Annotated in this window: 59 protein-coding genes and 8 pseudogenes (2 of these 67 running past the window's edge); 13 read left to right on the top strand and 54 right to left on the bottom strand. The window is 65.0% G+C overall.

From position 1 onward, the window contains the following. Positions 1 to 437, bottom strand: a pseudogene (locus CKW46_RS08160) (zinc-dependent alcohol dehydrogenase) (it extends 797 nt beyond the left edge of the window). After that, the gene (locus CKW46_RS08155; RefSeq protein ID WP_117435262.1) at positions 434 to 1207 is read right to left on the bottom strand and encodes an SDR family NAD(P)-dependent oxidoreductase; all 774 of its coding nucleotides are present in this window, start codon (positions 1205 to 1207) and stop codon (positions 434 to 436) included. Before CKW46_RS08155 ends, CKW46_RS08160 begins: the two are co-directional and overlap by 4 nt. A gap of 228 nt (positions 1208 to 1435) precedes the next feature. Here CKW46_RS08155 and CKW46_RS08150 point away from each other — a divergent pair, with 228 nt between their 5' ends. From CKW46_RS08150 to CKW46_RS08140, 3 genes are read left to right on the top strand one after another with little or no spacing between them, the layout of a single operon-like run. Beyond that, on the top strand, positions 1436 to 2410 hold the full coding sequence (locus tag CKW46_RS08150; RefSeq protein ID WP_117435240.1) for a class I SAM-dependent methyltransferase: 975 nt from the start codon (positions 1436 to 1438) through the stop codon (positions 2408 to 2410). Beyond that, positions 2407 to 3309: a class I SAM-dependent methyltransferase gene (locus tag CKW46_RS08145; protein WP_117435239.1), complete on the top strand. Its 903-nt coding sequence runs from the start codon at positions 2407 to 2409 to the stop codon at positions 3307 to 3309. Before CKW46_RS08150 ends, CKW46_RS08145 begins: the two co-directional genes overlap by 4 nt. A gap of 19 nt (positions 3310 to 3328) precedes the next feature. Continuing rightward, entirely contained in the window at positions 3329 to 4357 is a 1029-nt protein-coding gene (locus tag CKW46_RS08140) for a class I SAM-dependent methyltransferase (protein ID WP_482053043.1), read from the top strand. Here CKW46_RS08140 and sppA read toward each other — a convergent pair. Continuing rightward, a pseudogene (gene sppA / locus CKW46_RS08135) lies at positions 4241 to 6042 on the bottom strand (signal peptide peptidase SppA). The gene CKW46_RS08140 and the pseudogene sppA overlap by 117 nt on opposite strands. Positions 6043 to 6128: 86 nt before the next feature. Between sppA and CKW46_RS08130 the strand changes: the two are divergent. Beyond that, positions 6129 to 7055 (top strand): LLM class flavin-dependent oxidoreductase, encoded by a 927-nt coding sequence (locus tag CKW46_RS08130; protein ID WP_117435238.1) that lies wholly within the window; start codon positions 6129 to 6131, stop codon positions 7053 to 7055. Positions 7056 to 7122: 67 nt separating this feature from the next. Here CKW46_RS08130 and rplO read toward each other — a convergent pair whose 3' ends face one another. From rplO to CKW46_RS07990, 28 genes and pseudogenes are all read right to left on the bottom strand, one after another. After that, entirely contained in the window at positions 7123 to 7563 is a 441-nt protein-coding gene (gene rplO, locus CKW46_RS08125; RefSeq protein ID WP_011739078.1) for a 50S ribosomal protein L15, read from the bottom strand. Next, on the bottom strand, positions 7560 to 7778 hold the full coding sequence (gene rpmD, locus CKW46_RS08120; RefSeq protein WP_011739077.1) for a 50S ribosomal protein L30: 219 nt from the start codon (positions 7776 to 7778) through the stop codon (positions 7560 to 7562). Before rpmD ends, rplO begins: the two co-directional genes overlap by 4 nt. Then, entirely contained in the window at positions 7775 to 8449 is a 675-nt protein-coding gene (rpsE, locus tag CKW46_RS08115; protein WP_012392951.1) for a 30S ribosomal protein S5, read from the bottom strand. The genes rpmD and rpsE overlap by 4 nt, the downstream gene beginning before the upstream one ends. A 37-nt stretch (positions 8450 to 8486) precedes the next feature. After that, positions 8487 to 8855, bottom strand: coding sequence for a 50S ribosomal protein L18 (gene rplR / locus CKW46_RS08110; protein ID WP_020788552.1), 369 nt, complete (start codon positions 8853 to 8855; stop codon positions 8487 to 8489). Positions 8856 to 8896: 41 nt separating this feature from the next. After that, positions 8897 to 9436, bottom strand: a complete 540-nt coding sequence (gene rplF, locus CKW46_RS08105) for a 50S ribosomal protein L6 (RefSeq protein WP_117435237.1) — start codon at positions 9434 to 9436, stop codon at positions 8897 to 8899. 10 nt (positions 9437 to 9446) lie between these two features. Continuing rightward, positions 9447 to 9845: a 30S ribosomal protein S8 gene (gene rpsH / locus CKW46_RS08100; protein ID WP_011739073.1), complete on the bottom strand. Its 399-nt coding sequence runs from the start codon at positions 9843 to 9845 to the stop codon at positions 9447 to 9449. Positions 9846 to 9921: 76 nt separating this feature from the next. After that, a complete protein-coding gene (locus CKW46_RS08095; protein ID WP_011739072.1) occupies positions 9922 to 10107 on the bottom strand; it encodes a type Z 30S ribosomal protein S14 in 186 nt (61 codons plus the stop codon). 4 nt (positions 10108 to 10111) lie between these two features. Next, positions 10112 to 10684 carry a 50S ribosomal protein L5 gene (rplE, locus tag CKW46_RS08090; RefSeq protein ID WP_012392949.1) on the bottom strand — a complete coding sequence of 191 codons (573 nt, stop codon included), beginning with the start codon at positions 10682 to 10684 and terminating at the stop codon, positions 10112 to 10114. Beyond that, positions 10681 to 11004 carry a 50S ribosomal protein L24 gene (gene rplX / locus CKW46_RS08085; protein WP_011739070.1) on the bottom strand — a complete coding sequence of 108 codons (324 nt, stop codon included), beginning with the start codon at positions 11002 to 11004 and terminating at the stop codon, positions 10681 to 10683. Before rplX ends, rplE begins: the two co-directional genes overlap by 4 nt. Next, positions 11005 to 11373, bottom strand: coding sequence for a 50S ribosomal protein L14 (rplN, locus tag CKW46_RS08080; RefSeq protein ID WP_015354694.1), 369 nt, complete (start codon positions 11371 to 11373; stop codon positions 11005 to 11007). Positions 11374 to 11623: 250 nt separating this feature from the next. Further along, entirely contained in the window at positions 11624 to 12562 is a 939-nt protein-coding gene (locus tag CKW46_RS08075) for a DUF4436 domain-containing protein (protein WP_117435236.1), read from the bottom strand. A 129-nt stretch (positions 12563 to 12691) separates the two neighbouring features. Next, the gene (locus CKW46_RS08070) at positions 12692 to 13570 is read right to left on the bottom strand and encodes a formylglycine-generating enzyme family protein (protein ID WP_117435235.1); all 879 of its coding nucleotides are present in this window, start codon (positions 13568 to 13570) and stop codon (positions 12692 to 12694) included. A gap of 4 nt (positions 13571 to 13574) precedes the next feature. Continuing rightward, positions 13575 to 14252, bottom strand: a complete 678-nt coding sequence (locus tag CKW46_RS08065) for a hypothetical protein (protein ID WP_252872243.1) — start codon at positions 14250 to 14252, stop codon at positions 13575 to 13577. Next, complete coding sequence (locus CKW46_RS08060) at positions 14233 to 16602, bottom strand: arylsulfatase (protein ID WP_117435233.1); 2370 nt, start codon at positions 16600 to 16602, stop codon at positions 14233 to 14235. The genes CKW46_RS08065 and CKW46_RS08060 overlap by 20 nt, the downstream gene beginning before the upstream one ends. A 143-nt stretch (positions 16603 to 16745) precedes the next feature. After that, positions 16746 to 17108: a 30S ribosomal protein S17 gene (rpsQ, locus tag CKW46_RS08055; protein WP_369797336.1), complete on the bottom strand. Its 363-nt coding sequence runs from the start codon at positions 17106 to 17108 to the stop codon at positions 16746 to 16748. After that, positions 17105 to 17347 carry a 50S ribosomal protein L29 gene (rpmC, locus tag CKW46_RS08050; RefSeq protein WP_011739065.1) on the bottom strand — a complete coding sequence of 81 codons (243 nt, stop codon included), beginning with the start codon at positions 17345 to 17347 and terminating at the stop codon, positions 17105 to 17107. The genes rpsQ and rpmC overlap by 4 nt, the downstream gene beginning before the upstream one ends. Then, a complete protein-coding gene (gene rplP, locus CKW46_RS08045) occupies positions 17347 to 17763 on the bottom strand; it encodes a 50S ribosomal protein L16 (protein ID WP_011739064.1) in 417 nt (138 codons plus the stop codon). Before rplP ends, rpmC begins: the two co-directional genes overlap by 1 nt. A gap of 3 nt (positions 17764 to 17766) precedes the next feature. Next, a complete protein-coding gene (gene rpsC, locus CKW46_RS08040) occupies positions 17767 to 18594 on the bottom strand; it encodes a 30S ribosomal protein S3 (RefSeq protein ID WP_117435232.1) in 828 nt (275 codons plus the stop codon). Beyond that, positions 18594 to 19124, bottom strand: a complete 531-nt coding sequence (gene rplV, locus CKW46_RS08035; protein WP_012392942.1) for a 50S ribosomal protein L22 — start codon at positions 19122 to 19124, stop codon at positions 18594 to 18596. Before rplV ends, rpsC begins: the two co-directional genes overlap by 1 nt. Before the next feature lie 28 nt (positions 19125 to 19152). Next, positions 19153 to 19434 carry a 30S ribosomal protein S19 gene (gene rpsS, locus CKW46_RS08030; protein ID WP_011739061.1) on the bottom strand — a complete coding sequence of 94 codons (282 nt, stop codon included), beginning with the start codon at positions 19432 to 19434 and terminating at the stop codon, positions 19153 to 19155. 21 nt (positions 19435 to 19455) lie between these two features. Next, on the bottom strand, positions 19456 to 20298 hold the full coding sequence (rplB, locus tag CKW46_RS08025) for a 50S ribosomal protein L2 (protein WP_117435231.1): 843 nt from the start codon (positions 20296 to 20298) through the stop codon (positions 19456 to 19458). Between the two features lie 29 nt (positions 20299 to 20327). Further along, the gene (gene rplW / locus CKW46_RS08020; RefSeq protein ID WP_015354686.1) at positions 20328 to 20630 is read right to left on the bottom strand and encodes a 50S ribosomal protein L23; all 303 of its coding nucleotides are present in this window, start codon (positions 20628 to 20630) and stop codon (positions 20328 to 20330) included. Next, positions 20630 to 21304, bottom strand: coding sequence for a 50S ribosomal protein L4 (gene rplD, locus CKW46_RS08015; protein ID WP_117435230.1), 675 nt, complete (start codon positions 21302 to 21304; stop codon positions 20630 to 20632). Before rplD ends, rplW begins: the two co-directional genes overlap by 1 nt. Further along, entirely contained in the window at positions 21304 to 21957 is a 654-nt protein-coding gene (gene rplC, locus CKW46_RS08010; RefSeq protein ID WP_015354684.1) for a 50S ribosomal protein L3, read from the bottom strand. The genes rplD and rplC overlap by 1 nt, the downstream gene beginning before the upstream one ends. A gap of 14 nt (positions 21958 to 21971) precedes the next feature. Continuing rightward, positions 21972 to 22277: a 30S ribosomal protein S10 gene (gene rpsJ, locus CKW46_RS08005; RefSeq protein ID WP_003403578.1), complete on the bottom strand. Its 306-nt coding sequence runs from the start codon at positions 22275 to 22277 to the stop codon at positions 21972 to 21974. 290 nt (positions 22278 to 22567) lie between these two features. Further along, positions 22568 to 22834, bottom strand: coding sequence for a hypothetical protein (locus CKW46_RS08000; protein ID WP_020788564.1), 267 nt, complete (start codon positions 22832 to 22834; stop codon positions 22568 to 22570). After that, entirely contained in the window at positions 22821 to 24152 is a 1332-nt protein-coding gene (locus CKW46_RS07995; RefSeq protein ID WP_012392936.1) for a lipase family protein, read from the bottom strand. Before CKW46_RS07995 ends, CKW46_RS08000 begins: the two co-directional genes overlap by 14 nt. Before the next feature lie 24 nt (positions 24153 to 24176). Continuing rightward, positions 24177 to 24440, bottom strand: a pseudogene (locus CKW46_RS07990) (transposase); the annotation flags it as partial. Here CKW46_RS07990 and CKW46_RS07985 point away from each other — a divergent pair. Continuing rightward, the gene (locus CKW46_RS07985; RefSeq protein ID WP_482053042.1) at positions 24387 to 24560 is read left to right on the top strand and encodes a hypothetical protein; all 174 of its coding nucleotides are present in this window, start codon (positions 24387 to 24389) and stop codon (positions 24558 to 24560) included. The pseudogene CKW46_RS07990 and the gene CKW46_RS07985 overlap by 54 nt on opposite strands. Before the next feature lie 54 nt (positions 24561 to 24614). On the opposite strand, the pseudogene CKW46_RS07980 reads toward CKW46_RS07985, so the two are convergent. The 3 genes and pseudogenes from CKW46_RS07980 to CKW46_RS07970 all read right to left on the bottom strand — a co-directional run. After that, positions 24615 to 24852: pseudogene (locus CKW46_RS07980) on the bottom strand (hypothetical protein); the annotation flags it as partial. A gap of 163 nt (positions 24853 to 25015) precedes the next feature. Continuing rightward, positions 25016 to 25555, bottom strand: a pseudogene (locus CKW46_RS07975) (PPE family protein); the annotation flags it as partial. A 61-nt stretch (positions 25556 to 25616) separates the two neighbouring features. Continuing rightward, complete coding sequence (locus CKW46_RS07970) at positions 25617 to 26819, bottom strand: ISAs1-like element IS2404/ISMul1 family transposase (RefSeq protein WP_482053380.1); 1203 nt, start codon at positions 26817 to 26819, stop codon at positions 25617 to 25619. An 854-nt stretch (positions 26820 to 27673) separates the two neighbouring features. On the opposite strand from CKW46_RS07970, the gene CKW46_RS07965 reads away from it, so the two are divergent. Beyond that, positions 27674 to 29656: a PPE family protein gene (locus CKW46_RS07965; RefSeq protein WP_499019010.1), complete on the top strand. Its 1983-nt coding sequence runs from the start codon at positions 27674 to 27676 to the stop codon at positions 29654 to 29656. A 134-nt stretch (positions 29657 to 29790) separates the two neighbouring features. Beyond that, positions 29791 to 30426, top strand: coding sequence for a TetR/AcrR family transcriptional regulator (locus CKW46_RS07960; protein WP_083866529.1), 636 nt, complete (start codon positions 29791 to 29793; stop codon positions 30424 to 30426). Here CKW46_RS07960 and mftG read toward each other — a convergent pair. The 7 genes from mftG to mftA all read right to left on the bottom strand — a co-directional run bounded on the left by mftG (position 30416) and on the right by mftA (position 36930). Then, the gene (gene mftG / locus CKW46_RS07955) at positions 30416 to 31852 is read right to left on the bottom strand and encodes a mycofactocin dehydrogenase MftG (RefSeq protein WP_015354676.1); all 1437 of its coding nucleotides are present in this window, start codon (positions 31850 to 31852) and stop codon (positions 30416 to 30418) included. The genes CKW46_RS07960 and mftG overlap by 11 nt on opposite strands. A gap of 8 nt (positions 31853 to 31860) precedes the next feature. Then, positions 31861 to 33273 (bottom strand): mycofactocin biosynthesis glycosyltransferase MftF, encoded by a 1413-nt coding sequence (mftF, locus tag CKW46_RS07950; protein ID WP_482053041.1) that lies wholly within the window; start codon positions 33271 to 33273, stop codon positions 31861 to 31863. After that, positions 33270 to 34022, bottom strand: coding sequence for a mycofactocin biosynthesis peptidyl-dipeptidase MftE (gene mftE / locus CKW46_RS07945; protein ID WP_482053040.1), 753 nt, complete (start codon positions 34020 to 34022; stop codon positions 33270 to 33272). Before mftE ends, mftF begins: the two co-directional genes overlap by 4 nt. 154 nt (positions 34023 to 34176) lie before the next feature. Further along, positions 34177 to 35349: a pre-mycofactocin synthase MftD gene (gene mftD / locus CKW46_RS07940; protein ID WP_012392929.1), complete on the bottom strand. Its 1173-nt coding sequence runs from the start codon at positions 35347 to 35349 to the stop codon at positions 34177 to 34179. Between the two features lie 2 nt (positions 35350 to 35351). Beyond that, a complete protein-coding gene (gene mftC / locus CKW46_RS07935) occupies positions 35352 to 36527 on the bottom strand; it encodes a mycofactocin radical SAM maturase (protein ID WP_015354672.1) in 1176 nt (391 codons plus the stop codon). Next, entirely contained in the window at positions 36524 to 36853 is a 330-nt protein-coding gene (mftB, locus tag CKW46_RS07930; protein ID WP_011739042.1) for a mycofactocin biosynthesis chaperone MftB, read from the bottom strand. The genes mftC and mftB overlap by 4 nt, the downstream gene beginning before the upstream one ends. Beyond that, entirely contained in the window at positions 36838 to 36930 is a 93-nt protein-coding gene (gene mftA / locus CKW46_RS07925; RefSeq protein ID WP_015354671.1) for a mycofactocin precursor MftA, read from the bottom strand. Before mftA ends, mftB begins: the two co-directional genes overlap by 16 nt. A gap of 157 nt (positions 36931 to 37087) precedes the next feature. On the opposite strand from mftA, the gene mftR reads away from it, so the two are divergent. After that, positions 37088 to 37681, top strand: a complete 594-nt coding sequence (gene mftR / locus CKW46_RS07920; protein WP_117435722.1) for a mycofactocin system transcriptional regulator MftR — start codon at positions 37088 to 37090, stop codon at positions 37679 to 37681. Further along, a pseudogene (locus tag CKW46_RS07915) lies at positions 37681 to 38743 on the top strand (DUF2332 domain-containing protein). Before mftR ends, CKW46_RS07915 begins: the two are co-directional and overlap by 1 nt. Before the next feature lie 97 nt (positions 38744 to 38840). On the opposite strand, the gene CKW46_RS07910 reads toward CKW46_RS07915, so the two are convergent. The 8 genes and pseudogenes from CKW46_RS07910 to CKW46_RS07875 form a co-directional block, all read right to left on the bottom strand. After that, positions 38841 to 40079 carry an NAD(P)/FAD-dependent oxidoreductase gene (locus CKW46_RS07910; RefSeq protein ID WP_482053039.1) on the bottom strand — a complete coding sequence of 413 codons (1239 nt, stop codon included), beginning with the start codon at positions 40077 to 40079 and terminating at the stop codon, positions 38841 to 38843. Positions 40080 to 40088: 9 nt separating this feature from the next. Continuing rightward, positions 40089 to 40913 (bottom strand): annotated as a pseudogene (locus CKW46_RS07905) (mycofactocin-coupled SDR family oxidoreductase). Between the two features lie 133 nt (positions 40914 to 41046). After that, positions 41047 to 41855 (bottom strand): annotated as a pseudogene (locus CKW46_RS07900) (SHOCT domain-containing protein). Between the two features lie 249 nt (positions 41856 to 42104). Continuing rightward, positions 42105 to 43295: an elongation factor Tu gene (gene tuf / locus CKW46_RS07895; RefSeq protein ID WP_011739036.1), complete on the bottom strand. Its 1191-nt coding sequence runs from the start codon at positions 43293 to 43295 to the stop codon at positions 42105 to 42107. Between the two features lie 186 nt (positions 43296 to 43481). Next, on the bottom strand, positions 43482 to 45587 hold the full coding sequence (gene fusA, locus CKW46_RS07890) for an elongation factor G (protein WP_012392922.1): 2106 nt from the start codon (positions 45585 to 45587) through the stop codon (positions 43482 to 43484). Positions 45588 to 45667: 80 nt separating this feature from the next. Further along, entirely contained in the window at positions 45668 to 46138 is a 471-nt protein-coding gene (rpsG, locus tag CKW46_RS07885; protein WP_117435723.1) for a 30S ribosomal protein S7, read from the bottom strand. Further along, the gene (gene rpsL / locus CKW46_RS07880; protein ID WP_003879423.1) at positions 46138 to 46512 is read right to left on the bottom strand and encodes a 30S ribosomal protein S12; all 375 of its coding nucleotides are present in this window, start codon (positions 46510 to 46512) and stop codon (positions 46138 to 46140) included. The genes rpsG and rpsL overlap by 1 nt, the downstream gene beginning before the upstream one ends. Before the next feature lie 375 nt (positions 46513 to 46887). Then, positions 46888 to 47535 carry a TetR/AcrR family transcriptional regulator gene (locus CKW46_RS07875; protein WP_011739032.1) on the bottom strand — a complete coding sequence of 216 codons (648 nt, stop codon included), beginning with the start codon at positions 47533 to 47535 and terminating at the stop codon, positions 46888 to 46890. 263 nt (positions 47536 to 47798) lie between these two features. Between CKW46_RS07875 and CKW46_RS07870 the strand changes: the two genes are divergently transcribed. Continuing rightward, on the top strand, positions 47799 to 48176 hold the full coding sequence (locus tag CKW46_RS07870) for a DUF3060 domain-containing protein (RefSeq protein WP_012392920.1): 378 nt from the start codon (positions 47799 to 47801) through the stop codon (positions 48174 to 48176). Positions 48177 to 48225: 49 nt separating this feature from the next. Next, positions 48226 to 48702: a DUF3060 domain-containing protein gene (locus tag CKW46_RS07865; RefSeq protein WP_012392919.1), complete on the top strand. Its 477-nt coding sequence runs from the start codon at positions 48226 to 48228 to the stop codon at positions 48700 to 48702. A 49-nt stretch (positions 48703 to 48751) separates the two neighbouring features. Here CKW46_RS07865 and CKW46_RS07860 read toward each other — a convergent pair whose 3' ends face one another. Beyond that, entirely contained in the window at positions 48752 to 49252 is a 501-nt protein-coding gene (locus CKW46_RS07860; protein WP_012392918.1) for a GbsR/MarR family transcriptional regulator, read from the bottom strand. 183 nt (positions 49253 to 49435) lie between these two features. Here CKW46_RS07860 and CKW46_RS07855 point away from each other — a divergent pair, with 183 nt between their 5' ends. Continuing rightward, entirely contained in the window at positions 49436 to 49864 is a 429-nt protein-coding gene (locus CKW46_RS07855) for an MmpS family transport accessory protein (RefSeq protein ID WP_011739028.1), read from the top strand. Continuing rightward, positions 49861 to 52761, top strand: a complete 2901-nt coding sequence (locus CKW46_RS07850) for an MMPL/RND family transporter (protein WP_482053038.1) — start codon at positions 49861 to 49863, stop codon at positions 52759 to 52761. Before CKW46_RS07855 ends, CKW46_RS07850 begins: the two co-directional genes overlap by 4 nt. Before the next feature lie 56 nt (positions 52762 to 52817). On the opposite strand, the gene CKW46_RS07845 is transcribed toward CKW46_RS07850, so the two are convergent. The 4 genes in view from CKW46_RS07845 to CKW46_RS07830 are tightly spaced (at most 13 nt apart) and all read right to left on the bottom strand, a layout consistent with a single transcriptional unit that may run on beyond the window. Next, positions 52818 to 53591, bottom strand: coding sequence for a crotonase/enoyl-CoA hydratase family protein (locus CKW46_RS07845; RefSeq protein WP_482053037.1), 774 nt, complete (start codon positions 53589 to 53591; stop codon positions 52818 to 52820). After that, on the bottom strand, positions 53588 to 54319 hold the full coding sequence (locus CKW46_RS07840) for a PaaX family transcriptional regulator C-terminal domain-containing protein (RefSeq protein ID WP_117435728.1): 732 nt from the start codon (positions 54317 to 54319) through the stop codon (positions 53588 to 53590). The genes CKW46_RS07845 and CKW46_RS07840 overlap by 4 nt, the downstream gene beginning before the upstream one ends. A 13-nt stretch (positions 54320 to 54332) precedes the next feature. Continuing rightward, positions 54333 to 55271: a crotonase/enoyl-CoA hydratase family protein gene (locus CKW46_RS07835; protein ID WP_012392914.1), complete on the bottom strand. Its 939-nt coding sequence runs from the start codon at positions 55269 to 55271 to the stop codon at positions 54333 to 54335. An 8-nt stretch (positions 55272 to 55279) separates the two neighbouring features. Beyond that, on the bottom strand, positions 55280 to 56599 hold the 3' portion of the coding sequence (locus tag CKW46_RS07830; RefSeq protein WP_482053036.1) for an acyl-CoA dehydrogenase family protein. It continues 309 nt past the right edge of the window; only the last 1320 of its 1629 coding nucleotides appear in the window; the start codon falls outside the window, past its right edge — the gene reads right to left on this strand; the stop codon is at positions 55280 to 55282.

The following is a 56599-nucleotide window of genomic DNA, read 5'->3' as shown; positions in this document are numbered from 1 at the left end:
CCACCGTCGGTGAAGCTCCAGCACAGGCTGTAGTCACCGCTTTGGCAGGCCGGGCACGGTGGTTCGATCCCCCGTGGCCGGCACGACAGCCACGGGTTGAGCACCACCCGCTGACCGACTTCGAGCCCACCCGCCTCGGGCCCCAGCTCCACCACGTCGGCGACCACCTCGTGGCCCATGACTTGCGGGAACGAGCAGAAGGCGGCCAAGGCGTTGTCGGCGTCCTGCTCGCCGAAGTCGAGCAGGATCTGCTTGGAGTCAGACCCGCAGATGCCCGTCAGCCGCGGCCGGGTGATCACCCAATCCGGTCGCAGCGGCCGTGGATCTGCCAGCTCGCGCAGCGCCGTCGGGGTGCGGGCCAGGTTGCACGCCAACGGGTTCGCCGGCTCATCGATCTCGAATGGCTCGGGGGCTACGCTGTAAACCAGGGCTTTCATTGCCAGGTCATGGCCGCCGCGGCGGTGAGAAACGTATCGAGGTCGGCATTCTTGGCATCCACGATGTCCTTCAAAGCCATCATCTCGGGCAGGTAGTGCTCGAAGCAGTCGCTGCCGATGGCCGCGATGATGCCCTCGGCCACCAAGTCGGCCGGAACCTTGGGCCCGCGGTAGAGCGGATCCTCATTGTCGGGCCGGTCCCAGATTTCGGTGTCGACGGGACCAGGCTGGATCAGTCTTACCGAGACACCGCTTCCCGCCAGGTCGACCGCGATCGACTCACTCCAGCCGCACAGCGCGAACTTACTTGCGCAATAGGCTGATTCATGAATGATGCCGAGGCAACCGCCGACGCTGGACACGTTGACGATGGTGCCCGATCCGCGCGCCAACATCCGCGGCAACAAAGCCAGGGTCATCCGCATCGGGGCAAAGAAGTTGACCCCCATGACCTGCTCCACCTCGGTCGGCCGCAACGCGCTCACTTCCCGACGTTTCGGGATCGCGGCGTTGTTGATCAGCACGTCGATGCCGCCCATCGCCTGCCAGGCTTGCAGAGCCAGCCGGGCGGCCCCGGCGGTGTCGCAGAGATCAGCCACCCACATCACCGATTGCGGCGAGGTCTTGCGGCAATCGGCCAGGACCTCCTCGAGCCGGTCGCGCCGACGGGCGATCAACCCGACCGTCGTGCCGCGGGCGGCCAGCATTCTGGCCAGGGCCGCGCCGACCCCGGACGATGCACCCGTGATCAATACCCGCCGGCCGGCCATCGTGTACGACATGCCTCCAAGTTGCCGCGTGCGAACTCAGCCCGGGGACGGTTTAGGCAGGAAAGTGGATCCGATCGCGGCACCTGGTTGACCGGTGTGATGGCAGGACCGCGCGGTGCCAGCCACCGGATCTTTGCCCGGTCCAGCGCCAACGCCGACCGCCCGAAAGCTTGTTAAACTATCTAAATATTGACGGGGCTGAACCACTAGCTGCGAACGGGGCACCATATGACCTCCACCGGTTCCACCAGGTATGACGGCGACAGCTGGGATTTGGCATCAAGTGTCGGGGTGACCGCGACCATGGTGGCCGCCGCCCGCGCGATGGCTACCCGTACCGAGAACCCGCTGATCAACGATCCCTACGCCGAACCATTGGTGCGAGCCGTCGGAGTGGACCTCTTGACCCGGCTGGCGACCGGCGAATTCAACGTTGCCGACCTCGATGACGATCCCCAACGCCCGCTTGGCCCCATCGGCGACGTTGCCGACAACATGGCGGTACGCACCAGATTTTTCGACGACTTCGTCCTGGATGCGACGCGGGCCGGCCTCGAGCAGGTCGTCATCCTCGCCTCGGGACTGGACGCCCGCGCATACCGGTTGCCATGGCCGCCCCAGACCGTGGTCTACGAGATTGATCTGCCGCAGGTGATCGATTTCAAATCCCGCACCCTGGCCGATCTGGGGGCCGCCCCCACCGCAGACCGCCGAGTGGTGGCCGTCGATTTGCGGGAAGACTGGCCCGCGGCGTTGCGCGCCGCCGGTTTCGACCCGAACCAGCCGACCGCATGGAGCGCCGAAGGTCTACTGGGATACCTCCCGCCGGAGGCCCAGGACCGGCTGCTCGACACCGTCACCGAACTCAGCGCCCCCGGCAGCCGGCTGGCCGCCGAATGCCTGAGCAGTGTGGATCCGGGCGAAGAGGAACAGATCAAAGAGCGCATGCAAGAGGTCTCCGCGCGCTGGCGCGCTCATGGTTTCGACGTCGACATGGTCGGACTCGTCTATTTCGGCGACCGCAACGAGGCGGTGCCCTACCTCTCGGACCGCGGTTGGCTCTTGACCAGCACCCCGTTGCCTGAACTGCGCGCGGCAAACGGACTTGCACCGGCTGCGGTCGACGACGACGGCCCCTCGGTAGACATGCTCTACGTCAGTGGCACCCTCTACACGACGCCCCGGCCGGACCCGGCGCCATGAACCGGCGGACGGACGCGGACAGCTGGGATCCGGCGTCCAGCGTGGGAGCGACGGCGACGATGGTCGCGGCTTCGCGGGCACGGGCCTCCCGGGGACCCGATGCGCTGCTCGACGACCGGCTCGCCGAGCCGCTCGTCCGTGCGGTGGGGCTGCAGCCGTTGGTTCGCATGATCGATGGTGACACCGCGGTCGACGATCCGCCGTCAAGCCCCCGGTCGCTAAACGAACAGATCGCGGTGCGCACCAGGTATTTCGATGACTTCTTCACTGCTGCCGGTGCGGGCGGTATCCGCCAGGCGGTGATCCTGGCGTCAGGTCTGGACACCAGGGCTTACCGATTGAACTGGCCATCGGGCATGACGGTCTACGAAATTGACCAACCGCAAGTGATCGAGTTCAAGACGCGCACGCTGGCCGAGTTCGGCGCACTCCCCTGCCCCGACCATCGGCCAATCGGTATCGACCTGCGCGAGGATTGGCCGAGCGCGCTGCGGCAGCGCGGTTTCGACGCCGGGCAACCGACCGCATGGATCGCCGAGGGCCTGCTGGTCTATCTGCCGCCCGAGGCCCAGGATCGGCTGTTCGACAACATCGCCGAGCTCAGCACGCCGGGAAGCCAGGTCGCCACCGAGCACTTCCCCGACCCCAACGGCTTCTCCGGGCCGCGCGCACAGCGGCTTTCCGAACGCTGGCGCCGGATGGGGCTGGATCTGGACATGGCCGAGCTGATCTACCATGGCGACCACAACACCGTCATCGACTACCTTGCCGACCACGGATGGCGGGTGCGGGCCCGAACGTTTGAAGAGATGCACGCACACAATGGGTTTGAGCCGCCCGACGATGAGATGATGGCGCTGTTCGGCGGGATGAGCTACGTCACCGGGATCCGCAAGTAGAACCTGAGATAGGACCGACATGGCACGCACGCACGATGACAAATGGGATCTGGCCTCCAGCATCGGCGCCACCGCCACCATGGTCGCCGCGGGCCGGGCGATGGCATCGAGGGATCCCCGTGGTTTGATCGACGATCCGTTCGCCGAACCGCTGGTGCGCGCCGTCGGTGTCGACTTTTTCATCAAGATGATGGACGGCGAGTTCGATCTGAGTGTCCTGCAGAATGTTTCGTCGGCAAAGGCCCAGGCGATGGTGGACGGAATGGCGGTACGCACCAAGCACTTCGACGACTACTTCGGCGACGCCATCAAGAGCGGGATCCGGCAGGCGGTGATCCTCGCGTCGGGGCTGGATGCCCGCGCATACCGGTTGCCGTGGCCGGCCGACACCGTGGTCTACGAACTCGATCAACCTCAGGTGATCGAATTCAAGACCAATGTTCTGGCCGACCTCGGCGCCGAACCCAGGGCAACCCGGCGCGCAATCCCCATCGATCTGCGTGGGGACTGGCCGGTGGCGCTGCGGGCAGCCGGCCTGGACACCACGGCACCCACGGCGTGGCTGGCCGAAGGCCTGCTGATCTACTTGCCGCCCGAGGCCCAAGACCGGTTGTTCGACAACATCACCGCGCTCAGCGCGCCGGGCAGCACCGTGGCTACCGAATTCGTGCCCGGCATTGTGGATTTCGATGTCGACCGGGCGCGGCAGATGTCAGGTCCGTTTCGCGACCATGGTTTGGACATCGACATGTCGTCGCTGGTCTACACCGGCGCGCGCAATCACGTCGTCGACTATCTGCGCGCCAAGGGCTGGGACGCCGAGGGCGTGACCCGAAGCGAGCTTTTCGAGCGCAACGGCATGGCCGTTCCCGCCCCCCTCCGACGACGACCCGCTCGGCGAAATCATCTTCATCAGCGCCGCCCTGACCGGCTAGAACCGCGACCGCCCCAGCCACAACACGTTGGCCCCGGTCAACGTCTGCTCCACCTGTCCGACGGCGCCGGCCACCGAGCGGACAACCAGCGCGCCCACGGCTTCGGGCACTGAGGCCGCCACCGGCCGAGACGACCCGCGCGGCCACAGCAGATCCAGCAGCGACGAGCCCGGATAGCCGACCAGGCGGACCTCGGTGTCCTCATCCAGGCCGGCCAGCACCTTGGCGCGTCGGACCGCGGTGCGAAAGCCGCCGAGCTCGTCGACCAAGCCCCGCTCCAGTGCATCGGCACCGGTCCAAACTCGCCCTCGGGCAACCGCATCCACGTCTTCGGTGCGAAGGTTGCGGCCCCGGGCTACGCGTTCCACAAAATCGGTGTAGAACATGTCTGCCTCGGCCTCACGTCGGGCGCGCTGCTCGTCGGTAAATGGTGCGTCTATCGACCAGGCGTCAGCATTGGCGTTGGTGCGCAACGTCTCTGACCCAACGCCCAGCCGATCCTTCAGATCAGGGCCACCAGCTTGCCGGTGATCACTCCGATTGAACCGGTGATCGTGCCCGGATTCGCGACGATTGCATCCGCACCCATCGATACGTAGTAGCCGCCGGAGGCCGCGATCGAGCCCATCGAGGCCACCACCGGCTTGCCCCGGTCGCGGGCCCGCTGCACCTCACGCCAGATGGTCTCCGACGCGGTGACCGAGCCGCCGGGACTGTCCACCCGCAACACAATCGCCGACACCTCGTCGTCGGCCGCCGCCTCACCCAATGCCGATGCGATGGTGTCGCCACCGGCGCTGGACGGACCCAACGGCAACCCCTGTGGGCCACCCCGGCCGTTGACGATCGGCCCCTCGACGCTGACAACGGCGATCGTGGGCTTGCCCCGGCGCCCCGGGATCGACGGCACGGGCGGCGCCAGACGCGGCCTGGCGGTGCCGGCATAGCGCGCCAGATGCATTCGCGGCAGTTTGTCTGCGGTGTCGATCGATTCCGGCGAAACACCCTCCACGCCAGCCAATTCCGCGATCCTGGCATAGGCCTCGTCGCGGAATCCGATCCGATCGATCAGACCGGAGGACAGCGCCTCATCCCGCAGCAGCGGAGCCTTGTCAGCCAGTCCATCAAGTACACCCGCGTCGATCTGGCGCGATTGGGCGACCGCCTGCCACACCTGGTCTTGCAGGCTTTCCAGCATCCTGGTGACGGCTTCACGGTTGGCGTCGGTGTAACCGTCCTCAGTGAAAAGGTCTGCCGCCGACTTGTATTCGCCTCGCGCCACGAACTGGGCTTCGATGCCCACCTTGTCGAGCGCATCGCGCAGGAACATCGCGTTGCTGGCAAAGCCGATCAGCCCGGCCTCCCCGGAGGGCTGCATCCAGATCTCCCGAAACGCCGTCGCCAGGTAGTAGGACAACGTACCCGGATACGTTTCGGCCCAGGCCACCGACGGTTTCACGGCGCTAAACGCCGCGATCGCCTCGCGAAGTGCCTGAACCGCCCCGATCGGCGCCGGTGGAAGCTGCACCCGGGCAATCAGGCCACCGACCCGAGGGTCCTCGGCACCGCGGTGCAGCGCCGCAACAGCATCGCGCAGCGCCATCGGCCGGCCGCCCCCGGAGATGATCAAAAACGGGTCGAAACCGTTGCTCTCCGCCGGCATGGTGCGCAGGTTGAATTCCAGGATGCAGCCGTTGGGTACCCCGTGGTGACGGGCGGTGTCGACGCGTTCGGCCAGTGCGCGCACGTCGTCCCCCACACTCGACAAGCTGGGCAGGAAGGGCAGAAAGGCGAACATATTTTTAGCGTACCGATGGCCAGGCCCCGGCATCGTGGCCCATCGGCCTGGGTACCGGGCCCCTGGGCACGTCGTACGGTGGCGAGGTGAGGTTTTCGATAGCGATCCCCCAACTCGACACCGACGGCTTTGACGCCGCAGGACTACGCGCCTATCTCGCCCGCGCCGAGGAACTCGGGTTCGAGGGCGGGTGGGTACTCGAGCAGATCATCGGCAGCTCGCCGCTGCTGGCACCGCTAGAGCTACTGGCATACTGCGCTGCCTGCACCAATCGGCTTCGGCTGGGGGTCGCCGTGTTGGTGACGTCCCTGCACGATCCGCTGCAATTGGCCTCGTCTGTGACCGCCGTGGACCGTCTCAGCAACGGCCGCCTCGACCTCGGCGTCGCGGCCGGCGGCGGTTCACGCAAGTTCGCGGCTTTCGGGGTGGACCGCGCCACCCATGTCAGCTATTTCACCGAGGGCCTGCAGTTGATGAAGGCGGCCTGGTCCGATGAGCCACGGGTGAGGTTCCATGGCCGCTTCCGCGATGTCGATGACCTGCCCATCCAGCCCAAGCCGGTGCAACGCCCGCACCCTCCGATCTGGTTCGGCGGGCGCGCGCCCAAGGCCCTGGCCAGGGCGGTCCGGCACGGTGACGCATTCCTGGGCGCGGGCTCCTCGACGACGGCCGACTTCGCCACGGCGGTGACCACACTGCGTCACGAACTGGCCGAACAAGGCCGCGATCCCGCCGGCTTCACTATCGGCAAACGGGTCTATCTGATGGTGGACGACGACCCCGAGCGGGCCCGCGAGCGCGTGCTGGCGGGTTTGCGCAGTATCTACGGAAAGATGGGCGGCCTGGATGCGGTGGCGGTGGCGGGCACTCCCGACGACGTCACCCGCGGGCTGGCTGAGGTGATCGCCACGGGGGCGCAAACGCTGTTGCTCAATCCCGTGGGCCCCGATGTCGGGCAGAACCACGAGCAGATGGAGCGCCTCGCCGCGGAGGTCATTCCGCGGCTGCGCTAGCTCGCGAGCAGACGCGAAATCGCACAAATCGCCGTGGCGTTGTGCGATTGAGCGTCTGCTCGCGGTACTACAGTTCGGTGACGGATCCGCCGGCGGCGGTGATCTGTTCCCGGGCGCTACCGCTGAACTTGTGCGCGGTGATATCGACCTTGACGGTCAGCTTGCCGTCGCCGAGCACCTTCACCAGCGAGTTCTTGCGAACCGCTCCCTTGGCGACCAGCTCGTCGACACCGACGGTGCCGCCCTCGGGGAACAGCCTAGCGATGTCGCCGACATTGACGATCTCGTACTCGGTGCGGAACCGGTTACGGAAACCCTTGAGTTTGGGCAGCCGCATGTGGATGGGCATCTGCCCACCCTCGAACGTCGTCGGAACCTGTTTGCGCGCCTTGGTGCCCTTGGTACCGCGGCCCGCGGTCTTACCCTTGGAGCCCTCACCGCGACCCACGCGAGTCCGCGGGGTTTTCGATCCGGGCGCCGGGCGCAGATCGTGCAGCTTGATGGTCACTGTGCCTTACCTCCGGTGCCATTCTGGGCGGGCTCCACCTCGACGAGGTGGCGCACCACCGCGATCAGCCCGCGGGTCTGCGCGTTGTCGTCGCGGACCACCGTGTGGCGGATCCGGCGCAAGCCCAGGGTGCGCAGGCTCTCGCGCTGCTTCCAGCGCGCCCCGATGGTGCTGCGCACCTGGGTGATCTTGAGCTGATTGGTTGCTTCACTCATGGTTGTGCCCCCGAAGTTTGGGCCTCGCGTACAGCAGCGGCGGCCAGCGCTTCGCTTTCGCGGCGCGCCTTGAGCATTCCGGCCGGGGCAACGTCCTCGATGGGCAGTCCGCGTCGGGCCGCCACTTCCTCGGGACGCTGCAGCATCTTCAGCGCGGCAACGGTGGCGTGCACCACGTTGATCGCGTTGTCGCTACCCAGCGACTTGGCCAGGATGTCGTGCACGCCGGCGCATTCCAGCACGGCGCGCGCAGCGCCACCGGCGATCACACCGGTACCCGGGCTGGCCGGACGCAGCAGCACCACACCGGCGGCCGCCTCGCCCTGCACCGGATGGGTGATGGTGCCGCCGATCAACGGCACCCGGAAGAAGCCCTTGCGAGCCTCCTCGACGCCCTTGGCGATCGCGGCCGGGACCTCTTTGGCCTTGCCGTAGCCGACACCGACCATCCCGTTGCCGTCACCGACGATGACCAGGGCGGTGAAGCTGAATCGCCGACCACCCTTGACCACCTTGGAGACGCGGTTGATCGCAACCACACGCTCCAAGTAGTTGCTCTTGTCGCTGTCGCGGCCACCGCGGCCACCGTCGCGCCGGCCGCGGCCTTCGCGTGAGTCGCGGCTGTCGCGGCCTTCAGGGGCTCCTTGCCCACCGGCCGACTGCTCCGCCATTATGCGGTCCTTCCAGTGTTGTTCAGGTTCCCAGTCATCAGAACTTCAATCCATTCTCGCGCGCGGCATCGGCCAGCGCCGCGATCCGTCCGCCGTAGGTGTACCCGCCGCGGTCGAATACCACGGTGTCGATACCGGCGGCCTTGGCGCGCTCGGCGATCAACTGGCCCACCCGAACACTGCGGGCTTTCTTGTCTCCATCCAGGCCACGCACATCGGTTTCGATCGATGAGGCGGCGGCCACGGTGGTGCCGTTGGCGTCGTTCACCAACTGCACGTGGATGTGCCGAGCGGACCGGTGCACCACCAGGCGCGGACGTTGTTGGGTGCCGGCGATCCTCTTGCGCAGCCGTGCGTGCCTGCGCAGCCGGGAAACCCGGCGGGTAGCGGATACGCTCTGCCCCACCGGCTTCCGCGCGGCGGTGTCAGCCTGTGTTTGCGCCATGACTACTTACCTGTCTTTCCGACCTTGCGGCGGATCTGCTCGCCTGCGTAACGCACGCCCTTGCCCTTGTACGGGTCGGGACGGCGCAACCGGCGGATGTTCGCCAAGATCTGGCCGACCTTCTGCTTGTCGATCCCAGAGACCGTGAATTTCGTCGGCGCCTGGACGGCGAAGGTGATGCCTTCGGGCGCCTCGATCACAACGGGGTGGCTGTATCCGAGTGCGAACTCCAGGTTGGCGCCCTTGAGCTGCACGCGGTAACCCACGCCGTGGATCTCCATTTTGGTGGTGTATCCCTCAGTCACGCCGGTCACCAGGTTGGAGACCAGGGTGCGTGACAACCCGTGCAACGAACGGTTGCGCCGCTCGTCGTTGGGGCGGGAGATCACGATCGCGCCATCATCGTTGCGCGACACCGTGATCGGCTCGGCGACCGTCAGGTCCAGGGCGCCCTTGGGCCCCTTCACCGAGACCTTCTGTCCCTCGATCATTACGTCGACTCCGGTGGGAACCGGAACCGGCTGCTTACCAATACGCGACATGGTTACTCCCTCACCACACGTACGCGAGGACTTCGCCGCCCACGCCCTGTCTGGCTGCCTGGCGGTCGGTCAGCAAGCCTGAGGAGGTCGAAATGATCGCCACACCCAGGCCGCCGAGTACCCGCGGCAGGTTGGTGGACTTGGCGTAGACCCGCAGCCCGGGCTTGGACACCCGCCGCAAACCGGCGATGCTGCGTTCCCGGCTCGGCCCGTACTTGAGTTGAACGATCAACGATTTGCCAACTCGCGCGTCTTCGGTATGGAAGTCGCTGATGTAGCCCTCGTTCTTGAGGATCTGGGCGATGTTGGCCTTGATCTTGGAGTGCGGCAAACTCACCTCGTCGTGGTACGCCGAATTGGCGTTACGCAGACGAGTCAAGAAGTCTGCGATTGGGTCCGTCATGGTCATGACAGCGTCTGTACCCTTCCTCGCGGCGGTTCCCGGTCAGGGCCTACCGCGCACCTGTATCTGGGGGTTGGTCTTTTTACCAGCTGCTCTTCTGCACGCCGGGCAGCTCACCTGCGTGAGCCATCTCGCGCAGGCAGATCCTGCATAGTCCGAACTTGCGAAACACCGCACGGGGGCGGCCGCACTTGCTGCATCGCGTGTAGCCGCGCACCGCGAACTTGGGCTTGCGTGCGGCCTTGTTGACCAGTGCCTTCTTCGCCATCTGCTCAGTTCTCCTTGAACGGAAAGCCGAGGGCCCGCAACAGCGCTCGTCCTTCCTCGTCGGTCGTCGCCGAGGTGACAACGTTGATGTCCATACCGCGGACACGGTCGATCTTGTCCACATCGATCTCGTGGAACACCGACTGCTCAGCCAGCCCGAAGGTGTAGTTGCCGACACCGTCGAATTGCTTGGGCGACAAACCGCGGAAGTCACGAATACGCGGCAACGCGATCGAGGTGAGCCGGTCGAGGAACTCCCACATCCGGTCGCCACGCAGCGTCGCCCGCACGCCCACGGGCATGCCCTCACGCAGTTTGAACTGCGCAATGGACTTGCGGGCCTTGCGGATCTCCGGGCGCTGACCGGTGATCAGTGCCAGGTCGCTCACCGCGCCGTTGATCAGCTTGGCGTCCCGCGCGGCCTCGCCGACTCCCATGTTCACCACGACCTTGGTGACGGTCGGGATCTGCATGACGTTGCCGTAGCCGAACTGCTTGTGCAGCACATCGCGGATCTCGCTGCGGTAGCGCTCCTTGAGCCGCGGCGGAATCTTCACTGCGCTATCAGTAGTGCTCATGCCTGAATGTCCTTGCCATTGCGCTTGGAGATACGGACCCGCTTGCCGGTCTCCTCGTCGACCCGGTAGCCGATCCGGGTGGGCTTGCCATCGGAGTCGACGACCATCACGTTGGAGACGTGGATCGGCGCTTCCTGGGTAACGATCCCGCCCGACTTTGCACCACGCTGGTTGGTCGAAATCGCGGTGTGCTTCTTGATTCGGTTGACACCCTCGACCAACACCCGGTTGCGTTCCGGGTAGGCCTGCAGGACTTTGCCCTTGGCGCCTTTGTCTTTGCCGGAAACAACCAGCACGGTGTCGCCCTTGTGGACCTTCATCTACAACACCTCCGGGGCGAGCGAAATGATCTTCATGAACCGCTTCTCGCGCAGCTCGCGACCCACCGGGCCGAAGATGCGGGTACCGCGCGGGTCGTTGTCCGGCTTGATGATGACGGCGGCATTCTCGTCGAACTTGATGTAGCTGCCGTCGGGACGCCGGCCCTCCTTGACGGTGCGCACCACAACGGCTTTGACGACATCGCCGCGCTTGACGTTGCCGCCCGGGATGGCGTCTTTGACGGTGGCGACGATGATGTCACCAATCCCGGCGTAGCGTCGCGACGATCCGCCGAGCACGCGGATGCACAAGATCTCCTTGGCGCCGGTGTTGTCGGCGACCTTCAGCCGCGATTCCTGCTGAATCACTAGATCTCCTGACTCGGGTGGACGTGTGCACAGCAGGAATGCAGCCCAAATGGGCCTAAGCGAGCCTCAACGGACAAGGCCCACCACAAACCTGACATGCGCGGTCTTTCGTTACCGAAGGGCACGCGGGGCCAGCCGACAAGCTTTGGGGCTTGTACGCACCGGCCGAGGTCTGCCCAAGGCAACCCCTAGAGTTTAGGGGACGAGCTGCTCAGAGCCAAATTTGCACTGTGGCCGGCTTTGCAGCGGCTCATTCAGACACGCGATACCAGGCGACAACGTACACCACCATGGCCGTGGCCAGCGCAATTAGCACCCAGATGACGATGGCTTGGTCGATCCACGCACCCGCGGGCGGAGAACCCGGAAGGATGTTGCGCAACGGCACCACGGCGAACAGCATCGCCGCATACCAGGTGCCGAACGGTGGCTGAAACTTTCTCCGGCGGGTGATCATCTGGATCGCGACGAACAAGGCCAACGTCGGCAGGGTGATCAGGACCAGGCAGATGCCCAGGTCGAAGACCAGCGGCCCCTTGGCCCGCTGGAAGGTCACGATGACGTTGTCGGGGCGGTCGGAGGTCTGACTGACGTCCCCTACCCGCTCGACGCTGATGTCCCAGCCCTCCAGCGATCCGGTCACTTCCACCCGGGTGGCCTTGTACTGACGGTTCTCACCGGTTCCCACCAGGACATCGGCTTGGATGGTGTCGGTGGTGTACCGGTCGAATGGCCAGTTACCGGGGTCGCCGTGCGCTTCGATGGTGGTGGCTACCTGTGCGGGTGACTTGCCCACCGGGTACTGCAGGTCGCCCAGTTCATTTTCCGGGTAGAAGCGCACCGAGGTGTCCACGGTGAGCACGTTGAGCCGATGGTCGATCATCGAATCGTCGGGCATCACCAGAACTTTCACATCGAGGCGATTTGCAACGGTATGCAGCGCCTCGAAGCGGACCAGGACCACCGTGTCGTCGGTGGTGCCGACGTCGGGTTTGGGCAGCGGCCCCGGCGTGCTGGCCAGCCAGTGGTAACCGACCAGCGAAAAGATGTAGACGACGATGACGCCCACAATGATTGTGGTGTCGAGCACGAGGTGCTTGCGCCGCGACATGTGCTTGGGTTTGGGCCGGGCATTCGCCGGTGGATCCGGGGCGGCGGCCGCACCCGGCGCAGCGTTGTTATCTGCCATCCGCGGTTACCGCCGGAGATGGCACTGATGCGGCCGAGCCCCCGTCACGAGACACGGTGACAGATCGTAGCAACCGGGGTGCCTTGCGGCGGCGTTTCCAAATCAGTTCGCGACCGGTCCGGTTGCCGGCTAGCGATCTGCCACGCAGCGGAATCCGATATGGGTGGTCGCGGTGTCCCGGGACTGCGGCGAACGGGCCGCCGGCCGGTAGCGGTGGCAATACTCGGGCGCGCACAGGTGCGAACCACCCTTGAGGGTCTGGCTGATGGTCGGATCGGCGGGCCCGGCCGGTGCGCAGCACGCCTTGGGCGGCTGATCGATGCGGTGATGCGCTGAAAACGGGGTTGTGGTCCACTCCCAGACATTGCCGATCATGTCGAACAGGCCGAACCCATTGGCCGGAAAGGTTCCCACCGGCGAGGTCCCGAACCAGCCGAGTGCTCCGTCGTTGCGGTAGGGGAACTTGCCCTGCCAGGTGTTGGCCATCAGTTGTCCGGCGGGCTTCTCTTCGTCGCCCCATGCGTAGGTGGTGGTGGCACCGCGGGCCGCGTACTCCCACTCGGCCTCGGTCGGTAGCCGACGACCCGCCCACCGCGCGTAGGCCACGGCGTCCGGATAGGCCACCTGCACCACCGGGTGATCGGCCCGGTCGTCGACGTCGCTGTCCGGCCCCCACGGATGACGCCAGCTCGCGCCGGGCGCCCAATCCCACCACTGACGCCAGTCACGTAGGTCGACCGGTCCCGCGGTGGGACGAAACACCATCGCACCCGGACGTAGGTCATCCGGATTGACCCCCGGATACAACGCGGGGTCAAGGGGCTGCTCTGCAACCGTCACATAGCCCGTCGCCGCCACGAACTCCGCGAACTGGGCGTTGGTCACCGGGTAGCGCTCGATCGCGAATGCGTGCACGGACACGCTATGGATCGACGCTTCCTCCGGGTAAAAGCTCGTCGACCCCATGCGAAACGATCCGCCCGGCAGGTCAACCAATTCGGTCAGCACAACTTCAGGGTATGAGGACGGCAAAGTTTTGCATCAATGCGGATTTCGCCGCAGTGAAGCCAGCCACCCCGGCCGGGCCCTCCAGATGCACGGTCACCAGGTACATCTTGGTGTTGGTCCAGATGTGGGTGATGCGGTCAGCGAACTGGATTGCGCCCGACGGACCCTGCAGAGTGCCGGTCAGCAACTCGCTGCTGTACCCACAGAAGGGTGCCCCCGCGACGGCGAAGTTGAGCCGGCGCATCGAACCTCCCAGATGTGCGGTGTACTCCTGGAAGGCACGCTCTGGCAGCGCGTCGGTTGCGGTGATGGTCACCGTCGCCGCCATCCCATCGGGGCCGGTCAGGTTCAGCGCCGTGTCACCGCTTCCACCACGCGCGGTCCAGCCGTTGGGCACGCTGAGTGTGACTCTGGGGGCGTCCTGGTCCGCCGCCGCGGCCGTGGTGGCCCGGCCCTCCCCCGTCAGCGACGGAGCGCAGCCGACTGTGTGGGGCGGTATTTGTTCCGGCTGGGTCGCTACGACTCCCGGTACTGGTCTAGCGGGGTCGGGATGCACGCCGGGTGAACCCGACCCGCCGCGCTCCGCGCAGGCGGACAAGACGCCGGACAGGCACACCAGGCTCACCACACCCAGAGCCGCGGACAACGATCGGGCCAGCCGGTCAGTCCCTTGAAAAGGCAAGTGCAAGTTCTTTTTCCACGTCTTCATATGGTCGTCCGGATAGGTCAATGGTCACTCGGGCGATGCTTCCGCCAGTGAAGGCAAAGGGCGCCTTGTAGCGACTCGACACTGCAGAACCGCCATTGCGGCCGACGGTGATGCCCGCACCGGCAAGTCCAAACGTTCCGGGGTGGGTCGTCACATCTGCAAGCGAGCCCACCTCGTTGTGGTCGAAGTACATCGTAAGGTCGCCCAGCGGCGTATGGCTGTTGGCCACCGTGCCCGTCCGCGCATAGCGCACCCCGAACAAGTGATGGCCCAACGGAATCGGCCCCACCGAGGACAGCAACTGCTGGCGTTCACCGAGGAAGTTGTAGACGTAGTGCAGGCGACCGTCGGCGATGAACAACACGTGACCGCCGTGCGCACCACCCTGCTTGAACAACACGCCCTCGGCGCCGGTGGTATCGACGGTGACCTCGGCCACCAAGGCGAACGAGCGGCCGCGAATCTCGGCCCCGGCACCGATGCCGACCTCAGCACAGTCGGGGTAGTAGATGTAGCTCGTGCGTTCGCCGACCAGATACGGGCGCGACCGCATCATCGTCTCCATGATGTTCAGATCACCCAGCGGCAGCCCGTTGTACTTGGCGGCCTCGAAGAACCACAGTGCCTTGAGTTCCTCCAGCTTGTCGGGGTGCTCGGCGGCCAGATCATGGCACTGGCTGCGGTCTTGGGCGATGTGGAACAGTTCCCAGCGGTCGGCGTCGAAATGCGACCATCCCGCCGGGGCCGCGGCGTGCACGGTGTTGGCGAACCAGCCCTCATGCCAGATGCCGCGGGTCCCCAGCATGGCGTAGAACTGGGTCTTCTTGCCGGTATCGGCGGCGGGATCGGTAAGGGCCGCGTTGAAACTCACACCGTCCAGCGGCTTTTGCGCGATGCCCTTGACGACCTCCGGCGGCGTCATGTCCAACAGGTCGTAGACGGTCGGCGTGACATCGCAGACGTTGATGTAGTGGTCCCGGACTTCACCGTGCGCCGCGATCCCGTCGGGCCAGGAGATGATCGCCGTGTCGGCGATACCGCCCTCATGCGAGGCGTAGCGCTTGAACAGCTTGTAGGGCGTGTTGAAAGCCATCGCCCACCCGATCGGATAGTGGTTGTAGGTCTGGGGCCCGCCGAGGTGGTCGAACAGTTTCATGCTCTCTTCGACGGTGTCGATGTAGCCGTTGAAGAACTTGCCTTCGTTCACCGATCCGTTGGGACCGCCCTCGCCGCTGGCGCCATTGTCGGAGATCACCACGATGATCGTGTTGTCCAGCTCGCCGGATTCCTCGAGATAGTCCAGGATCCGCCCGATCTGCGCGTCGGTATAGCTCAGGAAACCGGCGAACACCTCGACCATCCGGCTGAACAGCTTTTTCTCTTCCTCGTTCAGCGAGCCCCAGGGCCGCACCGTGTCCTGCATCGGCCACGACTCGCCCGAGGGGCCTTTGACGTCGAGATAGGGGTTGATCGGCGACAGCTCGGTGTCGGGCGGCACAATGCCCATCGCCTTCTGGTTTTCCAGCACGATCTCGCGGTAACGCTCATAGCCCATGTCGAACTTGCCGGCGTACTTGTCGGCCCATTCCTTGAAGATGTGATGGGGCGCGTGCCCGGCACCCGGGCACACGTAGCTGAACCAGGGCTTGTCAGGCGCGACCACCTTGGCGTCACGAATGAACTGAATCGTCTTGTCGGCAAGGTCCTTCGACAGGTGGTAGCCATCCTCGGGGGTGGCGGGCGGGTTGACCGGATGGTTGTCGTACACCAGGTCGGGGTACCACTGGTCGGTCTCCCCACCCATGAACCCGTAAAACCGCTCGAAGCCGCGCGAGACCGGCCAATGCCGTCGCGTCGCCGCCATGCTGGACTCTTCCATCGGCGTCAGATGCCACTTCCCGATGCAGTAGGTGTTGTAACCACGTTCGGCCAGTACCTCGGACAGCAGCGCCGTATCGGCGGGGATGCGGCCACTGCAGTTGGGGAACCCGTCGGTGAACTCCTCGACGGTCGCCATCCCCACGGTGGTCGCGTTGCGCCCGGTCAGCAGCGACGCGCGCGTCGGCGAGCACAGCGCGGTGGTGTGGAACTGGGTCAGTCGCACGCCGCGTTCGGCGATTCGTGACATGGTCGGCATCTGCACCAGCCCGCCAAAGCAGTCCCAGGTGGCAATTCCGGTGTCATCCCAGACCAGGTACAAGATGTTGGGCGCATTCTCGGGCGCGGTGGGCGCCGCGTACGGACCCCAATCCGCTTCCGAGTCGCGGATATCCAACTCGATCTTGCCCTTGAATTCGGTCGACCCCGTTGTCCCAGTCACCACTGGCCAGCCTCACTCCCGTTGTGGACCTGCTTGCCCTATCTCGTGTGCAGAGTGCACCCGCTGCCAGGGTAGCCAGCCAAATGCAAGATCGCCCGAGACTGCAAGTCTCGGGCGATGTCGCCGGCGCAACGGTTATGAGACCGTCACTTGGCCTTCTCGAGGATTTCGACGAGCCGCCAGCGCTTGGTGGCCGACAGCGGACGCGTCTCCATCAGGGAAACCCGGTCGCCGATGCCGGCGGCGCTGTGCTCGTCGTGCACCTTGACCTTCTTGGTGGTGCGAATGATCTTGCCGTAGAGCGGGTGACGCACGCGGTCTTCGAGCTCGACCACGATGGTCTTCTGCATCTTGTCGCTCACGACGTAGCCGATGCGCGTCTTGCGACGACCGCGCGGCTTAGGAGTGCTCGGCGTGTGCTTGGGACCCTTTTCCTTGGAAGCACCATCGGCCGCGCCCGCCGCTGCGGACTTGGTGGCCTTCGCGCCAGTCTTCGCCTCTGCCATCACGATTCCTTACCATCGGGTTCGCCGGGTCCAGCCGCCAGACCCAATTCTCGTTCGCGCAACACGGTGTAGACGCGTGCGATTTCCTGACGCACCGTGCGCAGCCGGCGGTTGTTGTTGAGCTGTCCGGTCGCCATCTGGAAACGCAGGTTGAACAGCTCTTCCTTGGATTCGCGCAGACGCTCGGTCAGCTCTTCTTCGGTGAGCTCGCGCAGTTCGCCAGGGGAAATTCCCACTGCCATCAGAACTGCTCCTCTCGGGTGATGATGCGTGCCTTGATCGGCAGCTTGTGGATCGCGCGGGTCAGCGCCGCTCGTGCGATCGCTTCGTTGGGGTAGCTGAGTTCGAACAGCACCCGGCCCGGCTTGACGTTGGCCACCCACCACTCCGGGGAGCCCTTACCCGAACCCATCCGGGTTTCGGCCGGCTTCTTGGTCAGGGGACGGTCCGGGAAGATGTTGATCCACACCTTGCCGCCACGCTTGATGTGCCGGTTGATGGCGATACGAGCGGACTCGATCTGCCGGTTGGTGACGTAGGCGTGCTCGAGGGCCTGGATCCCATAGTCGCCGAAGTTCACCGACGTCCCGCCGCTGGCGATGCCACGCTGGCGGGGGTGGTGTTGCTTGCGGTGCTTAACCTTACGGGGAATCAACATGATTTAGCTCTCCGTGCTCTGCGCTTCGGGGGTGGTAGCGCTTTCTGCGGCGGCGGGCTCTTCGCTACCCACGGCACGTCTGGCTTCGGTGCCGGTGGCCGTGGTGCCGGAAGCACCGCTGCGGCGCGGACGGCTGCCCGCCGGCCGCTCGCGGCGCGGACGGTCGGCGCCCGCGGGAACGGCGGCGGCCAATTCGCGCTTGCCGCCGACGATGTCGCCCTTGTAGATCCACACCTTCACACCGATCCGGCCGAAGGTGGTCTTGGCCTCATACAGGCCGTAGTCGATGTCCGCGCGCAGCGTGTGCAGCGGAACCCGGCCCTCGCGGTAGAACTCCGACCGGCTCATCTCCGCGCCACCAAGACGACCCGAGCACTGCACCCGGATGCCCTTGACGTTGGGTTGGCGCATCGCGGACTGGATGGCTTTACGCATCGCCCGGCGGAACGCCACCCGGTTGCTCAGCTGCTCAGCGACCCCTTGGGCCACCAGTTGCGCTTGCGACTCAGGGTTTTTGACTTCGAGGATGTTGAGCTGAACCTGCTTGCCGGTCAGCTTCTCCAGATCCGCACGGATGCGGTCGGCCTCGGTGCCACGGCGGCCAATGACGATGCCCGGACGCGCGGTGTGGATGTCGACCCGGACCCGGTCACGGGTGCGCTCGATCTCCACGTCGGCGATTCCGGCGCGCTCCAGGCCGCTGGACAGCAGCCGACGGATGGCGACGTCTTCCTTGACGTAGTCGGCGTACTGCTTGTCGGCATACCAACGCGACTTCCAGTCGGTGGTGATGCCCAAGCGGAAGCCGTGCGGGTTGATCTTCTGGCCCACTAGTCTGAGCCTCCCTTCGCTTCAGAAGTCTCAGAAGTCTTGGACTCGGCTTTGGTGGCGGCCTTCTTCGCCGGCGCCTTGCTGGCCGAGGACTTCTTCGCGGGCGCCGTTGCGGCGGCCTTGCTGCCCTCGGCGCGGCGAGCCCGCGACGACTTCGAAGACCGCTGGTCCTTGCTCGGCCGGCTCTCCACCACCACGGTGATGTGGCTGGTCCGCTTGCGGATCCGGAACGCGCGTCCCTGCGCCCGCGGGCGGATGCGCTTGGCGGTCGGGCCCTCGTCGGCGTAGACCGTGGCCACGATCAAGGTCGCCGGGTCCAAGCCGTTGTTGTTCTGCGCGTTGGCGGCCGCACTGGCGATCACCTTGGCGACCGGCTCGCTGGCGGCCTGCGGCGCCCAACGCAGGATGTCGAGCGCGTCTGAAACCGACCTGCCACGCACCAGGTCAATTACCCGACGCGCCTTTCTCGGCGAGACCCGCACGAACCGCGCCTTGGCGGTCGCCGACGGGAATTCAGTGGTGGTTGTCATCGATACCCTCTGCTCTTAGCGCGAACGCTCATCGCCGCTTGCTCTTTCGGTCGTCCTTGATGTGCCCCTTGAACGTGCGCGTGGGGGCGAATTCACCGAGCTTGTGACCGACCATCGACTCGGTGACGAACACCGGGACATGCTTGCGGCCGTCGTGCACCGCGAAGGTGTGGCCGATGAAGTCCGGGATGATGGTCGAACGCCGCGACCAGGTCTTGATGACCTGCTTGGTGTTCTTCTCGTTCTGCACGTCGACCTTCTTCAGCAGGTGGTCGTCGACGAACGGGCCCTTCTTCAGGCTGCGTGGCATAGTTCGCTACTCCTCGACTTCCTAGCGCCCGTGCTTCTTGCCGGTGCGCCGGCGTCGGACGATGAGCTTGTTGCTCGCTTTGTTCGGGTTGCGGGTACGGCCTTCTGGCTTGCCCCACGGGCTCACCGGGTGACGGCCACCGGAGGTCTTACCCTCACCACCGCCGTGCGGGTGGTCGACCGGGTTCATCACCACACCACGGACGGACGGGCGCTTGCCCTTCCACCGCATACGACCGGCCTTACCCCAGTTGATGTTTGCCTGCTCGGCGTTGCCCACCTCACCGACCGTGGCGCGGCAGCGAACGTCGACCCGACGGATCTCACCGCTGGGCATACGCAGCGAGGCGTAGCTGGCTTCCTTACCGAGCAACTGGATGCTCGATCCCGCCGAGCGGGCAAGCTTGGCGCCACCGCCGGGCCGCAACTCCACGGCGTGCACCAAGGTGCCGGCCGGGATGTTGCGCAGCGGCAGGTTGTTGCCGGGCTTGATGTCGGCGTTGGCACCCGACTCGACGACGTCGCCCTGGGAAAGACCGTTGGGCGCAATGATGTAGCGCTTCTCGCCGTCGAGGTAATGAAGCAGTGCGATGCGGGCGGTGCGGTTGGGGTCGTACTCGATGTGCGCGACCTTGGCGTTGACCCCGTCCTTGTCGTTACGACGGAAGTCGATCACCCGGTAGGCACGCTTGTGGCCACCACCCTTGTGGCGAGTGGTGATGCGGCCGTGTGCGTTACGCCCGCCATGACCGTGCAGCGGGCGAACCAGCGACTTCTCCGGAGTCGAGCGAGTGATTTCGGCGAAGTCCGACACGCTCGAGCCGCGCCGACCCGGGGTCGTGGGCTTGTACTTGCGAATTGCCATGTCTAATCAGGTCCTTGTCTCGCGCCCGGCTAGGCCGGCGCTCCGAACAGATCGATCGGCTTGCTGCCCGGCGCCAGGGTGACGATGGCGCGCTTGGTGCTCTTGCGCTTGCCGTACCCAGTCCGGGTGCGCTTGCTCTTACCCTGCCGGTTGGCGGTGTTCACCGATGCGACCTTGACCGCAAAGATCTTCTCGATAGCGATCTTGATCTGGGTCTTGTTCGAATCGGGGTGCACCACGAATGTGTACACGTTGTCATCGAGCAGCGCGTAGGACTTCTCCGAAATCACCGGCGCCAGAATGATGTCGCGCGGGTCAACGATGGTCGCCATTAGGCCGAAACCTCCTCGGACGTGTTGGCGGCGATATAGGCGTTGAGCGCCTCAACACTGAAGACCACGTCGTCGGCGCGCAGCACATCGTAGGTGTTGAGCTGGTCCGGGGACAGAATGTGCACACCGGGCAGGTTGCGCACGCTCTTGACGCCGGTCTGGTCATCGCGTCCGATGACCACCAGCACCTGCTTGCGGTCGGTGATGGTGGCCAGGAATGTCTTGGCGCTCTTGGTGGACGGAGTCTGGCCGGCGACCAACTCGGTGACGGCGTGGATACGCCCGTTGCGCGCCCGGTCCGACAACGCCCCGCGCAACGCGGCCGCGATCATCTTCTTGGGGGTGCGCTGGCTGTAGTCGCGCGGTTTCGGACCGTGCACCACACCACCGCCGGTGAACTGCGGGGCCCGCGTCGAACCTTGACGGGCGCGGCCGGTGCCCTTCTGCCGGTATGGCTTACGGCCACCGCCACTGACGTCGCCGCGTGTCTTGGTCGAGTGCGTACCCTGACGGGCCGCTGCACGCTGAGCGGTCACCACCTGGTGCATCAGGGCGATGTTCGCCGGAACATCGAACAGCTTGGCCGGCAGCACGACGGAACCGTCGACCTTGCCGTCCGGCGCCTTGACCTGAATTTCCAAGTCTTTCTGGGCGCTTTGGTTTTGCGCAGCCATTACTTCTCACCTCGTTTGATCGCGCTGCGGACTATTACGAGCCCACCGGTGCGGCCGGGAACCGCGCCCTTGATCAACAACACACCTTGCTCGGCATCGACCTTGTGCACCAACAGGTTCTGCACGGTCACCCGGTCGTTACCCATCCGGCCGGCCATCCGCGTGCCCTTGAAGACGCGCGCGGGAGTGGCACAGCCACCGATGGAACCCGGCCGGCGGTGCACCGCCTGGGCACCGTGGCTGGCGCCCTGGCCGCTGAAGCCGTGACGCTTCATGGTGCCGGCGAAGCCCTTGCCCTTGGAGGTACCGGTGACATCGACGTAGCTGCCGTCGGCGAAGATCTCCGCCGTCAGCTCCTGGCCGACTTCGTACTCGGTGACCGCCTCGGCATCGTCGAGCCGCAGCTCAGCCAGGTGACGCCGGGGGTTGACGCCCGCGGCGGTGTACTGGCCGGTGACCGGCTTGTTGACCTTGCGCGGACTGATTTCGCCGTAGGCCAGCTGCACTGCGCTGTACCCGTCGCGCTCCGGTGTGCGGATACGCGTTACAACGTTCGGCCCCGCCTTGACCACCGTCACAGGTACGACTTTGTTGTTCTCGTCGAAGACCTGCGTCATGCCCAGCTTGGTACCGAGAATGCCCTTTCGTGCCATGCTCTCAGAACCTCCTACTGGATGTTGACGTCGACACTGGCCGGAAGGTCGATGCGCATGAGTGCGTCAACCGTCTTCGGCGTCGGATCGATGATGTCGATCAACCGCTTGTGCGTACGCATCTCGAAGTGCTCCCGCGAGTCCTTGTACTTGTGCGGTGAGCGAATGACGCAGTACACGTTCTTCTCGGTCGGCAACGGCACCGGACCAACCACGCTGGCGCCGGTACGGACCACCGTCTCGACGATCTTGCGCGCCGAAGCGTCAATAGCCTCGTGGTCGTAGGCCTTGAGCCTGATGCGGATCTTCTGTCCCGCCACGCTTCTCCTACCTCACTCTAAAAACTTGAGGCCCGTGTTCGGACCTGGTGCCCCCAGCCCGCCGATCGGCCCGGTCTCTGCCGGGTCGAACTGCGCGCGCTGGATACTGCGCCGCTGTTTACCTGTCGTGGTACACCGGCCCCCGCGGTCGGGCGTGTCACCCGCACGCAGCCTTGTAGGCGCCAAAATCTGGTCGCACTCCAAGGATGGGACCGGACGCGCCCGTGTGGACGCCGGTCAGATGCCCGACCAGGCGTGAACCCGGCTCAAGACAACCTAAACAGTATGCCTCAGATCAGCGGTTCGGCCAAATCCCAGGTGACGTCACCGACGAACTGGATCATCGGCGCAGCGCGACCCTCCTCGGGCGGCCGTTTGGCCAGCGCCCGGACCGGACCGGATGACCATCGATCATGCCAAGACGACCGACCGGGTGCGCTCACCAACGGCAGCGCGGTGCAACGCCCCGCACCGGTCGGGCCCCGCCTGCCCAACGCCACCCGCCCGTTGTCCAGGGCCGGCGCGGCCGCCGTGGCCGTCTGCTCAGAACTGGCCACAGTTGGGCGCGGCGGGAAGGCCGTTGAATCGGTCGGCGACCCACTGTAGAGCACGCTCGCCGTCCACCCAGAAAGTCAGCGCATGGTTGACCGAGGCCTTGTTGAGAAACGGCGGCTCCTCGTTGGTCCAGAACTCGACCTGTGCACCCTGCGCACACCAATCGCGCCCGAGTTGGCTGGCTTGGGTCCAGGGCACCAACGGGTCGTAGCGGTTGTTGACGATCAGGACCGGCGCCGACGGCTGGTGCCGTCCGAGTCGCTGGGCTTCGAACAGCGTCTTGAACGGCTCCTCACGGACCAGTTGGTCCAAGTCCTTGGTGAAGTAGCCCCGAAGATGGCGGAACATGAACTTGAACGACGTCTCCTGGACGCACTGGTGACGCGTCTTGGCGAGCAGGTCCTCCCCGCGCGGGGTCATCCGTTCGTGAATCGCATCCGCCAGTTCCGGATAGGCGTAGATGAATCCGTTGATCAGGTAGCCGGCGGCGCCTACCAGTACGTTGCCATCCATATAGGGCAGCATCTCGACGAGATCGGCGGGCGGCGCACCCGCATACGTGCCCACCACATCGAGTTCGGGCGCGTAGCTCGACACGAGTTCGGCCGCCGAGGCCGCGGCCCCACCGCCTTGCGAATACCCCCAGAAGGCAACGGGGCCGTGTGGGTCCAAGGATGTTCCCGGCAGTCGCTGGGCGGCGCGCGCGGCGTCGAGCACCGCGTGCCCCTCGGCCAGCCGATTGACATAGGTATGCGTTCCGGGAGTCCCCAGCCCCTCGTAGTCGGTCATCACGATGGCAAACCCGCGGGCCACCATGGTCGCGACGAACGTCTCTTCGTAGTTGACCATCAGGTCCAGCCACGGCGACCAGTGGATGCCTTGGTTGAAGACCCGCGACAGCGCGCACTGATCCCCCTGCCCGACGGTGCCTGGCGCGTAGCTGAGCAGCGGCCTCGGCCCGCTTCCCGGCCAGGGGTTATCGGGCTCGAAATACGTGCCGGTGACTGCGATCGGGTTTCCCCGGGTGTCGGTGCTGCGGTACATGATGCGAGTTCCGGTTGCCATGATCGCGCCCAGCTGACCGGATGGTTCCAGCACCAGTCGCGATGGCTCGGTGCGGATCACGTCGCCCGGCTCGCCGGGCGGCAGCGGGTCTGGCGGAGTATAGAACTGGTCGTATTGGCTTTGATCGCCTTCGGATTCGAAGCCGCCGTCGGCGCGCGCCGAGTCCGGCGCAACAACGGTGATTGTCGCGCAGGACAACATGGCCACCACCACGACCTGCAGCCGCGATTGAAGGCGACCCCTCGCAGCACGCATACCACGAACGAATAAATCGCTTTTCTCAATTATCATATTTTGCCGATCAATTTTGTGAGCAACAAAAGACATACGGATGTTGCGTAGCGTTGCTAGGACCTGTGCGCCGTTTCCGGTATGTGCCCTTTGACGGTCTTCGTCGAAGGTGTCGAAGGTGACGTCGCGTATCCAGTGCAGGCTGTTCTCGATTCCCCAGTGTTGACGCATCCAGGTCATGATCGCGGTAGGGCGGGCGTGCTCGAACGGCAGGCTGCAGATGGCATAGACCACCTCCACGCTACCGCGATCAATCTGCACCGCCTCAACGGCGCCGACAACATCGCCGAAGCCTGCCGGATCACCGCTTTGACCGCCAACCGCCGCCTAGACCTCCTCAATCCACAATTCCCCAGCTCACAAGCCTGCTAATCAACAACGCCGGAGCCCTGGGCGGGTGCCGGGCATTCACCACCCGGCCGTGTTTCACGGCACGTTGCTCCCGAAGAAGCCCGAAAGGTTGCTCCCGATGTTCGCGAAGCCGGAGATCAGGCCCGTCAACGAGAACGGCCGGACACCGGTGTTGGCAAAGCCCGACACCCCGCTGCCCAGATTTGAGAATCCGGAGGAAAGTCCCCCGTAGTTCTGGTACCCCGACCCCCAGCAACCCGACGGGGTTGGTGTTGAACCAGCCGGAAAGCCCGGATCCGTTGTTGCCTAGACCCCAGGGCTCCGGCGTTGTTGATTAGCAGGCTTGTGAGCTTGCCGCTACCGATATTGGCGAGCCCGAAGTCGACAGTGCTGGCGTCTGCCGGTAGCCGCAGCGCCGTGACCGCAGCGGTGACCGTGGTCGCGGGCGCACCATTTCCGAATGCCGCGATCACCCTGCCCGGCAGGTCCGACAGATTCTGTAGAGGCTGTGCCAGCGGTGTCAGCGATGCTGCCGCCGCTGAAGCACCGGCATGGTAGGTCGCCATCGTTGACACATCCAGCGCCCACATCTGCTCATACTCGGCTTCGACGGCCGCGATCGCCGGCGCGTTTTGGCCGAACAGGTTCGACAGCACCAGCGACACCAGGCTGGAACGGTTAGCCGCGAGCAGGAAGGGCTGCACCATCGCTGACTGCGCAGCGGCGAACTCGGCCACCAACGCCTCAGCCTGGGCGGCGGCCTGTTCGGCATGGGCCGCCGCCGCGTTCAGCCACCCGAGGTAGGAAGCCGCAGCGGTCCCCATCGCTACCGACGATGCTCCCTGCCACGCGCCACCGACCAGCCCCTAGGTCACCGAAGCGAAAGAGTCTGCCGCGGACTCCAGTTCCACGGCCATCCCGCCCCAGGCCGTCGCAGCCGTGCGCATCGGCTCCGCCCCGGGCCCCGTGAATATCAGCGCGGAGTTGACCTCCGGTGGCAACACTGAAAAGTTCATCGCCCAACCCTCCCGGTCTGGCCGCGGGCCAGCACTCGCGCCAGGGCTCCGGCGTTGTTGATTAGCAGGCTTGTGAGCTGGGGAATTGTGGATTGAGGAGGTCTAGGCGGCGGTTGGCGGTCAAAGCGGTGATCCGGCAGGCTTCGGCGATGTTGTCGGCGCCGTTGAGGCGGTGCAGATTGATCGCGGTGTTGCGTAGCGTTGCTAGGACCTGTGCGCCGTTTCCGGTATGTGCCCTTTGACGGTCTTCGTCGAAGGTGACGTCGCGTATCCAGTGCAGGCTGTTCTCGATTCCCCAGTGTTGACGCATCCAGGTCATGATCGCGGTAGGGCGGGCGTGCTCGAACGGCAGGCTGCAGATGGCATAGACCACCTCCACGCTGCGCTGGTCGGTGGCGGTGATCAAGCGTTCACGAGTGATCCGGATGATTTGTTTTGCGTAGGGGAAGCCGATTCCTCGTGCAGCGGTGATGATTTGCAGGGTGCGGGTCTCGACACGGCCGTGGCCGCGGGAGTCGTCGGTAGCGGCTGTGGGCACCTCGGCCCAGGGCAGCGCGGTGATACGCGCAAGTATTTTGGCTTGGTTGGACTTGACGATCATCAGGTAGTGCGACTTCAAGGTGGCGCAGATCAACTTCGCGGTGACGACCTGGGTATGCATCGCATCCACGGTGACCAGCCACCGCAAGCTACCCGGCAGCAGCGTGAGCAGGGCACGTACGCAGGGAATTTCATTGCTTTTCTCGGCGACAGCGAGTTGACCGAGCACCAATCGGGCACGGTGGGCGAACACCGACACGAGATGCGTGGCTGTCGCTTTGGCGCGTAAAGCACCACGCAGCATCTTGCCGTCCAACGCGATCGGCACCAATCCACTGGGGTCGCTGCTGGCCACGTGTGCAGTGAAGTAACTGCCCATCCTGGCGTTGAGGTCGGCGGGGTCTAGCCGAGACAAAACAGCGCGGAAGGTCTTCTCACTGGGCCGCCGGAACCGGACCCCTAATTGGGCCAACACATCATCGGGAGCGGTGGCCGCCCATGTGGCAAAATCAGCATAGCCGCGCATCCCCGCGGCAGTGGCCAGAACCGCGATCGCCAACAAAGCCATCAGCGAATACCTCCGACCGCGTGGGTCCCTCGGGTCTGGCACCGAGGCCAACACATCGAGAAACTCCGATCCGATGAGCTCGCTGCGCTCACCAGGACTCCAGCGGTCGAACACCTCTGGAACCGACGACACAGGCAATACTGAAACGGTAGGCACGGGCAACTCCAGACCAACGACGAACAGTAACCAACTCGATCGTTCTCCAGATAGCCCGTGCCTACACTCCGGCCCCAATAGCGCGGCACCAAAGATCATCAACCCAGCTCACAAGCCTGCTAATCAACAACGCCGGAGCCCTGGCACTCGCGCCGAGTACCGCCTTGCTTATCGAGTCGACTTCCGAAGCAGCAGCGAAATGACAATGGTCGCCTTCAGCACACTTTCGCTGCATGAATTCCCGCTTGAAAGCGTGATTCAATCCTGGCGCGGGGCCGCCACAAAATTTGGTGTACCAAAAATTCATTCCCCCGACTGCAGATCGAAATATAGCGGCAGCTCACGTTGGGCCGCAAGCGTTTCGGCTGATAGGGCGCGTTATGAACCAGCCCCGTCCATTGCGAGACGCCAGTGTTGCAAACGTGACATCGCGGTCTCCAATTGCGGCTGGAATCTTAAATAACGGCGCCTGGTCGCATTGTTTCGGAGTTAGCTTTCCGGCAGGTGTACACCAATTCGCCGTATCGACAAAAGGAGGAATGACTGATGGACGTTACGCGAAATAGGCGACTGTTCACACTCCGCGCGCTGGGCGCCGTGGTAGCCGCCACGATCGCCGCTGCGGCGTTGTCAAGTTGCAGCAGCTCAGGGGATCCAGGCATCCAGGATCCGACGATACAGGGCGCCGCGAGTTCCGCGGACCTGATTAACGCGGGGTAGCTGCGGGCTAACTCGAGGTCGTTCGCACTCTCATCCGATGCGTTGTTTCTCAGACGCATCGGATGAGAGTTGCGTTTTGAGCCGGTTGGCGGGCTATGGGGTGCTGACCGCTGGACCAAGGAAGGGCCGTGCTGATGTTGGCGAGTTTTTCGGTGTTGCCCCCGGAGATCAATTCGGCTCGGTTGTTTGGTGGCGCGGGATCGGCGCCGATGCTGGCCGCCGCGACGGCCTGGGACGGGCTGTCTGCCGAGTTATCCGGTGCGGCTGGCTCCTTCGGGTCGATCACATCGGGGTTAGCAGCCGGGGTGTGGCAGGGTCCGGCGTCGGCGGCCATGACGGTGGCGGCCGGCCACTATGTCGGCTGGTTACGCACCTCGGCCCTACATGCCGCGGGGGCGGCCGCCGCCGCACGCGCAGCGGCGGCCGAATTCGAAGCCGCCCTGGCGGCCACGGTGCATCCGGTCGCGGTCGCGGCCAATCGTGCACAGCTGGCGTCGCTGGTGATGACCAACCTGTTCGGCCAGAACGCGCCGGCGATCGCGGCCGCCGAATCCTCATACGAGCAGATGTGGGCCCAGGATGTCTCGGCCATGGCCGGCTATTACGGCGGCGCCGCGGCGGTGGCCGCTCAGTTGGCACCCTGGAGCCAGCAATTGGGCACGATCGTAGGCGCTGTGGGCGGCAGTGCCGGCGCCGGGCTTTCCCGGGCCTCCGGCCTCAGCGCAACCGCCGCGAACAACAGTTCCATCGGCACGAATGTTGCTGCCGCACAAACGATTGCGGAAGTGATGGGCGGCAGTGGCATTCCGATGCCCTCGCGACGCTACGTGCAACTCGCCAACTCCCTCTATATCGGCCGCAGTGTCGGGGGCGCGGTCGCGCAGGCGTTGTTCACCCCCGAAGGCCTCTACCCGGTGACCGGGGTCAAGAACCTGACGTTTGACACCTCGGTGGCCCGGGGGGGGGTGGTCATCCTGGAGAGCGCGATCCGCGAGCAGATCACCGCCGGCAACAACGTCACCGTGTTCGGCTACTCCCAGAGCGCCACCATCTCGTCGCTGACGATGACCAAGCTCGCCGCATCGATCAACCCGCCCACGCCAGATCAGCTCTCGTTCACGCTGGTGGGTGACCCCAACAATCCCAATGGCGGAGTGGCCACCCGGTTCCCGGGACTGTCGCTGCCGAGTCTGGGGATCACCGCCAGCGGCGCCACACCGGACAATCTCTACCCGACCAGGATTTACACCCTCGAGTACGACGGCGTCGCCGACTTCCCGCGCTACCCGCTCAACCTGGTATCCACCCTCAACGCGCTAGCGGGTGCCTACTACGTGCACACCGACTACTTATTCCTAACTCCCGCCCAGATCGATGCGGCCGTGCACCTGACCAACACGGTGGGCCCGACCATGACCGACTACTACGTGATCCGCACCGAAGACCTCCCGCTGCTCGAACCACTACGAGCACTGCCCGTACTCGGAGACCCGCTCGCCGACCTGGTCCAGCCCAACCTCAAGGTCATCGTCAATCTGGGCTACGGCGACCCCGCCTACGGATACTCGACCTCACCGCCCAACGTCGCTACCCCCTTCGGGCTCTGGCCCGAGGTGAGCCCGCTGACCATCGCCGACGCACTCGCCGCCGGCACCCAGAAAGGAATTCACGACTTCGGCTACCACATCAGCCATCTGGATCTACCGCAGATCACCAACGGGTCCAGTTCACCGGTGGGCAATCCGCAGGCCGCTCCCACCACCGGACCCGCCGCGCCGATGGTCTCGATCAACACCATCATCGACGACCTACAGGCGGCCAATAGCCAGGTTGCCAACACCATCACCGAGGTGGGTGCCGCCAGCTACGCAGCCCTGCTGCCCACTGCCGACATCGCCAATGCCGCCATCACCAGCGTGCCGTCCTATAACATCAACCTCTTCCTCGACGGCATCCAACAAGTCGCCAACGGCGATCCGATGGGTTTCGTCAACGCCGTCGGATACCCCCTGGCGGCGGACGTAGCCCTGATTACCGTGGCCGGCCTCCTGCAAGCCTTCGTCCTGGTAAACGCGGGCCAGGCAATCGCATATGCGATCACCACGCCCATCGGCTGATCAGTTACGGACGCAGATCGGGGACCACGCCGCCCACCCAGCGCCCGGAGTCCGCCACCCGCACGAACCCAGCAGATTGAGACAAAATTGCATTCGCTGAGACAATTTTGTCTCAAATGATGTACTATCGTCTCATGGCACTGGATCACGAACGCCTTCTTCGAGCCGCCGCAGAGTTCCTCGGCCGGAGACCTAACGCAACCCAAGACGAGATCGCCGCGGCAATCGGCGTCAGCCGTGCGACATTGCATCGCTACTTCGCCGGCCGCGCCGCGCTGATCGATGCGCTAGAGCAGCTCGCGTTCGGCCAGATGCGCGAAGCGCTGAAAAGCGCTCGCTGGCAAGAGGGATCGGCTACCGAGGCGCTGCGGAGGCTGGTGGCGGCATGCGAATCGGTATCCGGGTACCTGACGTTGCTCTACGCCTACAGTCAGGATTCCGACACCAATGAGCTCAAGCAGGGTTGGCTGGAAATCGACAGCGAGATCAAGGAGCTGTTCCTCCGCGGTCAGCGCCAGGGCGAGTTCCGGCCCGACCTGGCGGCCGGGTGGCTGACCGAAGCGTTCTACAGCCTGGTCTCCGGCGCGGGCTGGTCGATAAACACCGGACGGGCGGCCCCGCGCGACTTTGCGCCCATGATTACCGAACTCCTGCTGCACGGCGTGAGCCACTCCGGTCAGCCGAGCACCAACAATCACCACGCCCCGGAGCGCCGCCGGCTCGGTAGCGAGCCGATGCGGCCGATGATCAACTCGCGGGCTACCCGATGAATTCCGCCGCCCGGTGACCCAGCATCACGATTGTTGCGTGCGGACCACGGCTGGGAATCAGCGGCAGGATGGATCCGTCAACCACCCAAAGGTTTTCGATACCACGCACCCGGCACTCGGGATCGACGACGGCCGTCGGGTCGGCATCGACACCCATCGGTGCGCTACCGCACAGATGCTGCGATGTCGACCATCCCGGCTCCCCCGCCACTGCCGACCCCGCTAACTCGCGCGCCAACTCGGTCCCCCGCTGCAGAGCCGCGACATCGGCCGGCTCACTGTCGTAGTGGTGTCCGATCCGGGGAGGCACTGAAGGGTCGGGCGATGCCAAGGTGACCCGGGCGCGAGACCGCGGTCGCATCAGCGCCACTCCGAGGTGCGGCCAGTCCCGATGCCCCTTAGCAGCTGCGCCCGCCATTGCTTCGAATCCTGTTGTGTATGGCCTAATTTCGATGCCGTCAGCGGTATTGAGTACCGCCTCCAACACCGGCCGTCCGGCGGCGACGGTCCATGTGGTCGGCAACGCCCATTCAGGATGGTCGCTGCAATTCATCCCGACGGGCAACGCCTGCACCACCGGGACCCCGGCGGCCCGCAGCATCGCATGGTCGCCGATACCCGAGAGCATCAGCAGGTGTGCGGATCCAATTGCTCCGGCACAAAGCACAATTCGATCCGCCCACAGAGTCATCGGCCCCCTCGGACCGACGGCATCGACGCCCACCGCGGTCGCGGCGGAAAAGCGCACTTGCTGGGCCCGGGTTTCTTCCAGCAGGGTCAGGTTGGGGCGGCCCAGCGCCGGCAGCAGATATGCGGCCCCCGACCCGGTCCGTACCCCGTCAACGATGTTCAGCGGGACCGCGCCCACGCCCGCGGCGATATCCGGACCAACATCGTTGAGATCGGCGATCCAGCCGAACCCGGCACGCTGAGCGGCCGTGACGAATCGCTGCGTGACTCCGGTCTGATCGCGGGTCCGGCGCACCGGAATGGGACCCGTGCGGCCATGCACGGGCGTGTCGAAGTCCAGGTCGGTCTCGATCGCCCGGAAGTGTGGGAGCACCTGCGACCATGACCAGCCCGGTATCGCGGCACCATCGAAATCCCGCGCCAGCCCGCGGCAGAAGTACCCGCCGTTGACCGCCCCAGAGCCGCCAAGTGTCGCCCCGCGCAGGATCGGAGTTCGACGAACTGGATGATCCGTGAGCTGGCTCTGATAGCGCTGAACCAACGGACTGTCAGCACTGATCGGTAGCTGCAGCCCGTTGGCAGTTTGAGCCAGCAACCGTGGATCAGCAAGGCCGGGCCCCGCCTCGACCAACGTCACCGCGCAACTCGGATCGGCGGAAAGACGCGCGGCCAGGACCGATCCGGCGCTTCCGGCGCCGACGATCAGGACATCACTGTGGCGCAGCGCCGCGGTCAAGGCCGCCGTTACCGTCGGATCTGCGGCTTGAGCGCGCGCGCGTTGCGTTCACGCATCACCCCGTACCACAGGCCGAGCCCGTAGGCGAGGTCGTCAATGCGCTTGAGCAGTAGGTAGGTCAGCAACCCAATCGGTTCGGAGTCGCCGTCGGGGTCCTCTCTGCGGCGCAGCCAGTCGACCACACCGTCGATGACCGCAGCCACCAGCACGACCCGCCTACAGTGCCGGGACACAATGACTGCGATCAATGTCACCGGCCAGTAATGCCGGCAAATGGCCGACGCCAACTGCATTGCGGCCGACCATAATCCGCGCGCCGCGACCACCACCACATCCCACGATGAGGTTTGGGCACTACGCAGTGCCGTGGCAATTCGCCGGCCCGTCAACACCGCGATGATCAGCGAGGCCAGCTGCGTTGCTCGGGTACCCAGCGACATCAGCACCCAGGCAGTCAGGGCCCAGCCGGAAATCACCAACGGCGCGGTCTTGTCCGGGTGGCGCACCGACAGCGGCGCCGCCGACCCCCCGTAGAACGCCTTGCGCGCGATCCAGGCACGCAATTGGGTCCGATGCTCATGACCAACCAGTGCAATCGGCTCGTAGCGCAGCCGGGCACCGGACTCGATAAGGCGCCAGCACAGATCGACGTCCTCACCGGAGTGCATGGTTTCGTCGAACCCGCCGACCTGACGGATGGCGGAGCAACGGCAGATGATCGCGGCGCTGGGAACGTAGGACACCGGGCTGTGCGGCAATATCGGCGCTTCCCGCTGACCAAGGTCCAGCGATGAACGCACGGCCTCATAGCGGGCCACCAGATTCTCACTCGGCGCCAGGCCCACAATGCGAGGCGCGACCAACGCCACGGTGGGATCGCAGAAGTGCCCGAGCAGGGCCTCGAGCCAGCCGCGGCGTGGCGCCACGTCGGAATCCAGAAATGCCACGAACTCGGTCGTGCAGGCTGCCAACCCGGTGTTGCGAGCGGCGGCCGGCCCCTTGCTGCGCCGGTGGTGCAGCACTTCGATATCGCAGTGCGCCCCCGCGAAGTCCTCCAGCTCGACCGGGCTCGACGACCCGTCATCCACCACGATCACGCGCAGGCCACGCAGTGAGGCAACCAGCCGGCGCACGCCGGATGCATTGTCTCGCACCGGTATCACGACAGTGACATCGCGATGCGATGGCCCGCTCGCCGGCCGGGGATGCGCTACCGTCGCGTCCAACAGCGTGCGGGCCAGCTCAGCGCTGATGTCGTCGCGAACCTTCAGACGGCCGTCACAGAGCATGTCCTGGGCGGCAGGCGCCAGACGTAGCAATCGGGTCGGCGACCCACCGAGCAGGGCCGACCCGCCGCCGAGCACCCGCACGCGACGGTCAACCTGAACCGCGAACCCGTCAGGTAGTCGGGGTTGCGTCATGTCAGCATCCCGTCGGGCCCGGGGGTCCACCGGGCAATTCGAGACACGCAATCATCGACCATCTCTGCGAAGATTCGCCTTCCCTCTACTGCGGTCGCCGTGGTCGGATCGCCCAGCACACCTATCGGGCTGACCGCCGCGACGCCACCGCGGCGCAACGACGGCAGCAATTCGGCCAGCGGCGCCGCGTTCCCCGCACTCAGCCGGTCGGTCAGCACCACCTCCGGTGAAATATGCAGCAACACTGATGTTTCAGTATGGCCGGCATGAGCGTCACCGCCCGCCGAGCCACAGGCAGACCATCCGGCGTCGCGACCTTCGGCGCGCAGCTGCCGAACCGCACCACGCAAGGCCTCGACATTGCCACCGTGCCCGTTGACGAAAACCAGCCGATCAGCCCAGCAGGCGGCCGACCTCCCGTACTCGAGCAGCAGCACCCTCAGAGCCTCGGCGCCGATCGAGATCGTTCCGGCAAAACTCTGATGCTCACCGCTGGCACCGTATGCGATCGGGGGCGCCAACAGCCAACCGGGTTGACACTGAGTCAGGCGGCCGTGCATGCGCGTGGCAACCGCCCGGCCGACCGCGGTCGCGATCCGGGTGTCGGTATCCAACGGCAGGTGCGGTCCGTGCTGTTCAGTTGACCCCAGCGGGATCAATATTGACGACGAGGTGCTTGGTAGCTGGCTCGACGTCGAAGTCCCCAATTCGCCGAGTACGGGCACTCGCCGATGGTAGGACGAATTCACCTGGCGTGCACCGATTGTTACCTTTTCTACGGATTTTTTTCTTCGGGTCGACGCCTGACCGGCCCGAACTCAACTCGCCGGACCGGCGGCGGCGCCCGACCTCACAGATTCTTGATACGGCCGCTCAACTTTGTGGTAAGGCAGGCCCGGATTCCTACCCGCCCAGGCGCCGGACGAAATCGGCGGGGATCAGAATGTCGTCTGACCGCAGGTCATGGATCGAACTATGGCCCAGACCCATCAGCGCCGAGTCGATGCCGCCGCGCAGAATGTCAAGGACGTTCTCGACGCCGGCCTGACCGTTGGCGGCCAGTCCCCACAGGTAGGCGCGGCCAACCAGCACCGCCCGGGCACCCAGCGCAACCGCCTTGACCACGTCGCTCCCCCGCCGGATGCCGCCATCCAGCAGCACCTCGACCTGGTCGCCGACCGCTGCCGCCACGGCGGGCAGGGCCCGAATCGACGCCGGCGTCCCATCGAGGTTGTTTCCACCGTGGTTGGACACCGAAATCGCCGAAACTCCAGCGTCAACAGCCCGTTTGGCGTCGTCGACCCGCATGACCCCCTTGAGCATGAAAGGTCCACCCCATAGCTCACGCAACCAGGCAATGTCATCCCAGGTCGGTGGCGGGGTGCCCATCCATTCTCCGTACGCGGCGAAAAACGCGGGACCGGGTTCGCCGCGCCGCCCCTGATTTGGCACCCGCAGATCCGGTGGCCGCAATGTCTTACCGAACTTCCACAGCCACCTGGGGCGAACAATCGCCTCCGGCGACAGGCGCAGGATGGTCCGCAGGTTCATCTGTTCGGGGATCTTGGGGCTGCCCCAGTCACGCCCGTGGGAGAACGTCCAGTCCGTGGTGACGATCAGGCCCACCGCTCCGGCCTGACGGGCCCGCTCGACACGCTCGGCAATCGCGTCGCGCCCGCCGAGCCAGTAGATCTGAAAGAAGATTTTGGGGTTGGCGGCGATGACATCTTCGATCGTCTTGCTGGCAAACGACGACAGGCCCATCGCCGTGCCACGTGCGGCCGCTGCGCGGGCAACGGCCACCTCACCGTCGGGATGCACCGCTTGAACGCCGGTGGGCGAGATGAGAACAGGCATCGAAATATCCTGTCCCATAACGGTGGTCGACATATCGCGCTTTTCAGCTGCGCCGATGACATGCGGTGCGAAGCCGAGTTCGCTAAACGCCGCCACATTGTCGGCCACCGTTATTCCCTTTTCGCTGGCCGAAATCAGGGATGAGTAAACAGATTTCGGGAGACGCCGTTTCGCCCTCTGCTGGGCGATGGCGACCGTTTCAAACCACTCATCGGCCATGACTACACGGGACTTTCGTTGCACAGGCGCGCGGGCGGGCGCGTCGTCAGCGTCAGGGGCACCGGCGCGCTCACTCGGCTGCCCCGCGAGTGATCCACCCGCGGACGCGGCGCATGGCGCTCCTGCGCCAGTGCCGGCGCACCGTACCCCTGGACGCACTCGGGGTCGGGCCCATCGAGCGGAAGACCGGTAAAGAACTTGGCTGCCATGCAACCGCCGCGGCAGCTGTCGTAGTGCCCACAACTGCCGCAGGCGCCCGCCGACTGCGGCTCCCGCAGCTGCCGGAACAACGGCGCGTTCTTCCAGACCTGGTCAAAACCGCCGTCGGTCAGGACGTTTCCAGCTAGGAAGCGGTCGTGGATGGCGAACGGGCAGGCGTATACGTCACCCACCGGATCGATCAGGCACACCACCCGCCCGGCTCCACACATGTTCAGACCGGCCAGCGCGCCCGAGGACCCCAGGGGCGCCAGGTGAAAGAACGAATCACCGGTCAGTACCCGTTCGCCCTTGGCGACCAACCAGTCGTAGAGCGCGACCTGCTGGGCCGCGGTGGGGTGCAATTCCTCCCAGACGTCCGCACCGCGCCCCGACGGCCGTAGCCGGGTGATCCGCAGCGTGGCACCGTAGCGGTCCGCCAGCGCGGCGAAATCATCGAGTTGGCCGACGTTGTGCCGGGTCACCACCACGGAGATCTTCGCGTCGGCGAAACCCGCGGCCGCCAGGTTCTCGAGCGCGCGCACCGCCATGGCGAACGATCCGGCACCCCGGACGGCGTCATTGACTTCGGCGGTCGCGCCGTCGAGCGAGATCTGGACATCGACGTAGTCGCTGGCAGCTAGCCGCGCGGCGACCTCCGGGTTGATCCGAACCCCGTTGGTAGAGAACTTCACTCCGACGTGGTGTGCGGTGGCGTAGTCCACCAGCTCCCAAAAGTCCGGACGCACCGTGGGTTCGCCACCACCGATGTTCACGTAGAACACCTGCATGCGTTCCAACTCGTCGATGATGTCCTGGCATTGCCGGGTGGACAACTCACCCGGTTCCCTCTTGCCTGAGGACGAAAGGCAATGCACGCAGGCCAGATTGCAGGCGTAGGTCAGTTCCCACGTCAGACAAATCGGCGCGTCGAGCCCATGCTCGAACTGCTCGATCAGCCGCGGTACTGCGGTCGTCATTGATCAGCCTCCTGGGGAACCAGCATGTGAGAGCCGGCCAGAACCGACAACGCGTGCAAGTAGGGAGCGTGTTCGGAGTCATCAACCCCCGCGGCGCGGCAGGCCGAGCGAACATCGGGATGGTCGGCCAGTGACCGAACGACCGCCAAGATGGTGCGATTTTTCAGAAATGACAGCTTGCGGGTGCCGAAGTGATAAAGCAGCGCTCCAAACGGCTCCGGCCGCACCGCCACTTGCGCGTGCAGCCGCCAGCCCCGATCAGGGTCGAAAGCCCCGGCCCCGGCCGCCGCCTGCGCCGGCGCGGGCACGGTCAGTAGACCCCGCACATGCCGTCGATGGACACCTCTTCGACCAGCGACTCGGTGATCAGCTCGGCAGTCTCGGCTTCAGTTTCGCGGTCCATGTGAGTTGCCTTTCGTCATGGGCGTTAACAATGAGGTGACAATGAGCGGTGGCGCTAGTCACAGTCAGCGTCAGCGTCAGCGTCAGCGTCAGCGTCAGCGTCAGCGTCAGCGATGCCAGAATATGGCATCGAGTGCCGAAATGGAAGGGTGGAACCGATGGCGCATGAGTCGCGGGCCGGTCGGCGCCCCTCGACGACCAAGCGCCACATCGCCGACGTTGCCATCGACTTGTTCGCCGCCCGCACCTTCGCCGAGGTCAGCGTCGACGACGTTGCCCAAGCCGCCGGCATCGCCCGACGCACCCTGTTCCGCTACTACGCCTCGAAGAACGCGATCCCCTGGGGCGACTTCGACACCCACCTTGCCCAGCTGCAGGATCTGCTCGAGCGCATCGACGGGCACGTTCGGTTGGGCAAGGCGCTGCGGGAGGCGCTGTTGGCGTTCAACACCTACGACGAATCCGAGACCATTCGGCATCGCCAGCGGATGCGCATCATTCTGCAAACCGCTGAGCTGCAGGCGTATTCGATGACGATGTATGCCGGCTGGCGTGCGGAGATCGCCGGTTTCGTGGCCCGACGACTCAGTGTCAAACCCACCGACCTGGTGCCCCAGACGGTTGCCTGGACGATGCTCGGCGTCGCGTTGAGCGCCTACGAACACTGGCTCAGCGACGAATCCGTCTCGTTACCGGAAGCGCTCGGGAATGCCTTCGACGTCGTTGGCGCCGGCTTGGAGAAGCTGGACTGATGCAGGAGGCAAAGAGTGGGGGTATCGAGCATCTGCTGCACACCCTGCGGTCACAGGGCCGGTTCTGCGCCCGATCCGGATCGCCGATGTATGGCGAGTTGTTTAAATTGGTCGCCGCCGATGTCGAAGCGGGCGGCGTATTCGCCCCCCATCCTGGCCGGCCACGAGGACGACCCGTCCCGGTATGCCACCCCGCTGCGGCTGCTCGGCGGCCTGCACCGAATGGTGCTCGACGGCCGGGCACCCACGTTGCGCCGCTGGTATCCCAGCACTGACGGCAGCTGGGACGCCAAGAGCGCCTGGCCCGAAATCGAACTCGTCGCGGCCAACCACACCGAAGCCTTGCGCGGCGCTCTTGACCAGCCCCCACAGACCAACGAAGTCGGCCGGTCGGCGGCACTGATCGGTGGCCTGCTGCACATTCGCCACGAATTCAACTTTCCGGTAAGACTTTTCGAGATTGGGGCCAGTGCCGGACTGAACCTGCGGGCTGACCGCTACCACTACCGCTACGCCGGAATGACGTGGGGCCCGATCGACTCCCCGGTGATTATCGAAGATGCTTGGCGCGGTGAGTTGCCGCCCGCGCTGGCACTACAGATCGTCCAACGTCACGGCTACGACATCGCACCCATCGATATCTGCGGCACTGACGGCGAAATGACCGTGTTGAGCTATGTCTGGCCCGACCAGCACGCCCGGATGAAGCGGCTGCGCGGCGCGATCGCCGTCGCGCGGGACGTCCCGGCACAGCTCGAACGCAAGACCGCCGCCGACGGCGTCGCCGGGCTGACGCTGCAAGACGAAACGCTGACGGTGTTGTGGCATTCGATCACCTGGCAATACCTGGCCGCCCAGGAGCGTGCCGCGATCCGCGACCGAGTCGCGGAGCTGGGCGCACAGGCCGGCCCCCGCTCACCCTTCGCCCACCTCACCCTCGAGCCCGCACGCGACGAGGGCGGTCGGCTCAAGTTCCTGGTACGTCTGGCCAGCTGGCCGTCCGGCGAGGCCCGGGTTCTAGGCCAATGCCATCCGCACGGGCCACCGGTGAACTGGCAGTAGCTTTCTCGGCGCGCCATCGCCCAGATTTCGTTAGCGTCGGCCACCGCACAAGCGGGCCACCCGGGCCGGCGCCAGGCGCCGGTATCCGCGCGGATGTCTAGCCCTGCGATTCGTCCAGCATCTCGGAGATGGGCACGGCGGCGGCGATTTTGGCACGTACCTTCATGACCTTGCCCGGCACCCCGCCACCGACCACGCCAACGAGCACACCATCACGCTCGTAGTAGGCAAGGAACTTTCGTCCGTCGTCCTCGACCAGGTGCACCACATCGGTCGAATGCGGCTCACCAAGGCATTGGATCTTGACGTCGTACTGGTCACTCCAGAAGTAGGGCACCACCACGTTCGAGGACACTTCGCGCCCCAACATCGCCGGCACCACTACCCGTGCCTGATCGGCTACATTGCTCCAATGTTCCACGCGGACTTGGTGTCCCATTTGATCCCGCCAGGATGCAACATCACCGAGCGCCCACACGTTGGGCGCGCTGGTACGTCCGGCGGCGTCACAAACCACGCCGTTATCGACCGCGATGCCGCTACCGTCGAGCCACCCGGTCGCCGGGTGCGAACCGATGCCGACAACCACCAGATCGGCGTCGAGTTGCGTGCCGTCGGCCAGCACCACGGTGTCGACATGGCCGTCGCCGCGGACCTCAGCCACCCCAACCCCGGTGCGAACATCGACGCCCTCACTACGATGCAGCCGCGCCACCAGCTCGCCGATCTGCTCGCCGAGCACCGCCGCCAGCGGCGTTGGCTGTGGTTCGACCAGCACCACCTCCACCCCGAGACCACGCAGACTGGCCGCCACCTCACACCCGATGAAACCGGCACCAATCACGACCGCGCGCTTGGCGGCCGAGGCGTGGCTGCGCAGCGCCATACATTCGTCAAACGAGCGCAGCACCCGAATGCCCTCGAGTTCGGGGAAGGCCGGAATGCGCCGGGGCACCAATCCGGTTGCGATAACCAGCTCGTCGTAGCCGAGCACCGTCCGGTCGGCCAGCGTCACGGTTTGCGCGGCGGTGTCCAAGCCGGTTGCCGCCGAGCCCAGCCGCAGGGTGATGCCCTTCTCGTCGTACCACTCGCGTGGCTTGAGCGACACGTCGTCGACCTCACTGCGCAGCACCTCTTTGGACAGCGGCGGTCGGTCATAGGGCAGGTGCACCTCGTCGCTGACGATCGTGAGCTGACCCTCATAGCCGGCCCGACGCAGCTGCTCGGCGGTGCGGGCGGCCGCCAGCCCGCCGCCGATGATCACAATCCCGTTGGCCGCCGTGGCGCCGGGATCCTGGGTCACACCTTCACTACTGGTCACGTGGTGTTCATACACGATGGCGTGTCAGTACTTCAAGGCGCCCTTGTCAACGGGGATCTGTGCCCCGCTCAGCGTGCCAGAGCCGTCGCCGGCCAGCCAGACCACGACATCGGAGACCTCCTCGGAGGTCATTAAACCTTGTACTGCAATGGCATTGGCGGGAAGCTATGCAAGAAGCGGGGATGCTCGCCGAATACCTGCATCATCACGTCCGGCTCGATCATCGGCGTCTCGACCGAGTACGGATGAATGGAGTTGACCCGGATGTCGTACTCGCCGAGTTCGATGGCCAGGGTGTTCGTCAGCGCCACGAGCCCGTGCTTGCTCGCCGCATAGTGACCGTTGCCCGGTGTGGCCTTCAAACCTGCCGACGAGCTGACGACGATGATCGACCCGCCATTGCCAGCCTCGATCATCGCGGGCACCGCCGCGCGCAGCGTTCGCCAGGTGCCGCTGAGGTTGACGCCGATCACGGTGTCCCACTGCTCATCGGTGAGTTCCCAGAGCCTGCCCCAGCCCAACACCCCGGCATTGGCTACCACCACGTCAAGCCGACCGAATTCCTCGACCCCATCGGCGACCAGTTGCTGCAACGCCGCACTGTCGCGGACATCCGCCTGGCGCGCTAGTACCTTGCGACCTTCGCTCTCCACCGCGCGGATCGTCTCGCTGAGGTCTGCCGCGGTGGCCGGTGCGTAGGTGATGCTCTCGGATACCGGTCCGCAGATGTCCATGGCGATGATGTCGGCACCCTCGCGCGCCAACCGCACCGCATGCGATCGCCCCTGCGCGCGCGGCCCCGGTGACTAAGGCCACCCGTCCATCCAGTGATCCAGTCTGTGCAGCCACGTACACCCCTCTCGCCGAATGTCAGGCTAGCAGCGAAAATGAAACGTGTTCTAACGCGCCCGCCGGCGCTGGCATGTCGTGGCGCCCGGCACGCCACCGGCCCGACGCGCCTGGCGGGGCGCCAGGATTCGGCTCAGATTTCGGAGATGATCTGGGCACGCCTGCTGGCGTACTCCTGCGCGTTCAGCGCCCCACTGGCATGCAGCGATTCCAGCTCTTGGAGGCGCTCGGCGATGGAGGCTTGTGGGGTCGCACTCGGCTGGGCCGCACCCGCGGGCATCTGCTGCTGGGCCGCACGGCGCACCACCGCTTGGATCTGTTGGCGCAGGACCGGATTCGATCGGATGTCCACCATCCGGTTTAGCGGAATCCCGTTGGCCTTGAGGATCTGCAGAATCTCCATCAACGGACCGGCCTGTCCGCTGAGGTCGTATGTCCTGTTATCTTCTGCGACGGTGACTTTGCCGGGACCAGGCCGTTGACCAGCGCACTGCGCTCCCAGTCGATCAGGTATTCCCGAGTGGCGGGGTTGACCAGCACGACGAGTTTGCGCGCGGTGAGGTTGCCGAGGCGGGTCACGCTGGCGATGACCCGGTCTTCGCTGTCGAACGCCGCGATCCCAGGACCCGAGATATGCAGGTGGACCTTCACCAGGGGGCGGTCGTTGATCCGGGTGCCGGTCTCGGTCAGGCCGGTGATTTGGGCCAGCGCCAACACTCCGCTCTGCTCGAGCTCAGCGGACTTGGCCGCCGATTTCGCGCCGAAACTGGTCAGCGCCAGCGCAATCAACACATCGGCCACGGTGATGAGCAGGCCCACATACAACATCCACGACAACAGGCTGCCCACGTCGAGGGCAAAGTAGACGATCAGGAAAATCGGCCCGACCAGACCGCCGCAAAGCAGCACCAGCAACTGCATCTTCAGGTAGCGCGCCAGCATCTTGTTCTCCTCGGGTCGCCGGGAAATTGATGCCAGATTAGCGCCCTTTGAACTGGGCGAAGACCAAACACGACCGTCGGGTGGCGCCGGTGCCGCGATCGATGGCCGCCGACCGCGCACGTTGCACGGCGGCAAAGGTGATCCGGTTCTGGTGCAGGCAATTCGGCGGCGGGCAGACAAACACCAGGCCCGGATAGCCGATCTCGGCTATCCGGGCCTGGTTTTGACTGGTGCTGGATCCGGTTGGATCTACTTGATGATCTTGACGACCCGGCCGGCGCCGACGGTGCGGCCACCTTCACGGATCGCGAAGCGCAGACCGTCGTCCATGGCGACGGGCTGGATCAGCTTCACCGAGATGTTGGTGTTGTCACCGGGCATCACCATTTCGGTGCCCTCCGGCAGCGTCACCACACCGGTCACGTCGGTGGTGCGGAAGTAGAACTGCGGACGGTAGTTGTTGAAGAACGGCGTGTGCCGACCGCCCTCGTCCTTGGACAGGATGTAGACCTGGCCCTCGAACTCGGTGTGCGGTGTGGTGGTGCCGGGCTTGACGACGACCTGACCGCGCTCGACGTCCTCACGCTTGATACCACGCAGCAGCAGACCGACGTTGTCACCGGCCTGGCCCTGGTCCAGCAGCTTGCGGAACATCTCCACACCGGTGACCGTGGTCTTGGTGCTGGTCGGACGGATGCCGACGATCTCGACTTCCTCGTTCACGTTGATGATGCCGCGCTCCACACGACCGGTAACCACGGTGCCGCGGCCGGTGATGGTGAAGACGTCCTCGACGGGCATCAGGAACGGGCGGTCGGTCTCGCGGACCGGGTCCGGGATCGACTCGTCCACCGCGTCCATCAGCTGCTCGACGGACTCGACCCACTTCGGGTCGCCCTCGAGCGCCTTGAGCGCCGATACCCGCACCACCGGTGCGTCCTCGTCGAACTCCTGGGCGGCCAGCAACTCGCGGACCTCCATCTCGACCAGCTCGAGCAGCTCCTCATCGTCGACCGCGTCAGACTTGTTGAGCGCGACCAGGATGTAGGGCACACCCACCTGGCGAGCGAGCAGCACGTGCTCACGGGTCTGCGGCATCGGACCATCGGTGGCCGCAACCACCAGAATCGCGCCGTCCATCTGAGCCGCACCGGTGATCATGTTCTTGATGTAGTCGGCGTGACCCGGAGCATCGACATGGGCGTAGTGCCGCTTCTCCGTCTGGTACTCCACGTGGGAGATGTTGATGGTGATACCACGCTGACGCTCTTCGGGCGCGTTGTCGATCTGATCGAACGCGCGCGACTCGTTCAGCTCCGGGTACTTGTCGTGCAACACCTTGGTGATAGCCGCGGTCAGCGTGGTCTTGCCGTGGTCAACGTGACCGATGGTCCCGATGTTGACGTGGGGCTTGGTCCGCTGGAACTTCGCCTTCGCCACTTCTGTGTCCTCCTGGACTGTTGGTGCTTAAAAAAGCAGTGTGTTGTTGATGTTTTCACTTATGCCGCGGAGTAACCGAGCCAGGTTACTCCCTGCCACCCTGGTGCCTTGCTCGGGTTCCCAACTCATACCGCCAGGCTCCCGACTTGCCGGCCTTTACCTACTGCTGGGCTCCGTGCTCGTGGCTCACTCGCCCGTCGCCTTCGCGATGATCTCCTTCGACACGTTCGCCGGAACTTCGGCGTACGAGTCGAACACCATGGAGTAGTTCGCCCGGCCTTGAGTCTTGGACCGCAGGTCGCCGACATAGCCGAACATCTCCGACAGCGGCACGTGCGCCTTGACGACGCGAGCACCACTCCGCTCCTCCATGGCCTGAATCTGACCACGGCGGGAGTTCAGGTCGCCGATCACATCGCCCATGTAGTCCTCGGGCGTGGTGACCTCGACGGCCATGATCGGTTCCAGGATCACCGGGTGCGCCGCTGCCGCGGCCTTCTTGAGCACCTGTGAACCAGCGATCTTGAATGCCATTTCCGAGGAGTCGACCTCGTGGAAGGCACCGTCAAGCAGGGTGACCTTCAGGTTCACCAGCGGGTAGCCGGCCAGGACGCCGTACTGCATCGCATCTTGCGCACCGGCGTCGACCGACGGAATGTACTCCCGCGGGATACGACCACCGGTGACCTTGCTCTCGAATTCGTAAGTTGCACCGTCTTCGCCGGTGAACGGCTCGATGCTGATCAGCACCTTGGCGAACTGACCGGAGCCACCCGTCTGCTTCTTGTGGGTGAACTCGACCTTTTCCACCAGCCGCTTGATGGTCTCCTTGTAGGCGACCTGCGGCTTGCCGACGTTGGCCTCGACCTTGAATTCCCGGCGCATGCGGTCCACCAGGATGTCCAGGTGCAACTCGCCCATACCGCCGATGACGGTTTGGCCGGTCTCTTGATCCAGGTGCACCTTGAAGGTGGGGTCCTCCTCGGCGAGCTTCTGGATCGACAGACTGAGCTTCTCCTGGTCGCTCTTGGTCTTGGGCTCGATCGCGACCTCGATAACGGGGTCGGGGAAGGTCATCGACTCGAGCACGATCTGGTTGTTCGGATCGCTCAGCGTGTCACCGGTGGTGGTGTCTTTGAGGCCGATCACCGCGTAGATGTGACCCGCCGACGCGGTCTCCACCGGGTTCTCCTTGTTGGAGTGCATCTGGAAGAGCTTGCCCAGACGTTCCTTCTTGCCCTTGGTGGAGTTGATGACCTGGCTGCCAGAGTCAACCTTGCCCGAGTACACCCGGACGTAGGTGAGCTTGCCGAAGAAGGGGTGCGTGGCGACCTTGAATGCCAGCGCCGAGAATGGCTCGTCGGTCGAGGGCTTGCGCACGACCTCCTCGTCCTCTTTGCCCGGCACGTGGCCGATGGCGGCCGGCACGTCCAGCGGGGAGGGCAGGTAGTCGATGACGGCGTCCAGCATCGGCTGCACACCCTTGTTCTTGAACGCGCTGCCACACAACACCGGATAGGCCTCCGAGGTGATGGTCAGCTTGCGGATCGCGCCCTTGATCTCGGCTTCGGTGAGCTCTTCGCCGCCGAGGTACTTCTCCAGCAGCGCTTCGTCGGTTTCGGCGACGGCCTCGAGCAGCTTGGTGCGGTACTCGTCGGCCTTCTCCTGCAAGTCCGCGGGGATGTCGACGACGTCGTACTTCTCGCCGAGCTTGGCGTCGGCGCTCCACACCTTGGCCTTCATCTCGACCAGGTCCACGACGCCTTCGAAGTCGCCCTCGGAACCGACCGGCAGCTGGATCGGGATGACGTTGGCGCCCAGCCGCTCCTCCATGGTGCGCACGGAGAAGTAGAAGTCGGCGCCGATCTTGTCCATCTTGTTGACGAAGCAGATGCGCGGGACGTCGTACTTGTCGGCTTGGCGCCACACCTGCTCGGACTGCGGCTCGACACCTTCCTTGCCGTCGAACACGGCCACGGCACCATCGAGCACACGCAGGCTGCGCTCCACCTCAACGGTGAAGTCGACGTGGCCCGGGGTGTCGATGATGTTGATCTGGTTGTCGTTCCAGAAACAGGTGGTGGCCGCGGAGGTGATGGTGATCCCGCGTTCCTGCTCCTGTTCCATCCAGTCCATGGTGGCGGCGCCGTCGTGCACCTCACCGATCTTGTAGCTGATACCGGTGTAGTAGAGGATGCGCTCGGTCGTCGTGGTCTTGCCAGCGTCGATGTGCGCCATGATGCCGATGTTGCGGACCTTGGTCAGGTCGGTCAGCACGTCCTTCTGTGCCACAGAAGTCTTCCCACTCTTTCGGTTGCTTAGTTAGCTATCAGTTGCCGCCGGGTTTGCTCCGACAGCTCGCCCCAGGACTCTTACCAGCGGTAGTGCGCAAAGGCGCGGTTCGCCTCGGCCATCTTGTGCGTGTCCTCACGCCGCTTGACGGAGGCACCCAGGCCATTGCTGGCATCCAGGATCTCGCTCGCCAGGCGCTCGATCATGGTCTTCTCCCGGCGTTGCCGCGAGTAGCCGACCAGCCAGCGCAGCGCCAGCGTGGTCGACCGGTCCGGCCGCACCTCGACGGGCACCTGGTAGGTCGCACCACCGACGCGGCGGCTACGAACTTCCAGCGCGGGCTTGACGTTGTCGAGAGCCCGCTTGAGGGTGATGACCGGATCGGTGCCGGTCTTGTCGCGCGCCTGCTCGAGCGCACCATAAACAATGCGCTCAGCGAGCGATTTCTTCCCCTGCAACAGGACTTTGTTCACCAGTTGCGTGACCAGCTGGGACCCGTAGACGGGGTCGTTGACCAGCGGACGCTTGGGCGCGGGCCCTTTGCGCGGCATTAGCTCTTCTCCTTCTTGGCGCCGTAGCGACTGCGAGCCTGCTTGCGGTTCTTGACTCCCTGGGTGTCCAGCGAACCGCGGATGATCTTGTAACGCACACCGGGAAGGTCCTTCACCCGGCCACCACGAACGAGCACCATCGAGTGCTCCTGCAGGTTGTGGCCCTCGCCCGGGATGTAGGCCGTGACCTCAACCTGACTCGTCAGCTTCACACGGGCAACCTTCCGAAGCGCCGAGTTCGGCTTCTTCGGGGTGGTGGTGTACACGCGAGTGCATACGCCACGGCGCTGCGGGCTGCCCTTCAGAGCCGCGGTCTTGACCTTGCCGATCTTGTCCCGACGACCCTTGCGGACCAGCTGCTGAATGGTTGGCATCTACCGGCTTTCTTTCTCGCTGTTCACGTTTGCTGCGGGCCCCGTAACACTGCCCGCGCTATTTTGAAGTTCCTGTACTGCAGTTATGCCCCGCAGCTGCACCCCGCGGCCGGGTGTGTTGCATACGATGGCCCCGAACTCAATCCGCTTGGCCGCCAAAAACATGGACATGCGAATTGGCCCGGCATCCACGCCCTCACGTCAGGCGCTGTAGGCCGCCAGGCACGAGCAACCACAATACCCGCCTGCGGTTAGGCAGGTCAAAGCGGCGGCTGAACTGACCATAGAACAGCCAATCAAGCGCCCTCGGCCCGGCCCCACCCCACCCGCGAGACACTCGAGCCGCGGGCCGGCACCCAAGATCATCGGGCGACGTCAGAGCGATTCCGCGCCGGTATGCGAGATGCGCTTTTCCATCCCCGCCGCCAGGCGCAGCACCATGTCGGAGAAGACCGCGTCGGTGTCGATCTCTTCCATCAAACCGGTCATTTCGAGCAGCACGAACCCGTGCAGTGCCGACCAGAACTCCAGCGCAGCGTGGAAAGCCTGCTCGCCTTCGAGGCCATATGAGGACAACACGGCGATCACCGGCGCGGCGGCGGCCCTGGTCGCGGCGGCGTACTCGGGGTCTTCGCCGCCCGGAGGCATCCGGGTGAATGCCGAGTACCGACCGGGGTGGTGGTGGGCATAGCTGCGATATGCACCGGCCATGACCAGCACCGCGTCATCGCGCGAACGCCCCTCGCCGACCCTGTTCAGCATCATGATGATGTCGTCGATCACCCGGACCCGCACCGCACCACGCAGGTCCTCGAGGCTGACCACGTGGTTGTACAGCGATGGCCCCTTGGTCCCCAGCTGAGTCGCGAGCGCATTGATGGTCAGCGAATCCCAGCCCTCTCGATCCAGGAAGGTCAGGGCACCGTCGACAATGGCATCGCGGCTCAGCTTGGCGGGGCGCGACGTAGATTTCGCGGCCCGCGGGCGCCCAGCCGCAGACGGCCCTTCCGCCGAAGCTGCCATGACTATCGCCCTTCAATTGCACTGGAGCTGGTCGCCGCCGCTGCGCGGCGAACTGCAGTTGAACTAATGACTCTAGTTGACCGGACCCACAACGACCGGGCCCGATGAGGCGGTGTCGGAGGTCGCCCGGGCAAAGCCGAGGCCGCACCGGTTGAAGCCGGTGCAAAATCCGTTGAAGGGCTGTCGCCGTGCCGGCCGGTACACCTAGGCTGAGTACACGGCTCAATCAAGTGCGAAGACGCGCCCGACGAAGGGGGCCCGCAGTGAAATGGACAACCGCCGCCGGATCGCTGGCGACCAGCGCGCTCGCCGTGGCTGTCCTGTCAACTGCCCCGCCGCCGGTCGCGAATGCCAAAAACGGTGACACCCATGTCACGGGGGAAGGCATCGTGCGCACGCTGGACTGCAACGACTCCACGTTGTTCGTCAACGGCACGGGGAACATCATCACCGCGAAGGGAACCTGTTGGGCGGTCACGGTTATGGGTTCGTCCAACACGGTCGTGGCCGACACCGTGGTCAACGACATCACCGCCTACGGCTGGGACGAAACGGTGTTCTTCCACAACGGCGATCCGTTCATCTGGGATCGTGGTCGTGAGCTGGGCATGGTAAACCGGCTTCAGCGAGTAGGCCCCTGAGGCCACACCAAGTAATCGTCCCCTCCCCCGCCTAGGAATTGAGGAGCCCATGCGCGCCCACCTACCGATGCCCCGACTGGCTGCGATCGCGCTGACGGCGATCGCCGTCCCAACAGTTCTCGGGCTGGCCGGCTGCAGTGAGACCGCCAGTCCCCCCGGGCCCTCCAGCACCTCCGGGTCAGCCACGCCGACGAGCGGCCCAACCGCGGCGCCGACCACCTCCGGCGGCCCGACCACGACCGCGTCGATCGAAATCGGCAACATGCTCAACTACGGATCGATCGGGACCACGGCCACCCTCGACTGCGCCGACGGCAAGTCGTTGAATGTCGCCGGCTCGGAGAACAACCTGACCGTGACCGGCACCTGCGCGACGGTGACCATCGGCGGGACCAACAACAAGATCACCTTCGACAAGATCGATCAGCGACTCACCGTCTTGGGCATCGACAACACGATCACCTACAAGGCGGGCGAACCCAAAGTCGACAACATCGGGTCGGGCAACAACATCGAGAAGGGCTGACGCGGGCCCACCGCGCGACGAGCGGCCCGAGCAGGGCCGAAGTTGGCGCTCAGGCGTCCCCCTCTTCGCCGCACTGGCCGTAACGCCCCAGGGCACCGGCGAGGACTTTCTCCATGTACGCCAACAGGTCCCGCATTTCATGCAGGCGTCGGCTTCGCTCCGGCGGGGCACCACCCAGTGCCTTGAGGCCGGTGTCCGCCAGGTTCTGCAGGTCGGCCATGGTTCGCAGACGCTCACGCTCGCCTGCCGCGAAGGCGTTGGGCCGCAACCGATAAAAGGTGCGCCGATCCCCGGCGACCGCGAGTCGCTCGATGAACCCGAATTGGATCAGCATCCGGGCAGTGGTGCTGATCCCACCACTACTGGCCGCCAACGCAGTCGCCAGTTCCTCTGAGGATTGGCGCTCGGGATCACACACCAATAGCCAGCCCAGCAATCGGCCCGCCAACCGAGTCAGACCGCTGGACTCGAAATATCCGCCCATCTGCTCGACGAATTCCATAATGTCAGCCTCGGTGCCGGCACGATCGACACCCTCGTTGACGCTCACAAATTTCACTGTACTCTGAAACCTTAGTAGATTTCATCTAGACTGCCCGGTAGGTCTACAACAACTTCATGCGCAGGAGGGGAAGCCACCGATGAGCGCTCCAGGCTTCACCACCGGGCAAGGCGATCGAAGCGGACCGCTTCGGGTCGGCAAGCCCATCTGCAAGATTCCTCGGGGAAGACGATGATTGGCATTCTCAAGCGTGCGTGGATACCGCTGCTCATTCTGGTTGTGGTCGCGATCGCCGGTTTCACGGTCCAGCGAATCCGGACCTTCTTTGGGGCCGATGGCATCTTGGTGACGCCGAAGGTCTTCGCCAACGACCCCGAACCGTACGACCCCAAGGTGGTGAAGTACGAGATCTCGGGCTCCGGTAGCTACGCCAACATCAACTACCTGGATCTGGACGCGAAGCCGCAGCGCATCGACGGCGCCTCGCTGCCGTGGTCGCTCACCTTACAGACCACGGCACCGTCGGCCGCCCCCAACATCCTGGCCCAAGGCAATGGCAGTTCGATCAGCTGCCGGATCATCGTCGATGACGTGGTGAAGGACGAGAGGACCGCAACCGGCGTGGACGCCCTGACCTACTGCTTTGTGAAGTCCGCATGACCGCGACCACGACCGACACGCCGACCGACGTGGTCCCACCGGCCGAACACCCGCCCCGACCGTTCATCCCGAGGATGATCCGCACCTTCGCAGTGCCACTCATCCTTGGCTGGGTGTTGCTCATCGCCGTCCTCAATAGCGTTGTGCCGCAACTGGAAGTAGTCGGGCAGATGCAGGCGGTGTCGATGGGCCCCGACGCCGCGCCGTCGATGATCTCGATGAAACACATCGGCAAAGTGTTCCGCGAGGGCGACTCCGACAGCGCGGCGATGATCGTGTTGGAAGGCCAGGAGCCGCTCGGCACCGCCGCCCACAAGTTCTACGACAAGATGATCACCAAGCTTCGCGCCGACACCAAGCACGTCCAGTCGGTGCAGGACTTCTGGGGCGATCCGCTGACCGCGACAGGTGCACAGAGCGGCGACGGCAAGGCCGCCTATGTGCAGGTGAAGCTCGCCGGCAACCAGGGCGAATCCCTGGCCAACGAGTCGGTGGAAGCGGTGAAGACAATCGTCGACAGCCTGCAGGCGCCACCCGGCGTCAAGGTGTATGTCACCGGTTCGGCCGCGCTGGTCGCCGATCAGCAGCTGGCCGGCGACCGCAGCCTGCAGTTGATCGAGATGGTCACGTTCACGGTGATCATCGTGATGCTGCTGCTGGTCTACCGGTCGATCATCACGGCGGCGATCATGCTGACCATGGTGGTCCTCGGGTTGCTCGCCACCCGTGGGGGCGTGGCATTCCTTGGTTACCACCGGATCATTGGGCTCTCGACCTTCGCGACCAACCTGCTCGTGGTGTTGGCGATCGCGGCCGCCACCGACTACGCCATCTTCCTGATCGGCCGATATCAGGAAGCGCGCGGGCTCGGTCAGGACCGAGAATCGGCCTACTACACCATGTTCGGCGGCACGGCCCATGTCGTGCTGGGCTCAGGTCTGACGATCGCCGGTGCCACCTTCTGCTTGAGCTTCACCCGACTTCCGTACTTCCAGACCCTCGGTGTCCCACTGGCGATCGGCATGGTCATCGTCGTCGCCACCGCGCTGACCCTGGGTCCGGCGCTGATCGCCGTAATGAGCAGGTTCGGCAAGCTGCTCGAGCCCAAGCGAATGGCCCGGGTCCGGGGCTGGCGCAAGATCGGGGCCGCCATCGTGCGCTGGCCCGGCCCCATCCTGATCGGCGCGGTGGCCCTGGCGCTGGTCGGACTGCTGACCCTGCCCGGATACAAGACCAACTACAACGACCGCAACTACCTACCCGCCGACCTACCCGCCAACGAAGGCTATTCGGCCGCGGAACGCCATTTCTCCCAGGCCCGGATGAACCCCGAAGTCCTGATGGTCGAAAGCGACCATGACATGCGTAATTCGTCTGACTTCCTGGTGATCAACAAGATCGCCAAGGCCATCTTCGGCGTCGAGGGGATATCCCGCGTGCAGGCCATCACGCGGCCGGACGGCAAGCCGATCGAGCACACCTCGATCCCGTTTTTGATCAGCATGCAGGGCACCAGTCAAAAGCTGACCGAGAAGTACAACCAAGACCTGACCACCAGCATGCTGCAGCAGGTCAACGACATTCAGACCAACATCGACCAGATGGAGCGGATGCACGATCTCACCCAGCAGATGGCCGATGTCACCCACCAGATGGTCATCCAGATGAAGGGGATGGTGGTCGACGTCGAGGAGTTGCGTAACCACATCGCGGATTTCGACGATTTCTTCCGCCCGATCCGCAGCTACTTCTACTGGGAGAAGCACTGCTTCGACATCCCGGTTTGCTGGTCGCTGCGGTCTGTGTTCGACACCCTCGATGGCGTCGACCTGATGACCGAAGACATCAACAATCTGCTGCCGCTGATGGAACGCCTGGACACGCTCATGCCCCAGATGACGGCGATGATGCCCGAGATGATCCAGACCATGAAAAGCATGAAGGCCCAGATGCTGAGCATGCACTCCACCCAGCAAGGGCTGCAGGATCAGATGGCCGCGATGCAGGAGGATTCGTCCGCGATGGGCGAGGCCTTCGACTCGTCGCGCAACGACGACTCCTTTTATCTGCCTCCCGAGGTTTTCAACAACCCCGACTTCAAACGGGGGCTGGAACAGTTCCTGTCCCCGGACGGGCACGCCGTGCGGTTCATCATCAGCCATGAGGGCGACCCGATGAGCCAGGCGGGCATCAACCACATCGACAAGATCAAGACCGCCGCCAAGGAAGCCATCAAGGGCACGCCGCTGGAGGGATCCACGATCTACCTCGGCGGTACGGCGGCGATGTTCAAGGACCTGTCCGACGGCAATACCTTCGACTTGATGATCGCCGGCATCTCCGCGCTCTGCCTGATCTTCATCATCATGCTGATCATCACCCGCAGCGTCGTTGCGGCCGCGGTGATCGTCGGCACGGTGGTCTTGTCGCTGGGCGCCTCGTTCGGGCTGTCGGTGCTGATCTGGCAACACATCCTCGGCATCGAACTGCATTGGTTGGTGCTGGCGATGGCGGTCATCATCCTGCTGGCCGTCGGCGCGGACTACAACCTGCTGCTGGTTGCCCGGCTCAAGGAGGAGATCCACGCCGGAATCAACACCGGCATCATCCGTGCGATGGGCGGCAGCGGGTCGGTGGTGACCGCGGCCGGACTGGTGTTCGCCTTCACCATGATGTCGTTTGCGGTCAGTGAACTGACCGTGATGGCTCAGGTCGGCACCACTATCGGCATGGGCCTGCTGTTCGACACCCTGATCGTCAGATCGTTTATGACACCGTCGATTGCGGCCCTGCTGGGCAAGTGGTTCTGGTGGCCCCAGGTTGTCCGCCAACGGCCAGCTCCGCAGCCGTGGCCCACGCCGGCACCGACACCGCCACCGGCCACCACCTCCGTCTGAGTTCACCCAGCACGCAACCCGATGCGGCGCCCGCCCGGCGGCTCAACGGGTTGCGCTCAGTCGTGGCTCGCCTGGGCGCCGTGGCGACCGGCACCCGCGGCGAAGCGCCCGACCCCCTCCAAGGCCTCGGCGGCCACTCGGGAAATGCTGGCGAATTCCAGATCGAGAGCCGCGGATTCGGGCAAGCCCCATTGCTGAAGCGCTGAGAGGCGATCCGATCGCAGGCATTGTTGCGGCAGCGCCGCCAGCTGGGCCGCCAACTCCTCGGCCGCTTGCCGGGCTTGTCCGTTGGGTACCACCCGATTCGCCAACCCGATTGCCAGCGCCTCGTCGGCCTGCACCGCACGACCGGTAAGGATCATGTCCATCGCCCGGCTGTGGCCGATCAGCCGCGGCAGCCGCACCGTGCCGCCGTCGATGAGCGGCACGCCCCACCGCCGACAGAACACGCCGAATACCGCGTCCTGTTCGGCCACCCGCAGATCGCACCACAACGCCAGCTCCAGTCCCCCGGCCACCGCGTAGCCACTGACCGCGGCGATCACCGGCTTGGACAGCATCATTCGCGACGGGCCCATCGGGCCAGGACCCGTCCGGTGCACGGCGTTGGCCTCCGCGGTGCCGAAAGCCTTCAAATCCGCTCCCGCGCAGAAGGTTCCGCCATTTCCGCACAAGACGGCCACCGAAGCGGATTCATCCCGGTCGAATTCGGCGAATGCCGAGTAGAGCGCGGCAGCCGTCGGACCGTTGACCGCGTTGCGCGCCTGCGGCCGGTTGATGATCACGGTGGTTACCGGACCGTTGCGCTCGACCTGTACTAGATCACTCACTTCGCCTCCAGGAGTTGGTTTGTGCCGCGGCGTTTCGCCAGTTCAGTGGCGAAGTCGTGGTAGGCGCTACGAAGCTGAGCCCCCGGCCACTTCGCGGGCAGCAGCTCCTCGGGCAACATCGGATCCGAAAGCAGGTGGCGCACCATCGCCGCGGCCAGGGCGAACTGTCCCGGAATGTCTGCTGCCTCTGCCATTTCGGCCATCTCGCCGAGCAGTCGGTCACCTACCCCAGCCCATTCGGTCAGGTCCCACAGTTGCCCGGCCAACTCGGCCGGGGCGTCGTCACGCGCCGTGAGCACCCGCACCCGCTCGGCGACGTCGGCGGCCAGTTCCAGGTCGAGATTGTCGGGACGCAGCCATACCCCTTCGCGCAGTTCTGCGAAACGCTTGTCGTGCATGGTTGTTCGCAGCGCACCACGGGTTCGCGCATCCGTGCCGACACTGGTCACAATCACCAGGTGCCAGTTCCCCTGCCAGGGCCGCACCCGCGGGCGCATGGCCTCGTCCTGCCGCGCTTGGCGCGCCAGCAACCGATCCGAGAGGCGATAGCCATCGGCCGAGCGGATCAGGTCGCCGCCGCTGACCATGCGGGTCAGGGCGACCCGCAGAGCCGTCTCCTTGATACCGAAATCGGCGGTGAGCCTGATCAATTCGCTGACACTGGCCCAAGCGGGATGAGCACCCAGCAAAACGCTGAGCACCACTGATCGCGCTGTCATCGCCGCCACGGTGGCACCCTTCTCAAACCGAAGACGCCCGGCGGCCGTAGTCTCCGAACGGCTCGTCTCGATGCTTCACCGCATCCCGGAAGCCATGCTCGACCGCGTCGGCGACAAAGGCGTGCCCCTCGGGGGTGTGCCGAGCCACGCCGTCGAACACCGTGCTGAGCATCCGGCTGTTGACCACCCCTTGCTGCAGCAGTGCCGAGTTGAGCGCCAGCTTGATCATGATCAGCTGATTGACCGGCAGCGCGGCGATCCGCTCGACCAGGCGCTCCGTGCGCTCATCCAGGTCCTTGGGGTCGGGGGCCTCGACCGCGAGGCCCCACTCGGCGGCCTGCGCACCGGTGATGCAATCGCCGGTGAACAACAGCCGTTTGGCGCGTTGGTCACCGAGCCGGTGTGCCCATAGGCCCGCCGCCGGAACACCCCATACCCGCGTCGGCGGGTAGCCGATTTTCGCGTCGGCGGCGGCGATCACCTGATCGGCGTGCAACGCGATGTCGGTGCCGCCCGCAACGCAGTAACCGTGGATCTTTACCACGGTCGGCTTGTCGGCATGCATCAGGCTGGAGAACCCGCGCACAAACCGGCTCATCATCTGATAATCGATCATCGGGTCCCAGGGCTGATTGGGTAAGTGGTTGACGGCCTGGGCCTTGCCGTCGAGCACCGTTCCGCGATAGCCGCCCTCGGCGCCGGATGAGGACGACCCCTCGGCATAGGCCGACAGGTCAAATCCCGCGCAGAATCCCTCGCCCCGGCCGGACACCAGAATGACGTGCACCGCCGGGTCAAGATCGGCGCGCTCCACCAGCGCCGAGAGCTCCAATGGGGTGTCCGCGACGATCGCATTGCCCTTCTCGGGCCGATTGAAGGTGATCCGGGCAACCCGGTCGGTGACCTCGTAGGTCATCGTTTTCAGGTTGTCGAAGTCGACCGGCCTGATGGCATGTGTCATCTCGGGGCTCAGCCCTTGACCAGGGCACGTTCGAGGATGGGCGCGAGATCCAGGCCGGTGGGCATGGTCCCGAATGCCCCACCCCACTGACCGCCGATCCGGGTGGCCAGGAACGCCTCGGTCACCGCCGGATGCCCGTGCCGGATGAGCAGCGATCCCTGCAGCGCCAGGCAGATGTCCTCGGCGATCTTGCGGGCCCGGTAGCCAATGGTTTCCAGGTCACCCAGTTGGCGCCGCAGCCCCTCGACGTGGTTGTCCTGGCGGGCATCCTGGCCCGCGCTGTGCGCCAGTTCATCGAAGAGCACCTCGACGCATTCGGGCTTAGTTGCCATGGCACGCAACGTGTCCAGCGCACTGACGTTGCCCGACCCTTCCCAAATCCCCATCAGGGGCGCTTCGCGGTACAGCCGCGGCATGCCGGACTCTTCCACGTAGCCGTTGCCGCCCAGGCATTCCAGCGCTTCGGCGGCGTGCGGCGTGGAACGCTTGCACACCCAATACTTGCTGGCCGCCAATCCGATGCGGCGGAACAGCGCCTCGGTCTGGTCACCGCGCACCGCCTTGTCGGTGGCACCGGCCATGCGCATGGCCACGGTCGTCGCGGCCTCGGCCTCCACCGCCAAGTCAGCCAGCACATTGCGCATCAGCGGCTGATCGATCAGGTAGGCGCCAAAGGCCTTGCGGTGCTGGGCGTGATGCATCGCCCGGGTCAGCCCGGAACGCATGCTGGTGGCGCTGCCCAGGGTGCAGTCCAGCCGGGTGAGGTTGACCATCTCGATGATGGTCGGGACTCCGCGCCCCTCCTCCCCGACCAGCCACGCGGTAGCGCCGTCGTATTCGACCTCGCTGGAGACGTTGGCATGGTTACCGAGCTTGTCCTTGAGCCGCTGCAGGAACATCCGGTTGCGGGTGCCGTCGGGCAGGATGCGCGGCAGCATGAAACAGGACAGTCCGCCTGGAGCCTGGGCGAGCACCAGGAAGATGTCACACATCGGGGCCGAGGTGAACCACTTGTGCCCGGTGAGCCGGTAGGTGCCGTCGGAGTTCGGGGTTGCCTGGGTGGTGCCGGCGCGCACGTCGGAGCCGCCCTGTTTCTCGGTCATCGACATACCGGCGGTGATGCCGGGCTTGGTGCTGGCCAGCCGCAGTTCCGGGTCGTATTCACGACTGGTCAGCAGGGGTTCGTACACCGCCGCCAGCTCCGGGTTGTAGCGCAGCGCGGGCACCACCGCATAGGTCATCGAGATGGGACAGATGTGGCCCGGCTCGACGGTCCACACCGAGGTTTTGGCGGCCCGCACCACGTGGGCACCCGGCCGATCATCGGC

The organism is Mycobacterium liflandii (assembly GCF_022354805.1).
Lineage (GTDB): Bacteria > Actinomycetota > Actinomycetes > Mycobacteriales > Mycobacteriaceae > Mycobacterium > Mycobacterium marinum.
The sequence above is the reverse complement of the archived record's forward strand: the minus strand, read 5'-3'. Positions and strand labels throughout refer to the sequence as shown.

Excerpts from the sequence above, each read along its gene's own strand:
- rplC (WP_015354684.1), bottom strand. The coding sequence starts at position 21,957 with ATGGCACGAAAGGGCATTCTCGGTACCAAGCTGGGCATGACGCAGGTC.
- rpsS (WP_011739061.1), bottom strand. The coding sequence starts at position 19,434 with ATGCCACGCAGCCTGAAGAAGGGCCCGTTCGTCGACGACCACCTGCTG.
- CKW46_RS07965 (WP_499019010.1), top strand. The coding sequence starts at position 27,674 with ATGTTGGCGAGTTTTTCGGTGTTGCCCCCGGAGATCAATTCGGCTCGG.
- rplV (WP_012392942.1), bottom strand. The coding sequence starts at position 19,124 with ATGACAACCACCACTGAATTCCCGTCGGCGACCGCCAAGGCGCGGTTC.
- CKW46_RS07835 (WP_012392914.1), bottom strand. The coding sequence starts at position 55,271 with ATGACACATGCCATCAGGCCGGTCGACTTCGACAACCTGAAAACGATG.
- CKW46_RS08095 (WP_011739072.1), bottom strand. The coding sequence starts at position 10,107 with ATGGCGAAGAAGGCACTGGTCAACAAGGCCGCACGCAAGCCCAAGTTC.
- rpsH (WP_011739073.1), bottom strand. The coding sequence starts at position 9,845 with ATGACCATGACGGACCCAATCGCAGACTTCTTGACTCGTCTGCGTAAC.
- rpsL (WP_003879423.1), bottom strand. The coding sequence starts at position 46,512 with ATGCCAACCATTCAGCAGCTGGTCCGCAAGGGTCGTCGGGACAAGATC.
- CKW46_RS08075 (WP_117435236.1), bottom strand. The coding sequence starts at position 12,562 with ATGGCAGATAACAACGCTGCGCCGGGTGCGGCCGCCGCCCCGGATCCA.
- mftR (WP_117435722.1), top strand. The coding sequence starts at position 37,088 with ATGGCGCATGAGTCGCGGGCCGGTCGGCGCCCCTCGACGACCAAGCGC.
- rpmC (WP_011739065.1), bottom strand. The coding sequence starts at position 17,347 with ATGGCAGTGGGAATTTCCCCTGGCGAACTGCGCGAGCTCACCGAAGAA.
- rplW (WP_015354686.1), bottom strand. The coding sequence starts at position 20,630 with ATGGCGACCATCGTTGACCCGCGCGACATCATTCTGGCGCCGGTGATT.
- CKW46_RS07850 (WP_482053038.1), top strand. The coding sequence starts at position 49,861 with ATGACCGCGACCACGACCGACACGCCGACCGACGTGGTCCCACCGGCC.
- CKW46_RS08140 (WP_482053043.1), top strand. The coding sequence starts at position 3,329 with ATGGCACGCACGCACGATGACAAATGGGATCTGGCCTCCAGCATCGGC.
- rpsG (WP_117435723.1), bottom strand. The coding sequence starts at position 46,138 with ATGCCGCGCAAAGGGCCCGCGCCCAAGCGTCCGCTGGTCAACGACCCC.
- mftD (WP_012392929.1), bottom strand. The coding sequence starts at position 35,349 with ATGGCCGATGAGTGGTTTGAAACGGTCGCCATCGCCCAGCAGAGGGCG.
- CKW46_RS08150 (WP_117435240.1), top strand. The coding sequence starts at position 1,436 with ATGACCTCCACCGGTTCCACCAGGTATGACGGCGACAGCTGGGATTTG.
- mftA (WP_015354671.1), bottom strand. The coding sequence starts at position 36,930 with ATGGACCGCGAAACTGAAGCCGAGACTGCCGAGCTGATCACCGAGTCG.
- mftF (WP_482053041.1), bottom strand. The coding sequence starts at position 33,273 with ATGACGCAACCCCGACTACCTGACGGGTTCGCGGTTCAGGTTGACCGT.
- rplP (WP_011739064.1), bottom strand. The coding sequence starts at position 17,763 with ATGTTGATTCCCCGTAAGGTTAAGCACCGCAAGCAACACCACCCCCGC.
- rpsE (WP_012392951.1), bottom strand. The coding sequence starts at position 8,449 with ATGGCGGAGCAGTCGGCCGGTGGGCAAGGAGCCCCTGAAGGCCGCGAC.
- rpmD (WP_011739077.1), bottom strand. The coding sequence starts at position 7,778 with ATGAGTGAAGCAACCAATCAGCTCAAGATCACCCAGGTGCGCAGCACC.
- CKW46_RS07960 (WP_083866529.1), top strand. The coding sequence starts at position 29,791 with ATGGCACTGGATCACGAACGCCTTCTTCGAGCCGCCGCAGAGTTCCTC.
- CKW46_RS07875 (WP_011739032.1), bottom strand. The coding sequence starts at position 47,535 with ATGGCAGCTTCGGCGGAAGGGCCGTCTGCGGCTGGGCGCCCGCGGGCC.
- CKW46_RS08145 (WP_117435239.1), top strand. The coding sequence starts at position 2,407 with ATGAACCGGCGGACGGACGCGGACAGCTGGGATCCGGCGTCCAGCGTG.
- CKW46_RS07995 (WP_012392936.1), bottom strand. The coding sequence starts at position 24,152 with ATGCGTGCTGCGAGGGGTCGCCTTCAATCGCGGCTGCAGGTCGTGGTG.
- rplB (WP_117435231.1), bottom strand. The coding sequence starts at position 20,298 with ATGGCAATTCGCAAGTACAAGCCCACGACCCCGGGTCGGCGCGGCTCG.
- CKW46_RS08155 (WP_117435262.1), bottom strand. The coding sequence starts at position 1,207 with ATGGCCGGCCGGCGGGTATTGATCACGGGTGCATCGTCCGGGGTCGGC.
- rplE (WP_012392949.1), bottom strand. The coding sequence starts at position 10,684 with ATGAGCACTACTGATAGCGCAGTGAAGATTCCGCCGCGGCTCAAGGAG.
- rplX (WP_011739070.1), bottom strand. The coding sequence starts at position 11,004 with ATGAAGGTCCACAAGGGCGACACCGTGCTGGTTGTTTCCGGCAAAGAC.
- rplF (WP_117435237.1), bottom strand. The coding sequence starts at position 9,436 with ATGTCGCGTATTGGTAAGCAGCCGGTTCCGGTTCCCACCGGAGTCGAC.
- CKW46_RS07865 (WP_012392919.1), top strand. The coding sequence starts at position 48,226 with ATGCGCGCCCACCTACCGATGCCCCGACTGGCTGCGATCGCGCTGACG.
- rplD (WP_117435230.1), bottom strand. The coding sequence starts at position 21,304 with ATGGCTGCGCAAAACCAAAGCGCCCAGAAAGACTTGGAAATTCAGGTC.
- mftC (WP_015354672.1), bottom strand. The coding sequence starts at position 36,527 with ATGACGACCGCAGTACCGCGGCTGATCGAGCAGTTCGAGCATGGGCTC.
- CKW46_RS07855 (WP_011739028.1), top strand. The coding sequence starts at position 49,436 with ATGATTGGCATTCTCAAGCGTGCGTGGATACCGCTGCTCATTCTGGTT.